The 57671-nt window shown below is 28.4% G+C and carries 49 protein-coding genes and 1 rRNA gene (1 of these 50 running past the window's edge); 26 read left to right on the top strand and 24 right to left on the bottom strand.

The window, feature by feature from the left end; genetic code table 4:
• Nucleotides 1-1107, bottom strand: the 5' portion of a protein-coding gene (locus tag VBM89_RS02745) for a trigger factor-related chaperone (protein WP_323188721.1). Its footprint begins 39 nt before the window's first position; the window shows 1107 of its 1146 coding nt (coding positions 1-1107); its start codon is at nucleotides 1105-1107; the stop codon falls past the left edge of the window.
• Nucleotides 1108-1238: 131 nt separating this feature from the next.
• Here VBM89_RS02745 and ligA point away from each other — a divergent pair, with 131 nt between their 5' ends.
• Nucleotides 1239-3383: an NAD-dependent DNA ligase LigA gene (gene ligA / locus VBM89_RS02740; RefSeq protein WP_323188720.1), complete on the top strand. Its 2145-nt coding sequence runs from the start codon at nucleotides 1239-1241 to the stop codon at nucleotides 3381-3383.
• A 76-nt stretch (nucleotides 3384-3459) separates the two neighbouring features.
• On the opposite strand, the gene rplS is transcribed toward ligA, so the two are convergent.
• From rplS to VBM89_RS02700, 8 genes are all read right to left on the bottom strand, one after another.
• Nucleotides 3460-3816 carry a 50S ribosomal protein L19 gene (gene rplS / locus VBM89_RS02735; RefSeq protein ID WP_257089090.1) on the bottom strand — a complete coding sequence of 119 codons (357 nt, stop codon included), beginning with the start codon at nucleotides 3814-3816 and terminating at the stop codon, nucleotides 3460-3462.
• Nucleotides 3806-4492, bottom strand: a complete 687-nt coding sequence (gene trmD, locus VBM89_RS02730) for a tRNA (guanosine(37)-N1)-methyltransferase TrmD (protein ID WP_323188719.1) — start codon at nucleotides 4490-4492, stop codon at nucleotides 3806-3808. The genes rplS and trmD overlap by 11 nt, the downstream gene beginning before the upstream one ends.
• Nucleotides 4492-4740, bottom strand: a complete 249-nt coding sequence (gene rpsP, locus VBM89_RS02725) for a 30S ribosomal protein S16 (RefSeq protein WP_257089094.1) — start codon at nucleotides 4738-4740, stop codon at nucleotides 4492-4494. The genes trmD and rpsP overlap by 1 nt, the downstream gene beginning before the upstream one ends.
• A gap of 121 nt (nucleotides 4741-4861) precedes the next feature.
• On the bottom strand, nucleotides 4862-5887 hold the full coding sequence (locus VBM89_RS02720; protein WP_323188718.1) for an energy-coupling factor transporter transmembrane component T: 1026 nt from the start codon (nucleotides 5885-5887) through the stop codon (nucleotides 4862-4864).
• On the bottom strand, nucleotides 5887-7134 hold the full coding sequence (locus VBM89_RS02715) for an ATP-binding cassette domain-containing protein (RefSeq protein WP_323188717.1): 1248 nt from the start codon (nucleotides 7132-7134) through the stop codon (nucleotides 5887-5889). The genes VBM89_RS02720 and VBM89_RS02715 overlap by 1 nt, the downstream gene beginning before the upstream one ends.
• Nucleotides 7125-7925, bottom strand: a complete 801-nt coding sequence (locus tag VBM89_RS02710; protein ID WP_323188716.1) for an energy-coupling factor transporter ATPase — start codon at nucleotides 7923-7925, stop codon at nucleotides 7125-7127. Before VBM89_RS02710 ends, VBM89_RS02715 begins: the two co-directional genes overlap by 10 nt.
• 83 nt (nucleotides 7926-8008) lie before the next feature.
• Nucleotides 8009-8806: a GNAT family N-acetyltransferase gene (locus VBM89_RS02705; RefSeq protein ID WP_323188715.1), complete on the bottom strand. Its 798-nt coding sequence runs from the start codon at nucleotides 8804-8806 to the stop codon at nucleotides 8009-8011.
• Nucleotides 8807-9310: 504 nt separating this feature from the next.
• The gene (locus VBM89_RS02700; RefSeq protein WP_323188714.1) at nucleotides 9311-9865 is read right to left on the bottom strand and encodes an inorganic diphosphatase; all 555 of its coding nucleotides are present in this window, start codon (nucleotides 9863-9865) and stop codon (nucleotides 9311-9313) included.
• A 91-nt stretch (nucleotides 9866-9956) separates the two neighbouring features.
• On the opposite strand from VBM89_RS02700, the gene VBM89_RS02695 reads away from it, so the two are divergent.
• Nucleotides 9957-10322 carry a hypothetical protein gene (locus tag VBM89_RS02695; protein WP_323188713.1) on the top strand — a complete coding sequence of 122 codons (366 nt, stop codon included), beginning with the start codon at nucleotides 9957-9959 and terminating at the stop codon, nucleotides 10320-10322.
• Nucleotides 10323-10378: 56 nt separating this feature from the next.
• On the opposite strand, the gene VBM89_RS02690 is transcribed toward VBM89_RS02695, so the two are convergent.
• Nucleotides 10379-10993 (bottom strand): ribonuclease HII, encoded by a 615-nt coding sequence (locus tag VBM89_RS02690; RefSeq protein ID WP_323188712.1) that lies wholly within the window; start codon nucleotides 10991-10993, stop codon nucleotides 10379-10381.
• A gap of 61 nt (nucleotides 10994-11054) precedes the next feature.
• On the opposite strand from VBM89_RS02690, the gene VBM89_RS02685 reads away from it, so the two are divergent.
• The gene (locus VBM89_RS02685; protein WP_323188711.1) at nucleotides 11055-11591 is read left to right on the top strand and encodes a hypothetical protein; all 537 of its coding nucleotides are present in this window, start codon (nucleotides 11055-11057) and stop codon (nucleotides 11589-11591) included.
• 221 nt (nucleotides 11592-11812) lie between these two features.
• Nucleotides 11813-13276 (top strand): lysine--tRNA ligase, encoded by a 1464-nt coding sequence (lysS, locus tag VBM89_RS02680; RefSeq protein ID WP_323188710.1) that lies wholly within the window; start codon nucleotides 11813-11815, stop codon nucleotides 13274-13276.
• 134 nt (nucleotides 13277-13410) lie between these two features.
• On the opposite strand, the gene VBM89_RS02675 is transcribed toward lysS, so the two are convergent.
• From VBM89_RS02675 to VBM89_RS02650, 6 genes are all read right to left on the bottom strand, one after another.
• Nucleotides 13411-14364: an ABC transporter ATP-binding protein gene (locus VBM89_RS02675; RefSeq protein ID WP_323177717.1), complete on the bottom strand. Its 954-nt coding sequence runs from the start codon at nucleotides 14362-14364 to the stop codon at nucleotides 13411-13413.
• Nucleotides 14364-22772 carry an ABC transporter permease gene (locus VBM89_RS02670; protein ID WP_323188709.1) on the bottom strand — a complete coding sequence of 2803 codons (8409 nt, stop codon included), beginning with the start codon at nucleotides 22770-22772 and terminating at the stop codon, nucleotides 14364-14366. Before VBM89_RS02670 ends, VBM89_RS02675 begins: the two co-directional genes overlap by 1 nt.
• A 94-nt stretch (nucleotides 22773-22866) precedes the next feature.
• Entirely contained in the window at nucleotides 22867-24963 is a 2097-nt protein-coding gene (gene ftsH / locus VBM89_RS02665) for an ATP-dependent zinc metalloprotease FtsH (protein WP_323188708.1), read from the bottom strand.
• A 57-nt stretch (nucleotides 24964-25020) separates the two neighbouring features.
• A complete protein-coding gene (tilS, locus tag VBM89_RS02660; protein ID WP_323188707.1) occupies nucleotides 25021-25896 on the bottom strand; it encodes a tRNA lysidine(34) synthetase TilS in 876 nt (291 codons plus the stop codon).
• Nucleotides 25877-26434, bottom strand: a complete 558-nt coding sequence (gene pth / locus VBM89_RS02655; protein ID WP_323188706.1) for an aminoacyl-tRNA hydrolase — start codon at nucleotides 26432-26434, stop codon at nucleotides 25877-25879. The genes tilS and pth overlap by 20 nt, the downstream gene beginning before the upstream one ends.
• Nucleotides 26434-28716 carry an AAA family ATPase gene (locus VBM89_RS02650; protein ID WP_323188705.1) on the bottom strand — a complete coding sequence of 761 codons (2283 nt, stop codon included), beginning with the start codon at nucleotides 28714-28716 and terminating at the stop codon, nucleotides 26434-26436. Before VBM89_RS02650 ends, pth begins: the two co-directional genes overlap by 1 nt.
• A 263-nt stretch (nucleotides 28717-28979) precedes the next feature.
• Here VBM89_RS02650 and VBM89_RS02645 point away from each other — a divergent pair, with 263 nt between their 5' ends.
• The 3 genes from VBM89_RS02645 (at nucleotide 28980) to VBM89_RS02635 (ending at nucleotide 31852) form a co-directional block, all read left to right on the top strand.
• Nucleotides 28980-30386: a DnaA ATPase domain-containing protein gene (locus tag VBM89_RS02645; protein ID WP_323188704.1), complete on the top strand. Its 1407-nt coding sequence runs from the start codon at nucleotides 28980-28982 to the stop codon at nucleotides 30384-30386.
• A 123-nt stretch (nucleotides 30387-30509) separates the two neighbouring features.
• Complete coding sequence (locus tag VBM89_RS02640) at nucleotides 30510-31637, top strand: DNA polymerase III subunit beta (protein ID WP_323188703.1); 1128 nt, start codon at nucleotides 30510-30512, stop codon at nucleotides 31635-31637.
• 2 nt (nucleotides 31638-31639) lie between these two features.
• The gene (locus VBM89_RS02635; protein ID WP_323176757.1) at nucleotides 31640-31852 is read left to right on the top strand and encodes an RNA-binding S4 domain-containing protein; all 213 of its coding nucleotides are present in this window, start codon (nucleotides 31640-31642) and stop codon (nucleotides 31850-31852) included.
• A 35-nt stretch (nucleotides 31853-31887) separates the two neighbouring features.
• Here VBM89_RS02635 and VBM89_RS02630 read toward each other — a convergent pair whose 3' ends face one another.
• Both VBM89_RS02630 and serS read right to left on the bottom strand, forming a co-directional pair.
• Nucleotides 31888-33015, bottom strand: a complete 1128-nt coding sequence (locus tag VBM89_RS02630; RefSeq protein ID WP_323188702.1) for an HAD family acid phosphatase — start codon at nucleotides 33013-33015, stop codon at nucleotides 31888-31890.
• A 127-nt stretch (nucleotides 33016-33142) separates the two neighbouring features.
• The gene (serS, locus tag VBM89_RS02625) at nucleotides 33143-34408 is read right to left on the bottom strand and encodes a serine--tRNA ligase (protein WP_323188701.1); all 1266 of its coding nucleotides are present in this window, start codon (nucleotides 34406-34408) and stop codon (nucleotides 33143-33145) included.
• Between the two features lie 206 nt (nucleotides 34409-34614).
• Here serS and rpmH point away from each other — a divergent pair, with 206 nt between their 5' ends.
• The 4 genes from rpmH (at nucleotide 34615) to rrf (ending at nucleotide 37326) form a co-directional block, all read left to right on the top strand.
• On the top strand, nucleotides 34615-34761 hold the full coding sequence (rpmH, locus tag VBM89_RS02620) for a 50S ribosomal protein L34 (RefSeq protein ID WP_257089135.1): 147 nt from the start codon (nucleotides 34615-34617) through the stop codon (nucleotides 34759-34761).
• A 9-nt stretch (nucleotides 34762-34770) separates the two neighbouring features.
• Nucleotides 34771-35094: a ribonuclease P protein component gene (gene rnpA, locus VBM89_RS02615; RefSeq protein ID WP_323177707.1), complete on the top strand. Its 324-nt coding sequence runs from the start codon at nucleotides 34771-34773 to the stop codon at nucleotides 35092-35094.
• Entirely contained in the window at nucleotides 35094-37142 is a 2049-nt protein-coding gene (yidC, locus tag VBM89_RS02610) for a membrane protein insertase YidC (protein ID WP_323188700.1), read from the top strand. The genes rnpA and yidC overlap by 1 nt, the downstream gene beginning before the upstream one ends.
• A 78-nt stretch (nucleotides 37143-37220) precedes the next feature.
• A 5S ribosomal RNA gene (rrf, locus tag VBM89_RS02605) occupies nucleotides 37221-37326 on the top strand.
• 56 nt (nucleotides 37327-37382) lie between these two features.
• On the opposite strand, the gene VBM89_RS02600 is transcribed toward rrf, so the two are convergent.
• Entirely contained in the window at nucleotides 37383-37928 is a 546-nt protein-coding gene (locus VBM89_RS02600) for a hypothetical protein (protein WP_323177705.1), read from the bottom strand.
• 89 nt (nucleotides 37929-38017) lie between these two features.
• Between VBM89_RS02600 and VBM89_RS02595 the strand changes: the two genes are divergently transcribed.
• From VBM89_RS02595 to VBM89_RS02575, 5 genes are all read left to right on the top strand, one after another.
• A complete protein-coding gene (locus VBM89_RS02595; RefSeq protein WP_323188699.1) occupies nucleotides 38018-40171 on the top strand; it encodes a HinT-interacting membrane complex protein P80 in 2154 nt (717 codons plus the stop codon).
• On the top strand, nucleotides 40171-41400 hold the full coding sequence (locus tag VBM89_RS02590) for a HinT-interacting membrane complex lipoprotein P60 (RefSeq protein WP_323188698.1): 1230 nt from the start codon (nucleotides 40171-40173) through the stop codon (nucleotides 41398-41400). Before VBM89_RS02595 ends, VBM89_RS02590 begins: the two co-directional genes overlap by 1 nt.
• Entirely contained in the window at nucleotides 41400-41732 is a 333-nt protein-coding gene (gene hinT / locus VBM89_RS02585; RefSeq protein WP_323176764.1) for a histidine triad protein HinT, read from the top strand. Before VBM89_RS02590 ends, hinT begins: the two co-directional genes overlap by 1 nt.
• 4 nt (nucleotides 41733-41736) lie before the next feature.
• A complete protein-coding gene (locus VBM89_RS02580; RefSeq protein ID WP_323188697.1) occupies nucleotides 41737-42564 on the top strand; it encodes an HAD family hydrolase in 828 nt (275 codons plus the stop codon).
• 120 nt (nucleotides 42565-42684) lie between these two features.
• Nucleotides 42685-43431, top strand: a complete 747-nt coding sequence (locus VBM89_RS02575) for a PQ-loop domain-containing transporter (protein ID WP_323188696.1) — start codon at nucleotides 42685-42687, stop codon at nucleotides 43429-43431.
• A 74-nt stretch (nucleotides 43432-43505) separates the two neighbouring features.
• On the opposite strand, the gene VBM89_RS02570 is transcribed toward VBM89_RS02575, so the two are convergent.
• Genes VBM89_RS02570 through def form a run of 4 tightly spaced genes read right to left on the bottom strand, consistent with a single transcriptional unit; the run spans nucleotide 43506 to nucleotide 46934 of the window.
• Complete coding sequence (locus tag VBM89_RS02570) at nucleotides 43506-44093, bottom strand: DJ-1/PfpI family protein (protein ID WP_323188695.1); 588 nt, start codon at nucleotides 44091-44093, stop codon at nucleotides 43506-43508.
• Nucleotides 44093-45025: an MSC_0882 family membrane protein gene (locus VBM89_RS02565; protein ID WP_323188694.1), complete on the bottom strand. Its 933-nt coding sequence runs from the start codon at nucleotides 45023-45025 to the stop codon at nucleotides 44093-44095. Before VBM89_RS02565 ends, VBM89_RS02570 begins: the two co-directional genes overlap by 1 nt.
• A gap of 2 nt (nucleotides 45026-45027) precedes the next feature.
• The gene (locus VBM89_RS02560; RefSeq protein ID WP_323188693.1) at nucleotides 45028-46344 is read right to left on the bottom strand and encodes a hypothetical protein; all 1317 of its coding nucleotides are present in this window, start codon (nucleotides 46342-46344) and stop codon (nucleotides 45028-45030) included.
• A gap of 32 nt (nucleotides 46345-46376) precedes the next feature.
• Nucleotides 46377-46934, bottom strand: a complete 558-nt coding sequence (gene def / locus VBM89_RS02555; protein ID WP_323188692.1) for a peptide deformylase — start codon at nucleotides 46932-46934, stop codon at nucleotides 46377-46379.
• A gap of 82 nt (nucleotides 46935-47016) precedes the next feature.
• Between def and plsY the strand changes: the two genes are divergently transcribed.
• A complete protein-coding gene (gene plsY / locus VBM89_RS02550; protein WP_323188691.1) occupies nucleotides 47017-47766 on the top strand; it encodes a glycerol-3-phosphate 1-O-acyltransferase PlsY in 750 nt (249 codons plus the stop codon).
• Between the two features lie 40 nt (nucleotides 47767-47806).
• Here plsY and eno read toward each other — a convergent pair whose 3' ends face one another.
• The gene (eno, locus tag VBM89_RS02545) at nucleotides 47807-49168 is read right to left on the bottom strand and encodes a phosphopyruvate hydratase (RefSeq protein WP_323188690.1); all 1362 of its coding nucleotides are present in this window, start codon (nucleotides 49166-49168) and stop codon (nucleotides 47807-47809) included.
• Between the two features lie 392 nt (nucleotides 49169-49560).
• Between eno and rpsL the strand changes: the two genes are divergently transcribed.
• From rpsL to rpmB, 9 genes are all read left to right on the top strand, one after another.
• Nucleotides 49561-49977 carry a 30S ribosomal protein S12 gene (rpsL, locus tag VBM89_RS02540; protein WP_323188689.1) on the top strand — a complete coding sequence of 139 codons (417 nt, stop codon included), beginning with the start codon at nucleotides 49561-49563 and terminating at the stop codon, nucleotides 49975-49977.
• A gap of 50 nt (nucleotides 49978-50027) precedes the next feature.
• Nucleotides 50028-50498 (top strand): 30S ribosomal protein S7, encoded by a 471-nt coding sequence (gene rpsG / locus VBM89_RS02535; protein ID WP_257089177.1) that lies wholly within the window; start codon nucleotides 50028-50030, stop codon nucleotides 50496-50498.
• A 14-nt stretch (nucleotides 50499-50512) separates the two neighbouring features.
• Complete coding sequence (fusA, locus tag VBM89_RS02530) at nucleotides 50513-52603, top strand: elongation factor G (protein WP_257089179.1); 2091 nt, start codon at nucleotides 50513-50515, stop codon at nucleotides 52601-52603.
• Nucleotides 52604-52755: 152 nt separating this feature from the next.
• Nucleotides 52756-53298 carry a tRNA (cytidine(34)-2'-O)-methyltransferase gene (locus tag VBM89_RS02525; protein WP_323188688.1) on the top strand — a complete coding sequence of 181 codons (543 nt, stop codon included), beginning with the start codon at nucleotides 52756-52758 and terminating at the stop codon, nucleotides 53296-53298.
• The gene (locus VBM89_RS02520; RefSeq protein ID WP_323188687.1) at nucleotides 53279-54004 is read left to right on the top strand and encodes an RNA methyltransferase; all 726 of its coding nucleotides are present in this window, start codon (nucleotides 53279-53281) and stop codon (nucleotides 54002-54004) included. Before VBM89_RS02525 ends, VBM89_RS02520 begins: the two co-directional genes overlap by 20 nt.
• A 2-nt stretch (nucleotides 54005-54006) precedes the next feature.
• A complete protein-coding gene (locus tag VBM89_RS02515; protein WP_323176776.1) occupies nucleotides 54007-54267 on the top strand; it encodes a hypothetical protein in 261 nt (86 codons plus the stop codon).
• 7 nt (nucleotides 54268-54274) lie between these two features.
• Nucleotides 54275-55132: a ribosome biogenesis GTPase YlqF gene (gene ylqF, locus VBM89_RS02510; protein WP_257089194.1), complete on the top strand. Its 858-nt coding sequence runs from the start codon at nucleotides 54275-54277 to the stop codon at nucleotides 55130-55132.
• Between the two features lie 40 nt (nucleotides 55133-55172).
• Entirely contained in the window at nucleotides 55173-57107 is a 1935-nt protein-coding gene (locus tag VBM89_RS02505; RefSeq protein WP_323188686.1) for a DNA topoisomerase IV subunit B, read from the top strand.
• A gap of 133 nt (nucleotides 57108-57240) precedes the next feature.
• A complete protein-coding gene (gene rpmB, locus VBM89_RS02500) occupies nucleotides 57241-57432 on the top strand; it encodes a 50S ribosomal protein L28 (protein ID WP_323188685.1) in 192 nt (63 codons plus the stop codon).
• Nucleotides 57433-57671 lie beyond the last annotated feature (239 nt).

Raw genomic sequence — 57671 nt, 5'->3', positions numbered from 1 at the left:
TTCAAAAACTGCAGGTTCATTTTTTGATAAGTAGTATGTCCCTAGTTTTTTAAGTAAAACAATATTTGAAATTGCTTGAACACCGAATTGGTTAGCTTTTTCTCCAAAAATAGTGAATAATTTTTGTCTTTCTTCTTCCATTTCGCTGTATTCAATTTTAATTCCTAACTTCTTGTTGAATAGCATAGTTCAGAAGTAGTTCATAATTGTAGATTTAACAACTTCTCTTTTATCCCCTGCGAAGTCTTCTTTAAATCTAAATTCTTTCATATCGTTTTCAATTAATTCATTCTCAATTTCAAGTAATTGATTAAATTCTTTTAATAATTGACCTAAAATGTTTTCACCATAAGCAAAAACAGAATCATTAACAATTTGTTCTAAAATAGTTTTTTCAACATATTTTCTAACATCATCCATATTTTTAATTTGGTCAATATTTAATAAATGAACATTTTCTGTAGTAATTGGCATTTCTTTAATTTCAACAATTTGAATAGGTTTGACTAAAAAGTCTCTTCCAGCATAATTTACAGTAACAACTTCTCCTAGTTTTGCACCAATTAATTGTTTTTCAAATTGATGTTCACTTTCAGGATTTGCAATAATTTGATATTTTTCAAATTTAGCTTCTTGCATATCTGCAGGTTTAGTTTCAATGATTACATTATCATTAGTTTCAACTACGTCTCTATCAACATTAAGTTTAAATTTGTAACCTGAAATAAATAAGTTATAAAACTCATCAATTTTTGCATTATAGTCATTTGATAATAACTTAAATGGTTCAGGTTTAATATCTAAATTATATTTTTCAAGGTTATCTTCATAGAAAACTTTTAATTTAAATGAAAAATCTTCAATTGTGAATTTAACATCTTGTGGAACTGGTAAAAATGCAATTTTATCTGCATCTTTAAGATTCATTTCTTCCATTAATTTTTGTTTAACTGAATCCATATAAGCATTTGATGCTGATGTTAAAATAAGTTTTTGATCAATTTTCTGACCTTCTCTTTTATTTGATTCTAAGTAACTTAAAACATTATTTTGTACAGTTAATCATTCTTTTTTATCAACTGTGAACTCTCTAATTTCGAACTTCATAATTTCTCCTCGATCTATTAATATTTTAATTATATACAAATATAAAAATAATGTGTCTGAAAATTTAGCAAATAACTGACTAATTTGCTTATTTTGTTTAAAACTTTATATAAGCTATATAATTTAAAAATATGAAAATACCTGCTACAAAAAACGAAATAAAAGACTACATTATTGAGCTTACAAATGAGTTAAATAAACTCAATCACGCTTACTACAATCTTGATAAACCACTTGTTGATGACTTTGTTTATGATAGTAAATTAAGAGAACTTGAGGAGCTTGAAATTAAGTATCCTGAGTTTATTCAAGAGGATTCTCCCACAACTAAAATTGGTGGTGTTCCAAGCTTAAACTTCTCTAAATATAATCATCAAAAACCAATGCTTTCACTAGCTAAAGCATATTCACAAGAAGAAGTTAATGATTTTATTAAAAATGCTACAGCACCTATAAATTCATCACAAATTAACTTCAATCTTGAACCTAAAATTGATGGTCTGTCAATCTCATTAATTTACAAAGATGGTAAATTAGCAAATGCAGTAACTCGTGGAGATGGTAAAGTTGGTGAGGATGTTACTAAAAATGCTCTAATCATTAAAAGCATCCCTAAAACAATTAATTATCTAAAACCAATTGAAATAAGAGGGGAAATTTATATTAACAAATCTAAATTCCTTGAAATTAATCAACAATTAAAAGAAGAATTCGAAGAGAAAAAACTTGAATTTATTAATAAAACTTGACCAGCTTATTTAGCTAAATTAGGTGATTACAATAATGGTAAAATCAAAACACTTCCAAAGGAACCAAAAGAACCTACAGAAGATTATTTTGCTAATACCAGAAATATGGCAGCAGGTACTTTAAGACAGAAAAATGGTAAATTAATCATTCAGAGAGATCTTCAAATCATTATGTATGATATTGTCGATCCATTAGAGCACGGTTTAAAAGAACAATCACAAATTGTTGATTTCTTAAAATCATTAAACTTACCTACGCATCAATATCACTATGTAGAAAAAGATTTTCAATCGATAATCAAAAGAATTAATGAGTTTGAATTAGTTAAAGATTCATTTGAATATGACTGTGATGGTTTTGTCATTAAACTGAATCAACTTGAATATTGAGATTTATTAGGTAAAACCGCTAAATTTCCTAGATATGCAATTGCATATAAATACAAAAGCGAAGAAGCATATCCAATTATTAAAAAGATAGTAGCTACAGTTGGTAGAACCGGAAAAATAACTTATGTAGCAAGTTTTGACCCTGTTGAGTTAGTTCAAACAACAGTTTCAAACGCAACACTTCACAACTATGATTTTATTTCTAATATGAACATAAACATAGGTGACCAAGTTGTTTTAATCAAATCTGGTGAAATTATTCCTAAAATTATTGAGTTAAAAACTAAATACACAAATTCAATTTTCCCTAAGGTTCTAAATTGCCCTTCTTGTAATTCAGTTTTAGTTGAATACCCAGGAATTGTCGATCAATTTTGTGAAAATCCAAACTGTTATGAAAAACTAACCAGAAACTTATCATTCTTTGTTTCTAGAGATGCGCTTAACATTGTTTCACTAAGTGAAAAGACACTTAACTTCTTCTTTGATAAAGGTTGAATTACAGACCAATATTCAATTTTCAATCTAAAGGATAAAGCTGATGAAATTCTTGAATTCTTCAAAGAAAATTCATCAAATCCTGATGTTAAAATCAAGATTGCTGATAAAAGATTAAACAACATTTTAGTTTCTATTGAAGAAGCAAAAAATGTTGAATTACATAAAGCATTATTTGCTTTAGGAATCAAAAACATAGGTCTAGTAGTTGCGAAAATGATTTCAGAAAAATTAACAAAACTTTCAGACTTGTTCGAAATTAACCTTGATGAATACCTTTTAATTAATTCAATTGGACCTGAAATAGTTCAATCACTTAAAGATTTTGTTTCAGATAATAAAAATAAAGAATTGATACAAAAATTAGACAATGTGTTAATTTACAAATCATCAAATAATGAACCTAAATCAGATAAACTTAAAAATCAAACTTTTGTAATTACAGGTACACATTCAATTTCTAGAGATGAACTTTCAAAAATCATTGAGCAAAATGGAGGAACTGTTTCATCTTCAATTTCAAGCAAAACAAATTACTTAGTTGCTGGAGAAAATGTTGGGGCAACTAAATTTGATAAAGCAAACAAATTAAATGTTCCAATTATAAGTGAGCAAGACTTATATGAAATGATTAAATAGCACTTGTTGCTATTTTTTTATACAAAAAACCAGTCATTATAACTGGTTTCATATGTAATAAGGTATTGTGATTAAATTATTTGTTCTTTTTGATTTCTTTAAGACGAGCACTTTTTCCACTAAGATTTCTCATGTAGTAAAGTCTTTTTCTTCTAACTTTGTTTGAACGAACTACTTCGATGTGTGCGATTAAAGGTGAGTTAACTGGAAATGTTCTTTCAACACCAATTCCGTAAGAAATTTTTCTAACTGTGAACATTTCTCTTGTACCTGATTCTTTTTTACTGATTACTAAACCTTCAAAAATTTGAATACGTTCTTTTTCACCCTCACGGATACGTACGTGAACTTTAACATTGTCTCCTGTTTTGAATTCAGGTAAGTCTGTACGTAATTGTGGATGTTCTACTAACTCTAATAATCTATTTCTCATTTTTAATTATCCTTTCATAAAGGTCAGGTCTATTCTTTTTAGTTTTTTCTAAACTAGCCTGCTCTTTTCATTCTTTAATTTTCTTATGGTCTCCATTAAGCAATACTTCAGGTACTAAGTAACCTTTGTATTCTCTTGGTCTTGTATATTGTGGATGTTCTAATAAACCTCTACCTTGGAAAGATTCATTTTGATGTGATTCATCTCTAATGGCTCCTGGAAGTAATCTGATAATACTGTCAGCCATTACCATTGATGGTAACTCTCCTCCTGTAAGTACATAATCACCTATTGATAATTCAATATCAACAAAATTAAGCACTCTTTCGTCAAACCCTTCATATCTTCCGGCGATGAAAGTAATTTGATCCTTTTTAGATAATTCCTCTGCTATTTCTTGAGTGAATTGTTTACCTTGTGGAGAAACTAAAATTTTATATCCACCGTTATTTTCTAAACTTTCTAAAGCTAAGTCAATTGGCTCTACTTGTAAAAGTAGCCCGTGACCACCACCATAAATCTCATCGTCAACTTTTCTATGTTTATCTTTAGAAAAGTCTCTGAAATCAACCACATTAAATTCCACTAGTCCTTTTTCTTTAACTAAGTTAACAATACTTTCATTAACAAAAGGTTCATAGTATCTAGGGAATAAAGTAAGAAAATTAATTTTCATTATTTTTTAAGTTCTGAAGTTAATTTGTGAGCTCTAAATAAGTTAGCAACAGTAATTGTAGGTTGTGCACCTTGTTTTAATCATTTAGCAGTTAATTCTTTGTTTAAAACAAATTCTTTAGAAGATGGATTGTAGTGTCCTAAAGCTTCGATAAATTTACCATCACGTGGTGATCTTGCGTCAGCTACAACAATTTTGTATACTGGTCTGAACTTGTCACCCATTCTTTTTAATCTAATTTTAACCATTTTTACCTCCTTAATTAAGTGTAAAGCGCTAGTGCTTTACAGCTGTATAAATTTAGATATATTATAATATAAAAAAATAAATCACACGCATTTTTTTACGTATGATTTATAGACCTAAAAATTAAATAATTCTTGTTGCAATGTACCCAAATGGTAAGTAATTTGGATACACAATATTTACGATTAAGAATGATAATATAGCTAATATAACTAATAAAGAAATTAAATCAATTCAAGATTGTTTAATTTTTCTATATTTAGTTCTCTTAGCATATGGATCATATCCTCTTGTTTCCATTGAGTTAGCTAAATCTTCAGCTTTTGAGAATGATGAAACGAATAAAGGAATAATCAATGTGGTAAATGCATCAATTTTTTCCTTAATATTACCGTGCTTGAAGTCAACCCCACGTGATGATTGTGCTTTAATAATTCTATTTGATTCATCAATTAATGTTGGTATGAATCTAAGTGCGATTGAAACAATCATCGCAATAACGTGTGTAGGTACAAAAATGAATTTAAGTGGATATAAAAGATCTTCAATTGCTTTTGTCAATAATATTGGTCTTGTTGTGTTTGTTAACAATGTAGTGATTAAAATCATTGTGTAAATTCTTAAAAATAAACTCAATGTTTTATTGATATTATCTAATGAAACACCATATTGAACTTTTTGCATAAGAGCATTTGAGTGTTCGCCTTTAAAAACAGATAACACACCATTTGTGTCTATTATTGTGTTATAAAAAGTTTTGCTTGCTGAAGTGTTAAAACTTCAGAATCCATTCGTCCAGTAAGCTTGAGCTAACCTATTTACATCTTGATGATCTTTTAAATATGATTTGCTCAACATATTAGCAACATCATTATGTACTGTTTCATTTGTTATAGTGTACAAGTTGACTGCAAAAATTACAACAGACACAAAGATAGGTAACTTAAGCATTTTAAGTAATGGTCTTACTCTTTTATTTGTGTAAATATAGATAATAATAAGAGGTAAAAGTAAGATAACCATATCAATGAAATATCTAACCATAAACACCATTACAATATAAACAATAACCATAAGTAACTTAAATCTAGGATCTAATTTATATAAAAATCCATCACCTGGAATGTAACGTCCAAATACACTTTTCATTACACTCCCTTCTTACTTTCCATATGTTTATTAATATAGAAAGCCAATTGTTCTTCTGATGTTACTTTTGGTATATCTACACCTCTTTTTCTTAATTTATTAGCAAACTCTAATAAATGCGGTGGTTGAAGATTGTTTTCCCTTAAAAACTCAACATCATTTAAAACATCATAAGGTTCACCATCATTAACAATTTGTCCATTTTTCATAAGCAAAATACGTTTTGAGTATTTTAAAATGTTATCTAAATCATGAGTTACATTGATGATAGTTTTTCCTGATTTATGTAAGTTATTAAGAATTTCTAAAATTTCATCAACACCTTGAGGATCAAGTCCAGCCGTAGGTTCATCAACAACTAAGAAATCAGGTTCCATTGCTAGAATTCCAGCAAGAGCAACTCTTCTTTTTTGTCCACCACTGAGTTCAAAAGGGCTTCTTTCTAAATATTCTTCACCTAATCCTACAAGTTTTAAACATTCTCTAGCTTTTTCATAAGCTTTAATTTTTGGAACACCATAAGCCATCGGACCAAATGCAATATCCTCAATTATTGTTCCTTTAAATAACTGGTATTCTGCAAATTGAAAAGCTATAGCAACTCTTTGTCTAATTTTTTTAGGCATAGATCTTAATGATTTGATTTTGTTTTTGTAGGTTTGTTGAGTCACAAAATCTTCAACATATTTAAGTTCATTAATTTTCTTTAATGTCTCAGAGTTAGCATCAAATTCATTTTTGAACAATTCAACTTCTTTACTAAATGAAAATTTAAACTTGTTTTTAAGTTTTGATTTTCTTTCAGTTTGATGCTGACTATATTCTTCACTAAATTTGTTGTAAGCTATCTTGTATTCTTTTTTATAGATTTTTTCTAACTCTTTAATTTGCTTATCATTAGCTTTAATTTCTTTTTTAATTTGAGCACTTTTTTCTTTAAGTTCTGCTTTATATTTAGGATCATTTTTATCAGAATATTTTTTGTCTAATGAAACTAATAGTTTTGATAGTTCATAGCCATACGTTCTTCTAATATTATCCTTATAAACTCATTCGATTACTCCATTTGTAGGTTCTAGTAATCTATTTAAATGTTCGATTAATGTAGTCTTTCCTGAACCGGTAGCACCAATAATACCAACATATTCACCTTGCTTAATTGTTGCAGATACATCTTTTAATGCAGTAAATTCTCAAGGTGTCTTTACACTAAATGTATGAGTTAATTTTTTTACTTTTATTTGCATATTTCTTCTATTAACTCACTTTCATTGTATGTTGGTTCAATTCCATTAATCATTGTGCTCATTCTGTAAATAAATGGAGATTCAATTTTCGCTATTTCAATAATTTCTTGGTTCTTTAATATTTCTTTTGGTGAGCCAGCTGCAATTAATTTTCCTTTAGCAAAAACTAAACATTTATCAGCTAAAATTGCTTCATCCATATCGTGTGTAATTGAGATTAAGGTTTTATCTTTTTGTTCTTTAATTTCCTTGATTATTTGAATAACACTTGATTTACCTTTTGGGTCAAGCATTGATGTAACTTCATCGAAAATAATAACATCAGGATTTAAAGCTAAAATTGCAGCAATAGCAACCCTTTGTTTTTGACCACCACTTAAGCTTTCAGGTTCTCTTTCAAGTAAGTTATCCATATCAACTTTTGCTGCATATTTTTTAACTAACTTATGCATTTCTTCATGTGGAACGTTTCTATTTTCTAATCCAAATGCAATATCATCTTCAACACTAGAACCTACAAACTGGTTATCTGGATTTTGAAAAATAATCCCAATTTTCTTTCTAATCTTAAGTAAGTTCTCTTTTGAATATTCAATTCCATCAATGCTAATTGAACCGCTTTGAGGTTTAAGTAAAGTTACAAGTACTTTTGACAAAGTACTTTTACCTGAACCATTGTGCCCTAATATAGCAACATACTCACCCTTTTCAATAGAAAAAGAAACATTTTTTAATGCTGGTTGAGTATCTGTTTCTCTATATCTGAATGTAATGTTATCTACCTTAATCATAAATATAATTTTAATAAAAAAGCAATATTTTGATAGCTTTCTTATACAAAATTATTATTTTTAAATAAATTTAATTTATTTAACTAATTTTCCACTTTTGAAGCTATAAAATATTGTGCTTTATCTTTAAATCCTAACTTTTTGTATAAGTTACCAACCTTTTCTTCTGTGTAATATAAAAGTGGTTCAAGGTTGTTATTTAATATATCCTTACATAGTAGTGAAACTAAATGCGAAGCTAAACCTAGACCTCTAAATTCTGGATTTGTTGCTACTCCTCAAATTGCTGCGTTTTTAGAATTTGTATAAACAACACAGGCGTGAGAAATCACTTTTTTATCTTTTAAAGCTATATAACCATAATTTAAGTTATTTTCTAGAACATATTTTTTATAAGAATCAACTCAATGATTTCTTGAGTTTGGATAAAAATTTTCTTCTTCGAGGAATTTTTTGATTTCGTCAAAATCAAATAAATCAACTCTTTTAATTAATATCTTTTTATCTAACGCTTCTTCTTTTGCTTCACTAAAAACAAAATCATCTTTATCTAATGCAGCAATAGTTTGATTGTAAATTTCATAATTATTAAGATTACTAATCTGATGAATCAAGTTCAAGCAAGCATCACCATAAGTTATCACAGTTGGTGAAAAAACTGAAAGCAAATTAATAATTTTCTCTACATTTTCTTTTTTGTAGTTTACATTAGATATAAATGCAGAATATGCATCATTTCTAAAAGTGTTAATTACCAATCCATTTTCGAAATAGGTAATGGAACCACTATTTTCTAATTTATTTTCTAGTAAGTCATTTTCATATAGAAAAATATAGTAATTATTTACAAATCATTCTTCCATTAATAAGTCTAAAGTCATAAAACTCCTCAGTTGACAAATTTCAGTTAATTATATCACTATGAATTTTACTTTTATAACTTGTAGAGTGTAGAAAAAGGTACAATTATGTGCTTAATTTTTTGAATTATCTTTATTCTGAATGTATTCTCTAACAATTGGCGCGACTTCTTCATCATATAATCTAATAGCTTCTAAAACTTCTTCGTGAGGGATTGAACCGATTGGTAGCACTCTTTTGCAATATTACTGTTGAATTAACTTTTGTTGTTTCACCAAATTTTGTTATCCCTAATTTGTTCTGATAATACTTAATAACATTATTTGTAACTTTACTTAAGCAAGAGTTTTCTTTAAACGAAAGATTACACTATTTAAAAACAAAACTTTTTTCATATTTTCCTTTCTATTTTGTAAAAAGTTAATTTTTTACTATTTTTCTCATTAAAATCTAACTTTTTTTCACAAAATTTTTTTGTTAAGAAATAAAAAAATCTATCCCTTAAGGGATAGAAAATTATCTAATTAAGCAACATATTTTTCAGGATGTTTTTGTTTCATTAATTCAATGAATTCTTTTTTATCCATTGAACCATATTTGTTCATTAAATCAACACATTCTTCATATTCAGAAATAGCTCATTCAACATCTTCAAATCCATCAACTGATGTAATTCCTGGACGTTTTCAGTTTTTGTATGTACTAAAGAATGTTTTAACTGTATCTAAAAATGGTCTTGGTAAGTCTGATAATGAGTTAATGTGATCTAATCTGTAATCATCAGCGTGAACTGCAATTAATTTTGTATCAGTTTCACCGTCATCGATCATTTTCATAGCACCAATAATTCTTGCATTTAACAATGAACCTGGAATGAATTGTTCTGATGAATATAATAATACATCAAGTTCGTCTCCATCTCAGTCTAATGCCTCAGGAATGAAACCATAGTTGCAAGGGTAAACAAAATCTTCACGTAAGATTCTATCTACTTCAATTTGTCCTGTTTTTCTGTTGTATTCATACTTGATTCTTGAGTTTTTTTGAATTTCAATTTTAATTTGCACTTCTTTTTTCATAGTCATATTATAAAACAAAAATATTTCACTTTCTACTTTGCTTTTTTTTTTTTTTTACAATAAGGATATAGATAAAAACGAAGGGATATATATGAAAAACAAAAAATATTATACGAACCCAATATTCTGATTATCATTAATTTGAATATTTATTATTTCTGTAGCCATTATTTACATAATATGATCAGCTGTTGTGATACAAAAACAAGGTTACTATTATTATTCAGAATGAATTGCTAGAATAAAAATAATTATCTCAATCATAGCAACGATTACATTTATTCTTCACATAATATTAATGTTTTTACAAATCATTGCTATTGTTAGACTCTTTCACAGAAAAACAGAAGATGATATTGTAATAGCAGTATTATATATTTTAGCCTGTGTATTTGGCCCAATCTTTAGTTTTGGAAGCTCAATATTAGCTAAAAAATATGAAATAGATTATTTCTAGCACTTTAGTTTTTCTAAGTGCTTTTTTATTAAAAAAACTAGGTTATCCTAGTCAATTTATCTATATTTTCTACGCTTTTCGTATGATGATACAACTGGTTTATATTTAGTTCTATGTATTTTAGTTGGACCAAACACATTTAAAGCATCTAAATGTTTTTTAGTCCCATAACCTTTGTTATTTTCAAAATCATATTCAGGGTATATTTTCGAATATTCTTTAAGCATTCTATCTCTTGTAACTTTAGCTAAAATGCTAGCAGCAGCAACTGAAATTGAAATTGAATCACCTTTAACTAAATTAATTTGTTCATAGTTTTCTAAATTTAATTTTTCATAATCTGTAATTATTAAATCAGGTTTGTTTTTAAGTTTTTTAACAATAGATTCCATACCTAAAATTGATTCTCTTTTAGGATTTGAATTATTGATTTGTTCAAGATTTCTAACTTCAATGATATATTCAACACAATCGTTGACTATTTCTTCATAAAGTTCTTCTCTTTGTTTTTCAGTTAACTGTTTAGAATCTTTAATTTTGCTGTTTGAGTATCCTTTAGGAAAAATCACACCAGCAACTACTAACTCACCAGCTAAACAACCTCTTCCTACTTCATCTAAACCAATAATAACATCGTATTTGTCTCAATAATTCTTTTCAAAATCTAACATAAGTAAATTATAAAGTTAAATATAATTAATATATTGATTTTATTCCAAACAAGGAGATATTATGGGTTCATTAGTTACAGCACATTGTGATATGTGCAATAAAGATTATAGATATGCTTTTGGAACAATTGCTGATGTAGTTCCATTTGATATTATTCTCAAATTAATGGTTAGAGAGCAAAAATATTTATTAGACTTTGAAGTGTATAAAGAAGTGTTGAGAAAAGAGTTAGCTGAAGATCCACAATTTAAAACTTTATCTTATGAACAACAAGATAAAGTTTTAGAAACTTCATTTAAACAGGTTGATGAATTCTTCCCTCAAGAAGAAAAAGATATGATTAAAAACAACATACTTTGAGGTGGTTCAGTAGAAATTTACCCAATTGTTGATTTAAGAATTCCTGAAGAACAAAGAGAAGTATTTAATGTACCTTTAGTTCATTTAGAATTTCTAAGACCTGAAGGAACTGTTAAATATGACCGTAAATATAATGAGAATGTTTTATATGTTCAATTCACACCAGATCAAAAAATGTTAACTTGTCCGAAACACGTGACAATTTCAGCTAGAAAAGTAAAAGAAGATAAAATCTAAAAGCAACCATTTTATAAAAGGATTTTACTTTGAAATAACTGCCTATTTCGATAGTTTTTTGTTTTTTAGACAATGAAATTCAAATCAAATAATTTCTATAGCACCATAAAAAGAAGTGTGTTGCTATCAATATTTTATTAGTTATGTTTCTAATATTACCCCACTAATATTTTTAATATTAGTGGTATACTTTAAACATATTTATTAATGGAGTAAAAGATATGACAAAATACACAGAACAAGAACAAGTAAGACGTAATAAATTAAACTTTTACAAAGAAAATAATATTGAAGCTTTTGCAAAAGCAGATGGATTAAAAGAAAGATCATATTCAGATGAATTAGCTTCTAAATATGAAAATGTATCTAAAGAAGAATTAGAACAAAATCCAGTTTCTGTTGCTATTGCAGGTAGAATTTTAACAATGCGTGGACCTTTCATTTTAATCAAAGACTACCACGGAAAAATTCAAGCTTACTTCAACAAAAAAGAACATGATGAATCTGTTAATGCGTTAGTATCATCTTTAGACTTAGGAGACATTATTTATGTTGAAGGTAATGTTATGAAAACTCACACAGGCGCAGTTACTGTTAAAGTTCAAAATATTAAACTTTTAACAAAAGCTCTTAAACCACTTCCTGATAAATACCATGGATTAGCTGATGTTGAAGAAAGATATAGACATAGATATGTTGATTTAATTGTCAATGATGAATCAATGCAAGTGTTCTGAAATAGAACAAAAATCATTAGTGAAATTAGAAGATACTTTGATGAAAGAGAATATATGGAAGTTGAAACCCCATTCTTACACGATTATTTATCAGGTGCTTCTGCTCGTCCATTTAAAACACATCACAATGCATTAGATCAAGAATTTGTTCTTAGAATCGCTACTGAAATTCCTCTTAAAAAACTTTTAGTTGGTGGAGTTGATAGAGTTTATGAAATTGGTCGTATTTTCAGAAACGAAGGAATCGACACAACTCATAACCCTGAATTCACTTCAATTGAATTCTATGAAGCTTACTCAAACCTTGAAGGAATGATGCAACGTACAGAAGAACTTATTAAAAGAGTTGCAGCTAAATTAGGTAAAACAACAGTTATTAACAAAGGCGTTGAAATTGATTTAGCAAAACCATTTAACAGAGTTGATATGGTTGAAGCTGTTTCTAAAGCTACAGGTAAAGATTTTAGAAACATTTCATTTGATGAAGCTGTTGAGGTTGCTAAATCATATGGTATTAAAATTCAAAAATTCCATCAATTAGGTCACATTATTAATGAACTTTTTGAAGAGCTTATTGAAAAAACATTAATACAACCAACTTTTGTATATGGACATCCATTAGAAATTTCTCCTCTTACTGCTAAAGGTCAAGACCCAAGATTCGTCGAAAGAGCTGAATTGTTTATTAACACAAAAGAATATGCAAATATGTACACTGAGTTATCAGATCCAATTGATCAATTAGAACGTTTCGAAGACCAATTAAAAGAAAAGAACAATGGAAATGATGAAGCTAGTGACATTGATTGAGATTTCGTTGAAGCATTAGAATACGGAATGCCTCCTACAGGTGGATGTGGAATTGGAATCGATAGATTAACAATGTTGTTAACTGAAAAAGATTCAATTCGTGATGTTCTTTTATTCCCTACAATGAAACGTAAATAGTATTTAAATTACAGACTTTTAAAGTCTGTTTTTTATTATACTTTTTGTAGTCCAATTGTACTTATTCCATAGTCTCCAAGGTATAAAAAAATACTCACCACTATTTTGTGGTAAGTATTATTCAACATAATTAATTATTCTTTTCAGTCAATATCTTTTGGATGTTTTGTAGTTTTGTTAACTGTGATGTTAGCAACTTTTCCGTTTTTGATTGTGAAAACTTTATCAGCAATTGGTGCTATAAGAGGGTTGTGAGTAACCATAACTATAGTAACACCATATTTTTTATTAATGTCATATAAGTAATTTAAAACAATCTTTGAAGTAGCATCATCAAGTGCTCCTGTAGGTTCATCAGCGAAAATGATTTCAGCATTTTTAGCCAATGCACGTAGGATTGAAATACGTTGTTGTTGTCCCCCAGACATTTGTGATGGATATTTGTTTTTAACATCTTCTAGTTCAAATTCTTCAAATAACTTATCAATGTTTAATCTTTTGCTTTTATCTTTTTGTAAGTAAGCACCTGTTTCAACATTGTCATAACCATTTAGATTTTGTAATAAGTTGTAATTTTGAAAGATAAAGCTAACGTGTTTTCTTCTAAATAAAGTAAGTTTGAAATCTGAGTAGTAAGGTAAGTTTTGATTACATACAATAACTTGTCCTCTACTTGGTCTATCAAGTCCACTTATAAGGTTAAGTAATGTACTTTTTCCACCTCCAGACTTACCAAAGATCATAACAAATTCACCTTTGTTAATTGTTAATGAAACATTCTTTAAAACTCTAGTAGCGGTAGTTCCTGATAAGTAAAACTTACTTACGTTTTTAACTTCTATGACTGCGTTACCTGTGTTTTTAAGTTTTTCATTACCATCTTTAGATCTCTTTTTGTTTGAAGCTTTTCTAATAACTCTAGCAATTGATCTGTCTAATACAACTTTGTTACTTCCACCATCAGCATCAAGAATGTCAAATACATTTTTCTTTGTAATTTTTACATCTGATGTCTTTTTAGTTAAAACAACAACTTCTTGAGTGTCTTTATTTGTGTCATTGTTTACATTTACGTTTTTATTTTCCATTATTTACCTTTCAATAAATCAATTGGTTTAACTTTGTTAATTCCGATTCAAGATAATATTGACGTTACTAAGAATACTCCTAGAATAACTAATACTGTCACTAATATGTTTAGAGGTGAAATAACAATAGGAATTGCAATAGATGCAGCTGATGTTAAGAAACCACTAAAGATTGATATAAATCCAAATGCTAATGAGATAGCTATTAAGATAGATATAAGAATAAATGGTAAGTAAATTCCATAGAAAATCTTAATTTTTTCTTTTTCATTATATCCAAGGATTGATCAGATAGCTATATTCTTCTCATTTTCTCCAATAAGAATTGTTGAAATGATTACCAATATAACTATAGAAATTATGAATGCTAAGATTGTTACAATAGTTACAATTTTTTGAACTGTTTGCGCAATAGACATTGTGTAACCTACTTCAATAACTTTAGAATCTAAAGTATTAGCCATAGGGATATATAAGTCGTTATTGAATATATTAGCAAACTTCTTAATGTATTGTTCTGCATTAGCTCTTGCTAATAAGTAGTTATCTTTAATACTTTCAGTTTCTTTATATTCAGGATTTATAAATTTAGCAATTTGTAAGTCTGAATATCCTAAAGTACTCATTACTCCATCGATTGTTGAGTTATCTACTGTTTGTTTTGATCCAAATAATGCATCAAACATATCTTCAAGATATTTAGTTGTTAAAGTAGATGTGTCGAACGATTGGATAGCCGGTCAGTAACCACTGTTTGAATATAATCCAGCTGATGATAATAATTGCATTGGTAATGGGTGTTTAGACATAATACCGTTAAACACTTCATATTTAGGGTTATGTTTAACTTTATCTAATCCTGTAAGTATATCAGCAGCTTTTTTAGGAATAATAAACTCATTATTAATATATGTTGGGTTTATACCTCTAACAATGAATTTGTAAGTTTGTCTCTCTGGTTCTTTATATTCAGGGTCAACTAATTTCTCATAATATTCATTTATCTTATCTTTGAATCTATTTACATTATTGTTTACAACAACTTCAAATTTTGATCCAACTAATAAGTTAAATGCTTTTGATGAAACTTCGTTAATAATAAGTGGGATAGGTTTATTGTCAACGTCAAATCCGTTTTGACTAAACTCGTCATTAATTAATTTAAGTAAATCCTCTCCACTAGTAGATTTAATCTTAATTTGTTTTGAATCTTCTTGGTAACCATATAACTTAATAGTTTCGTTCTTGATTTTACCTCTCTTAATTTGATTTGCATCTACGTATGTATAAAGCTCATCAAATTCAGGGTCAAAATATAAGCCACCAAATGAAACTAAGAAGTCACTTACAACTGATGCATTAGGATTACGTTTTAATAACTTACCATTTTCTTTATAGATTTGTTTGTATCCATTGATTAAGAATTCTCTATATTCATCTCTATAAGCTGATGTCGAAATTATTATTTCATCAAAATCAGTTTTATTTTTGTTAGCTTGAAGATAAACAAATTTACCTAATTCAGGGCTAGTTTCATTTTCTACATAACGGAAGAATCCTGAAACTGTTCCTGTTTGAACTAACTCAATCATTTTAGTCATATCAAGAATTTTTCTATCACCATCTTGTTTGTAATGTAAGTTTGGTTGTGTTCTTTCAAGTCTTCTACCAATTTCATTTCTTACTGATGTAATTCTTGATTTTTGTGAGTCAGGTAATGAATTGTAAACTTGATCTCAAGGATCAATTGAAACTGATGAATCAATCTTAATGTTAACTGAGAATTGTGAAATTACGTGTCCATCAAAATCTGTAGGATTTCCGTTTGGATATCTATATGATGTAGTTCCATCAGGGTTTTTGATTGCAAGTTTATTTACAGCTGTTGATATACCTGGTTTGAAGTAATCGCTTTGATATTGGTTAATTTCAGCAATATCTCCAACAGGTACATAAAGTGTGTTTTCTAAATCTTGTGCTGTGAACAGATTAATTCCACCACCTTCTATTGTAGGTGTTCTTAAGTCAAATTTGTAATTGTAACTTCTGTTTTTATATGTTTTTCTAATTGATGATTCAAATTCACCAAAGGTTGCTATTCCGAACAATGTAGTTATAGCAACTAAAATGATTGAAATACCAAATGATGCCAGTTTTCAGAAGCTGTGGAAGATTAACGAAGCACTAAATTTAGTTTTAATATTTCTCTTCTTGAATAAGTTTGCATATTTAGCATGGAAGTCACCTGTACTTACTTCTGTTATTCCACTCATTAAGTCAATTGATTTATATCTTAATGAACGAATTGAAACAACAATAATAAGTATAGACATAGCTGCAAGTGGTAATATGATGTTTATTCCAAATGAAACTATTGAGAAGTTTAGCGTCTGAATCGGTATAGCTCAATAATCACTTAATAACTTAACAGCTTCAGCATGTATTAAGAAACCGGTTAAGTATCCTGCGATACCTCCAATAATGATTGTAAAGAACGCGAACACAGTCATTGATAACGAGATTTCTAATGGTGTATAACCTTGAGAAACTAAAATACCAATAGCCTTGTTTTTGTTTGTAATGTATCTCTTAATAATGAAAATAATTGAGATAGCAACTAATGTAATTAAGATAGATAATAAGATTTTTGAAACGAAACCGATTACTTTAATGAAGTTTTTAACTGCAGTAATTCTAATTGCACGTTCAGGGTTAATTCCATCAATTTCATCATCTAGATAAACTCTAGGTAAATCATTTGAGTTATTTGTCGCTTTATTAACAACCTGAATTAATTCTTGTTTAAGGTCTTCATTTGTTAAGTTTGTTGAATTCTTAACAAGTAAGTATTCTTTAACAACATTTCCTCTGTAAGCTTGTGCAATTTTGTCAAACCCTTGTGAGTTAACATAAACAATAGCTTGGTTATTTGTATTAACTTGTAAGTTTGCTTCATCCACAACTGGATAAATATTGTCATATGTATAATCGTCACCGATAATGATAAATTCTGAACCATTTACATTAATTTTGTAATCCTCAGGAAGATTTTTGATTAATTCAACCATTCCGATTGGATTATTTGGCAATTCACCATCGTAAATTTTCTTGTTGTTTTTAGCTAATCATACATAGTTAACTTTTGCAATGTATGAACTTGTTTGGTCAAATTTAAGTGTGTTATCTAATTTGTTAACACCTGTAATTGTGTTTAAAACATCTTCAATAAGTTTAATAATGTTTACACCAAATGGTGAATAATTTTCAATGTTGTTCCCAACTTTTGAATATCAGTATTGAATAATTTCGTTGTCAAAAGCAACATTTAAAAGTCATTCTTTACCAATAGTTGCAAACACAGGTTTTCCTTTTTCGAATGAACTAATAAATTCACTTAATTCAACATCATTTCTAGCTAATTCCTCGAAGTTAATAATCTTATCCATTATCAAGTAAGCAATATTTGCTTTATTCTTACCACTGTCTCCTAGGTTGTTTGTGTTTGTTAAGAATCAAACTGCAACTTCAGGATGTTTAACAATTGTTAATGGGTGTAATAATGCATCCGAAATTCCTAATCTAACAACTGGAATTTCATTAATTGAGTTACTTAAGTAAATGTTAAATGTATCAAAGTGTTTTACAAATAATTCGTTTGAAAATACACCTTTAATTAAGTTTTCTAACACAACTGAATCGATGTTTGTAAATTCTGATAAGTAAACATCTTTGAAGTGTTCCGGGTTGAATTTACCGTATAACTCAGCTGTCGCAATGTATGCAAATGATTGAATAATTTCTAACTCATTATCTTGCACATATTGTTTATATTCAGGGAATTTTTTAATTAATTCAGCTAATAATGAATTTGTATAGTTACCTTGTTCATCTTTTGCAAAGAAGATTTCTTTAAGTTTTAAAGTATTTGCAAGTGATTTAGTAATACCAAATCCCGTTTTTTCAAATGAAACAATGTTTTGTGATGATGGTTGAATTAAATCAAATGAACTAAAATCAGATAATATTTCCGAATTGTTAGCTAATTTTAATAATTCAAGAGCAAACTCTTTAGTTTTTACACTGTCAGCGTTTACTGATTTATCAAACATTTTCATTCAAACTTTGAATAATGGGTATGCTTCTTTCACATAGAAGAATGGGTCATTATTTTTGTTGGAAATATCTAAGAATTTCTTAATAGCTTCTTGAACTAATGAATGAACTGAATTGTTTTCAATTGGCTTGTATTCTGCAAAGTATTTGTAAATATCTCCAATTGATAAGTTGGGTTGTAATTTAACATTTGAAGTTGTTTGCACAACTAAGTTAAGAACTTGAATTCATTCATTAATTAATTGCTTAGCTTCACTTAAAGGTATTTCTCTTTTGTCTTTAGTAAATCCAAATACACCCATAGCATCATTTGTTTCTGATGATGGGAATGATGTTAGTGAAACTGTGTTTCCATTTCAATTTTCAAATCTAACTTTGTATGAGTGAACAAAGTTGTAAAGTTTGTCAAATAAACTTAACGAATTTTGAGTTGATGTAGATGTACTAGTATTTGCTCCTGCTTCAGTTGTTGAAGAAGGTTGAGGAGATATAAAGATGTTAAGAAGGTCAAAGTAGTCTAATTTTTCATCATCTGCAACTGGAATTGTTAAATATAATCCGTTGTCATCAATTTCAATATTTGTCCCTTTATCTGAAAGGTTAAACATTGAAATTATTGATTCTTTAAATGATTTATTTGAACCCGGTAATGCAAATAATGATTTAATAAGTGCATAAATAAAGTCTTTTGATCCAACTCCTGATGTCGCATATTTGTTTACTCTATCTACACTTTGATGTTCAGTGTAGAACATTTGTTTTTTACTTAAAACAGCATCAATAAAGATGTCAAAATCAAATAAGTTAATTACATACTTAGTTCAATCTATAACGTTTTTAAATGATTTATCAGCTGAACCTGGATACAAGTTAATAATTTGTCAAATAGGTTTAAGTTGAGGCATAAATGAATTAAATACGTCATATAATGGGTTAGTTTGATCATTAACATCAGCTAATAAGGCAATGTTAATATTGTCTAATAAGTCAAATAAATGCGTTTTGAATGCTTTTTGATCAACTGATCTAATAAATCATTCAATTAATTCAAGCGTTGATAATTTTCTTACGTACTTAACAATTTCTTTAGTTCCATCAGCTTTTGTAATTTCTCTATCAACTAAATGATCATGTTCATTTAAGAAAAAGTTGTTTGATTGCTCTGTGAACTTAACAAAGTTAACTGATTCAATAATTCCAATAATTGAATCAAGCATAACAACAGGATCTTTAATAAATTTTGATAAAGTCCCCACTTTAACCGGAATTTCTACACCAAGTACATTTAAAACATTAAATAATTTTTGGATTTGCTCAGTCAAATATTGTTTTCTTTCTTCAAGAGTATCTTTTTGTGCAATAAATCTTCTTAAGTTTGTAAATAAGTTAACAATAAGTTTGTTTGCATAATCACCATTTACATTGTGTGATAACTTGTAAAGGAAATCAAGGAACAATTTAGGAATAATCCCTAAATCAATACGTCCTGATGAGAAAATTGTTGCAAATTTATTTATATTAGCTGAATATTCTGTGGCTTCAATAAATGCATAAATAATGTCTTTAGTTAAAAATCCTTGTTTTGTTAAATCGCTATCTAACAATACTTTTTGGATATTTTCAAAAGCTTTATTTAAAGTTTGTTGTGTAGCCGCTTCATTTAAAACATCACTTAATGGAGCTCTATAACCAAAAGGTAAGTAAACAACGTTATCAAATTCATTACTATGTTCAACTCATCCTTCTGGGTTGATTTTTGCCATTAATGTCAATTTATTGTTTTCTAAGTATGAATCTGTTTCTTCTCAAGTTAATCTACCAGTTGATAAACGTTCTTTATCAAATTCAGAAACACCTTTTCTTGATAATGAAACATTTTGTCAGTAAAGTAACTTTTTATTAGCATCATAAACAGGTTTAATTATGTAGTATGTATCTTGTTCTCTTGATGGAGCGAAAGTAATTCCTAATTCAGCAAATTGATTAAAGTCGCTATCAGGTAATAAATTACCTTGTGCATCTCTTTCTGATCCAACAAATTTTGCTAATTTGTAAATTTTCGATCTATCTCAAACTTCAAATAATTTAGTTTCTGGGTAGTTTTGATAAATTTTCACTTGTCCATATGTCATATCTAATGAAACGTATTTTTCATATGGAATGACGTTGTTAATAATTTCACCTAAAATCTTGTGAATTGCATAATATGGTAATTCTCTAGTTTTGAAATAACCATCAACATTTGAATAAAGATTAAATAAACCTGTTGGATTATCAATTTCATTGAAAAGTTTATTTACATTGTTTTTGATTCCATCAATCTTTTGTTCATTATCACCCGTATTAACAAAGTGATATACGAATTTTTCATTTTTAGATGTGTCGAATGCATCAATTGTGATTGATTCCTTGATACCTATGTTATCTGCACCAACTTTTTCTGAAACTTGGTTGTAGATATCTTTTTTAACAATATCTAAAGCACCATTTTTAATTTTTGTGAATGTGATATCTCAGATTCTTTTATTAGATAACTTTTCAAATTCTTCTTCTGTTAATCTATCTCTTGATGTTTCGATTTGAGCAATTGTTTTATATCCATCAAATGCATATTCTGCATAATTAGGAATCTTCGTTCTCTTTTCATAATTTAACACTGGTAAAAGTAAAACATTGTTTGGAACAATAGCACTTACATCATTAAGTAACTTGTTGTAAATATCAGTTAATTCTGGAACTGATTGTGATTTGTTAATTGATGCAGTTTGCAATCTTGTGTTTACATCGTTAGCTATCGCATCAATTTCTGGAACTCTACTCTTGTACTCTGGGTGGTTGTCAACTTCTTTTCTTGTGAAGTTATAAATTTTTAAAATAAGAGTTTTTAAGTCATTAATAATAATTTCTTTAATAGCAAAGTCTCTATCTAAATAACCTGGTTGGTCTGATAAATCAGCTAATCTAAGTTGCTCATTGTATGTTAAATCATATGTAAGAACTGAATTGTTCTCATAAATTAACTCTTTGTTTTCTTTTAAAACACCTTGTTCATCAAAGTGGATAAAGTATTTAAGTGAGTTTTTGTTTCAATATGAGAATTTTTTAAATTCTGATGGTAATTCACCATTGTTTCCTTTAATTAAATTCTCCATAAATGTAACATATGCTCCATCTCAGTTTTTCTTGAATGGATCTACATATGTTGATTCATAAACTTTTCTTTGGTAATATGTGTATTCCTCTTGTTTTGCAGCTCATTTTAAAGGAATGTTGTAAGTATGATTTGTTTCAAAAACAAATGGAATCGGTTTGTCTAAAGTTCTTGATTCGTCATATAAAGATGAATAATCAAATTCTGTATTTAATTCAACATTAACAACATCAGTTGGTTTAGCATCATCTTGAATGTTAATTAAAGTTGAGTTTTTATCTTTATTAAGGATGAAAATGTAATTGTTACCTTGATATTTATCAAAACCAAGTTTGACAGCAAGTGTTGCTGGTTCAACACTTAAACAAACTCTTTCATACATTCATTCTTTACCTTTAACAACGTCAAAAGTAGCTTCTTTTGTGACAATATTTAAGAATAAAGTTTTAACTTGAGAAAGAATAACATTACTTTCAGTATCTGTTGTAATGTATCCAATATCTTCTAATTTATAAGTTTTATCAAGCACAAAGTGGTCATTTAAATTTAAAACAACTTGTGTTGTAACAGGTGAATATGAGTCATTTTCTTTTTTGTATAAGTTAACAATGAAATCAGTTTTCATTCTCATTGTTTTGATAGCTTTATCAAAATCCAATGTTAATGAACTTGCGTTTTCATTCTTGAAGTCATAAGTGTTGTAGATTTTTATAAAGTCAACTCTATCAATATATTTGTCTTTATATTTTTCCTCATCAACAAATAAACTTAATGGAATAAATGAATCTGTAATTCTTGTTAAGTCAATTACATAACCTTCTTTTTTGTAATTATCCGTTATATAGTTAATTCCCTTATCATAAACACTTTTATTTTCGTAAACAAGTGAATCTGATTTAGAAAGTCCGTTAACAAAATATCCATCATTGTATGCTTTCGCATTTGTTGATAGATTTAAATCGATTGTAATATTGTGTGAAACTGATTTTTTCTTAGCAGCTTCATATTGTTGCTTCATTGATTTAGCAGCATCATTTAAAACAGTGAAAACTCCTGCTGTTAAAAATACAAGGATAGTTAACCCTATAACAGTAGCTTTATTTTTAAATAATGACTTAAAGACTTCTTTAAACAAATTCTTCATAAAATCCACCTTTAAAAATTTACTTATAATTAATTTATTAATTATAAAGCATTTTTGTATAAAAAAAACAACCGGAAAACCAGTTGTTTAATCACTATAATTTTTCAATTTCAGTTCCATCTTCTGTGACCGGATTATCACTATCAATAACTACATCTGAAACTAAGTCAGCAGAAATACTTTCTTCTTTTTTATCGTAAAAATCAGTTTGTGTACTTTGTCCAATATTAGGGTCAGAAGTCATTTGAATTAATTCATCTAAACCTACAGCACTAGCTTTTTCTTCTGATTTTTCTTTTTCAGGAGGTAATTGTAAGTTTTTAGCAATGTATTCAATTTCTTCTGCAACAATTGTTTCTTTTTCAAGTAATGAAGTTTTAATCAACTCTAAAAGTTCTCTATTTTTCTTAATAACTTTTGTAGCTATATTTTTAGCTTCTAACATTATTTTTCTAACTTCAAGATCAATTTCGTGGCTAATTTGGTTAGAAATTGATGAACTTGTAGCTAAAGTTTTTCCTAAGAATGGAGAACCTTCTTCTTCTTGATATTTAATCGGACCTAAATCAGACATACCAAATTCAGTAACCATTCTTCTAGCAATTGCTGTTGCTTTCGAAATATCATCTGCAGCACCTGTTGAAATTTTATCTTCTCCATAAATAATTTCTTCTGCTGCTCTACCACCCATAAAACTTGCTATAGAAGCTAATAATTCTTCTTTAGTATAGTTGTATTTTTCATTTTCAGGCATCATTAAGTTATATCCACCAGCTTGACCACGTGGAATAATAGTAATCTTTTGAACTTTATTACCACCAGGAACTTTTATACCAACAACAGCGTGTCCTGCTTCGTGGTAAGCAACTAATGTTAATTCTTCCTTAGTAATAGTTCTAGATTTTTTAGCCGGACCAGCCATAACTCTATCGATTGCCTCATCGATTTGATCTCTTGTAATAATACCTGTATTTTCTCTAACTGATAAAAGAACGGATTCGTTAATTACGTTTTCTAATTGAGCTCCTGAGAAACCAGGTGTTCTTCTTGCAACATTTTCAAACGAAATATCATTTGAAATACGTTTACCCTTAGCGTGTAGTTTTAAAATTGCTTCACGTTCTTTTACATCTGGTAATCCAACTGTAATAACCCTATCAAAACGTCCAGGTCTTGTTAAAGCAGGGTCTAAAACGTCTGTACGGTTTGTAGCTGCAATAAATAATAACCCTGAGTTTTCTTTAATACCATCCATTTCAACAAGAAGTTGGTTAAGTGTTTGTTCACGTTCATCGTGACCTCCACCAATACCACTTCCTCTTGTTCTACCTATAGCATCAAGCTCATCAATAAAAATAATTGCTGGCGCATTTTTACGTGCTTCTGCTATAACTTGTCTTACTCTTTTAGCTCCCATACCAACAAATAACTCAACAAAGTTAGATGCTGATACAAAGAAGAATGGAACATCAGCTTCTCCTGCTGTCGCCTTAGCTAATAAAGTTTTTCCTGTACCAGGAGGACCTCCTAAAAGAATACCTCTAGGCATTCTGGCTCCTGACACTTCATATTTTTTAGGATTTTTTAAGTAATCTACTATTTCTGAAATTTCTTCAATTGGTTCTTTATTTCCTGCAATATCAGAGAATTTTTTATCTGATTTAATAATTTGAGCAGGACTATTGTCACCAAACATAGCCCCACCTTGCCCTGACATCATTTTAGCTTGTGATCTAAAAATAAAGAACATTATTCCAAGGAATAATAATGTAGGAATAAATGGAAGAATGTATGTTGAGAAGAATCCCGGTTGTGGTGCTGCTGCATTTTGAATTTCTCCTGAACTTACCACACCATTATTTACAAATTTTGTTGCTTCTTTAAGAGGATCTTTAATTTCATACACTTCATTTATGAAGTTGAATGAACCAGGTGCAACAATCTCAAGTTGATTATTATTTTTTATAAGGGTACCGTGCATTTGATTAGTGAAAGGATCAAACTTAATTAATTTAAAGTATGTTCCATCATCTTGACTATTTGCTGCATCCTTGATGTATTCAACAAATTTGCTTGTTGAAATATTTTGAGGACCTGTTAACTTACTGATAATTAAGTAAAGTCCAACTGATATTATTAAAACAACAACAAAAGCTATCAATATACCAGGTCAACGTCTTTTTCTTGGCATTTTATCTCCTTTCTTTGAGATGTTTTATTATTTAATATTTTTTTATATTATACCTTATTAATTTAGCAATTCACCCTTTAATTTGACAAAATATAAACCGTTCTTTAGAAGGTATTTTGAAGTTCTATTTTTAGACAGGATAAAATCAATAATTGATTTGATTTTCGATGAGCTTAATTCAATGTTTTCATCAGAAAAATATGTGTGAATGTATTGATAAACTAAATGTTTTTTGTGCTTGAGTTTTTCAAAAACATCTTGCTTAAATCTTGATTCTTTTCAAATTTGAAATTCTTTTTGAATTTTTTTTCTTTTGAAACTTAAAAAGAAGTTTTTTACTAGTGTACAAGTTATAAATGTATTTTTATAGATTGTTTTTTTAGCGAAATTTAACCTTATTTTATTTCTTGAATATTTAGGTAAATTGTTCGTGTAATCAAAACAAAAAGGTGTGTGATTTTTTTGATTTTTCTTTGTTATTGTATTTTTAAAATACTTAAATAAATAAGGTCTATAAATATTAATTCCATCAATAAGATTTGATTGTTTTATTCCATAGAACAAAACATTTCTTTTAGACTGCTTTTGCATATATGCAGTCTCAAAAAAATCATCTTTATTATGAGAAATTAACAATTTGTCACAATTTTCTTTTACATAAACTTCTTTGAAAAATTTGTATCTCTGGTCTCTAGCCCAAGATTGAAAGTTACCTTTAACATAATCGTTTTTAGATAACTCTAAAACATAAACCTTGATATTATGTCTCTTACAAAAATCTTCAACTACTTTTTGATCCAAACCACTATCAGCACGTTGATTGTAATTAACGTGAGCGACAATTATGTTTTTGTTTTTATATTCATTCAGCATAAACATACTGTCTGGTCCACCACTAACAGCTAGTAAATATTTAGTTTTTTGATTTGACATTGTATTTGTTCATAACAGTTAGGATGTCATTGTAGACAAATGAAATTGAAGCTTCAGCAGCTTTATTTAACACAGGTTCTAAAACCAACATTTGTTCAGGTGTAAAATTACCTAAAACAAAATCTCTTAATGGTTCTGCGTGTTCCGTATTAATTCCAATTTTTAATCTTTTAAATTCTTGAGTACTAAGCATTTGAACAATGTTTAAAACACCGTTATGACTTCCTCCTGAACCACCAATTTTAATTGCAGTTTTTCCTAGTGGAAAGTCTTTTTCATCGTGAATAACCAAAATATCATCAGGATTAATTTTGAAAAATTGAGCTATTGCTTGAACGAATTCACCTGATTTATTCATATAAGTCATTGGTTTTGCAATTATTAAATCATCTAACTTAATATATTCTCCATTAAATTTTGATTTATTTAACTCGACACCCATTTGCTTACAGATTTTATCAATAACCATAAAACCAACATTGTGTCTAGTGTATTTGTATTTATCTCCTGGATTTCCTAAACCAACTATTAATTTCATTACACCCTTCTTTCTGTTTGGATAAAGAATCTTAAGTTTGTATGCACTTGATTAGCACTTGTTGCGTGTATTCTTTCAATTAAACTTTTGTAATCAACACTTTGGTCAATAAATATTTGCAAGTGTTTAATCGCTCTTGATGCACCTGTATAAAGCATTTTTTTGCTTTGCATAAACGCATGTTCATTATGAATCACCATAATAACAGAGTCAATTTCACTACCTTGGAATTTATGAATTGTAGTGCTATATGCAAGTTGAATTTGTTCTTGAAATTCTCTTAATGAATACTCAATTTCTTTTTTTCATTCATCTCCTCTATAGAAAGTAACTTTAATTTTCTTAACTTTTTTGTTACCTGATTTAGAGGTCGCATCCTCATAAACAACATCAGTTATATAACCGATATCACCATTAGAAATATTTTCGTTGTTTCTATTTTCTAACTGCATAACTTTATCGTTTATTCTATATTCAATTTGACTATAGTTTTTTCAATTTGTTGCAAAAACATCATTTTTATTTATTGCATTTTGAATTTTCTTATTAACTTCATTAATTCCATATTGATGTCTGTAAGTTGGAATAAGGATAATAACGTTATTAATTCCGAATTTTTCAACTTCCTTTGTATATAACGTTAATAAATCATTATGAAAGTTTTTGTTATCTACTTTAACTAAATCAACTTCAGAAGGTTTAAACATTGAATCATCAACTTCACCTCTGTTAATATTTGAAAAATGTTTTCAAATTGTTTCTGAATCACTTCTATAAAACTTAGTTAAGTATGTTGTAGGTATATTTTGTGAAAAAATTAAATCATCTAATAAGTTACCTGGTCCAATTGCTGGTAACTGGAAAGCATCCCCAATTAAAACAATCTTTTCTAATTTAGGACTTGCTTTTAACAATTTATCTAATAAGTTAACATCAATCATCGAAAACTCATCAATAATTAAAATTCTTAAATCAACAATTTCCTCTAAATTAGTTAAAGAAATTTTTTCATCAGTATTAGCTATTTGTAGGTAGCTGTGAATTGTTCTAATTTGATATTTAATCTTTATAGAAACATTAGTTGCAGCCCTACCTGTTGGTGCTAAGATAGCGAATTCATTTGCTTTAACTTTGTTTTTCTTTAATGTTTCATAAATATGCTTAATAACAAATGTTTTTCCCGTTCCTGGTCCACCACTTATTATTGAAATATTTTTGTTTATGAAATTATCATAAGCAGCTTTTTGTTGCTTTGATAAGAATTTCAAATCAATCATAGCTTCAGGTTTTAATTTGCAAATTAATTCTGAATTAGCTAATTTCATTAATCTGTTGTAAATATATGCTTCTTTATCAAATGTAGCTTTCAAAGTAAAGAAACCAGGTAAAACTTGAATTAAATGTTCATCTCTAATAAATCTTTCAAAAATGATATCTACATCAATTTCATCTTTTATGAATGCAAAATCGCTTTCTTCTTCATTTATTAATGAATTTCATTTTATATTCGCATCTTCGATAGCTTTTTTGAATTTCACTTGCAATGTGTCTAAATCAAAAATTGTACTGTTTTGAGTTTCTAAATCTCAAACAACTTTATATAAGTAAGCTACGTATCTTTGATAATTTTCTTTAGTTCAGTTCAATAAGAATGCAAAAGTATCAACTTTAAAAATATCATCAATTACTTTATCAATAAACAAGTAATAGGGAGAGTTGTTTTTGTAATATTCAATGAAGTTAAATTCTCTAGAACCGTGAATAGTTGCTAATTTTTCAACTAAATCACTAACTCTTGGGTTATTAAATAAATTTATATTTTTCTTATCTTCTTCAGTTAAGTTTAGTAGTGATTTTAATCTTGCACTATTTTCTTCATAATATTTAACTAACGATTCTAGTTGTTTATCTGTAATTACACTTAATAATTCATCTCTATAATTTTCAATATCTGCTAGTTTAGTAAATATATCTTGACCAAATTCATCAATTATTTTTTTAGCGGTTAATTTTCCGATGTTAGGTACATTTTTTGAAAGATAATCAACTCAATCTGTTTGCACATCTTCGATTATCAACTCTAAATTCTTAATAATTTTTGAGTTTTTGTAACTAGCTTTAGGATTATCTCCGAACTCAACTTCGTATTTTTTATATAAATTTGGAAAGACATTTGTAACAAAAACTAAGAATGTTTGACTTTTACCTTCAGGTAAAAATAACATAAGTGCTCAACCTAATTCTTTACCACCTTTAATTTGCTTAATAAATTTACCCTTCATTTTCTCTCCTTACTTTCTATCTATTTATTTAAATTATAAAGATTTAATTTTTATATATCACCCTTTATTTTAGGTGTCAAATTGGATTGTTTTCGATAAGTTATCCACATACTTAAAACAATAAAATATTAATATGTTAATAAATACTTTTTTACTTATATTTTAGATACTTTAGTTGTGGATAACTTTTGGATAAATATGTTGTTAAAGTTGTTTATAACTTATTTTTAAATATGTTTTTTATATAGTAATAAAATTTAGCTATGAATATTAATAATTTCGATGAAGAAAAAAACAAAGAAGAAGCGAAATTAAACTCTTACAATGAACTTTATATTGAGTATATAAAGAATGAAATTCAAGATAATCTCGCTTTTAAAACGTTTTTTAAAAATTTAACAATTCTTAGTTTCAAAAACAATGAAGTTGTTATTTATTTCCCTAAAGTCCATCCTAATTTAAGTTCATTTAAAAATTATTACAAAAATGTTTTTGATAAGTCAGTCAAAGAAATTTTTGGAGCGAATATTGCTTACAGAATAATTGATAAAGAGACCTTAGATGCACTTAAAGAAACTGAAAAAGAGAGTAAAAACTTAAATATTCAGATACCTACAACAAATAAAAAGAAAACAGATGGTATTGAATATACATTTCATAACTATATTCATGGTTCATTCAATGATGAAGCTTTAAATATTTGTAAGTCAATTATTGACGATGAATACAAACTAGAAGTTTTGTTTATTACAGGTAACTCCGGTTTAGGTAAAACTCACCTTTTAAAAGCTATTTCTAATGCTTTAAACAAAGAAGGTAAATCATCATTTCTTGTTAATGCAACTGAGTTTATTCGATGAATTCAACCTTTATTAAAAGAAAATTCGGTTGATGTTCTTAATAAATTTCAGAAGAAATTGATTGATAATTACGACGTTTTAATGTTTGACGATTTCCAATTGTATGGTTCAGGGAATAAAAAAGCTACAAAGGATTATATTTTCCAAGTTCTAGATAGTAGAATGGAAAAAGGTAAATTAACCATTTTTTGTTCAGATACAGATATAAATGGAATTTCTAAAATATTTGATGAAAGACTTGTTTCGAGAATTCAATCTGGGTTTATTACAAAAATCAAACAACCTGAACAAGAAGATTTACATAAGATTTTGGATTTCTTACTTACAGAAAACAACTTCGACACAAACACATTAGATGATGAATCAAAAGATTTCATCATAAGAAATAATTCAAATTCAATCAGAACACTTACAGGCGCTGTAAAAAGATTAAGTTTCTACGAAAAAGAAATTAAATCATTACCAAAAACTTTAGTTATAAAAACAATTAAAAATATTTTTGGTGATTTTATTAAAGATAAAGCAGAAATTACTGATGAAATAATTTTAAAAGCTGTTTCAGAATATTACAAAATACCAGTTAAAGACATTTTAAGCCCATCAAGAAAATCTAATATCTTTTTAGCTAGACAAATTGCAATTTATATGATTAAAAAGCATTTAGATTATTCATCTAATGAATTAGGTAAATTATTTAAAAGAGATCATTCAACTATATTAAGTGCTTTAAAGAAAATAAATACTAAAGATGATATTAAAGTTAAAAAAGTTATAAATGAAGTAGAAGATAAGATGCGCAAGAATTATTAATAATTTATAAACATTTATTTTTAACTAAAAACTTAAAAAATAATAGAAAAACACACTAAAATTTAACTTTTTGAAAGTTATAAACATATTAACAACTGTTAATATTTATATTAAGGAGAAGATATGAAATTTACAATTTCAAAACATTTAATAAATCAATTGATTGAATTTATGTCTAATTATATTGATAATAATGATATGCATTATTTATCAAGAACAATTAAGATTGAATTAGATAGCCAAAACTTAGTTTTAACAGCAGCTAACGCATCTATAGCAGCTAGAAAAGTTATTAAAATTGATGAAGATAAAATCAAAGTTGAAAAAGCAGGAAAACTTTGTATTTTAGCTTCTTTATTAAAAAACATTATTAAGAAATTTAATAAAGAAATTACTTTTAAACAAAGAGGTAATTTAATTGATATTTATGAAGGTTCAACTTCATTTACTTTAACAACAAATGATATTACACAATATATTGATACAAATTTTGAAGATCAAAAAAACACTCTTAAAATCAACGCCCAGAGATTAGATAAAATTATCAACAATGTTTCAATTTCAACAACAATAAGTAATGATAAATTAAACTCAATAGTTTTTAAATGTATTAATATAACATCTAAAAATTCAGAAAATGTAAGATTTGTAGCAACCGATTCATATAGACTTTCAACTGAAATTTTAAAAGTTGATAAGAAAGTTGATATCGATTTAACAGTTGATGCAAAAAGTCTTAAAAAACTTATTACAAAAGACGCACCAGAAAAAGTTCAATTATTCTTTGATGAGCATAAAATAGGTATTTCTTACGAAAATACGGTAATTTATATTTCTGTAAGTAAAATTCAATATATCGATATTTCATCATTGTTCCAGACAAAATATACAAGAAGATTTTCTATTGAAAAAGAAGAATTATTAAAAGTTATTAATACAGCTTTATTCCAAATTACAGAAAAAGATAGAAAAATGGAATTCTCATTCAATGAAAATGAAATTAAAGTTTTATTTGAAGTTCCTGAAATCGGAACAGGAAAGGCTGTTTCGAATAAATTTCAAATTTTAGAAGGAAAACCTATTGATATGGACTTTAACTACATTTATATCAAGGATGCAGTTTCACAGTTAGAACCAGGTAATATTAATATTTTCATTTCTGAAAAAGAAGATAGAGTACTTTTATTAACAGAAAATGATAATTCACATATTCAGTTAATTACACCATTAAGAAAGTTTTATAACAATTAATTATGACAATTAAAATAACAGGTGATTCAATCAAATTAAGTCAATTTTTAAAGAAAATTAATGAGACTGATACAGGTGGTCAAGCTAAATTCTTTATCGAGACAAATGATATTAAAATTAATAATAAAAAACCTGAAGGTAGATCTTCAAAAATACACCCAGGTGATGTTGTTTGAATAAATGACCAAATTTATGTAATTGAAAAAGAAAAATAAACCATTTTATTGGTTTATTTTTTATATTAAATTAACTAACTTTTTGATGGAACGTAAATAAATCCTTTTAATTTTTCAGCAATCTTAGCGTAGTTGTATCCCTTTTGACCGATTAAATGTGATAATCAACTTCCATATGATGAGTTTCCAGGAATTAAAACATATGATTCAGAGTGAGTTTCATCTTCTCAAGCACCTGTTTGTTTGTTATAGTATGTTCCCATTACAGAAATATCCATATTTCCGAATAAGTCACCATATCTATTTGAATCAGATTTAAGTTCACCTACAACTTGTTCTGAAGTTACACCTGATTTTTTAGTGAAGTTGTCATTGAAATCAGAAATATCATCCCCAACTCTCATAACAACCTTGAATTGAACTGGTGTTTCACCAATTGTAATTTTATTATTATTTACAAGATGCATTCTTTCTTCTTTTTCTGATTTTGTAGTGGTTGATGATGAATAAGGTTTTTCTTTATTAGCTAAATCCACACCTTGCATTCATCAAACAAAATCAGGCATATATTTAGCTTCAAGTCCTAAATTAATTAAGTTTGTTTTACTTGGTTCTTTATGTCATTTTTGAGAACGGTTAGAGTTAAAGAATACTACTCCACCTTTTGAGTAAACATGCTTAATAAAATCAATTGCCCCAGGAACTTCTGTAGAAATAGCTTGACTAACAAAATCATCTCATGCACGTCCATCGTATGATTTATTGTTAAGGAATAAATAGTTTTGGTATTTAAAGTTATTTAAAACAGTTTCATCTAAATCCATGAATACCACTGGAATGAATTTACCTTCTTCTGGTGCTGAAACAACAATTTCATCACCAGAAATATTAACTTTAGTTAAATCAACATTTGGTTGTGTAATCATTTTGTCAAAAGCAGCTTTAGCATTTTTGTAAACTTGCATCCCCATAGCATGTTTTTCTCCAGAGAATGAGTTTCATGCATTTGAACTACCAATTCCTCCACCATTTGCGATTAAAGTTTGAGCTGCTTTAATTTTTTCAGCAACTTCTTCTTCTGTGTATGTTTTTACTTTAGGCACTTCAGGTGTTTTTTCTGAATGACATGAGTTAGTAACAACAGGTGCAGCAGTTAAAATAATTGAACCTGCTCCAAACAATAAGTATTTTAATTTTTTCATAAATCTCCTTAGTAAATTGAGTAAATAAAATAATAAATATAAATTCATTTTATTACATACTTAACTATAAGTTAAGTAAATAGTTATTTTTTTCACAAAATGTGTAAAAAATAACGCATAAGCGTTACTATAATGTTTTTAATCCACCCATATATGGTACAAGAACTTCAGGAATAGAGACGCTTCCATCAGGGTTTTGGTAGTTTTCTAAGATAGCTGCAATTACTCTATCAACAGCTAAACCTGAACCATTCATTGTGTGAGCATATTCAGTTTTACCTTCATCATTTTTATATCTAATCATAGCTCTACGAGCTTGAAAATCACCCATATAACTTACACTAGATGTTTCTCTATATCTTTGTTCTGAAGGTAATCATAATTCTAAGTCAATTGTTTTTCTTGAAGAAAATCCTAAGTCACCAGTACATAAAAGTAATTCTCTATAAGGAATTTGTAATTTTTCAAGCACATCTTTAGCATCTTCAACCATTTTTTCATACTCAACCATAGCATCTTTTGCAGATGTAACTTTTACAAGTTCAATTTTCTTAAATTCATGTTGTCTTAAGATACCTTTTGTATCTTTACCTGAGCTTCCTGCTTCAGATCTAAAACATTCTGTATATGCTGTAGCTCTAAAAGGAGTTGATAAGTCAATGATTTCATCATTGTAAATGTTTGTTAATGTAACTTCAGCAGTAGGGATTAAATATTCATCTAATCCTTCTAATTTATATAAATCTTCTTTGAATTTAGGTAATTGACCTGTTCCGTATAACATTTTATCTTTAACAATTACAGGTGTTGTGAATTCTTCATAACCTTTTGAAGTGTGTGAATCCAACATAAATGAAATTAATGCACGAACTAATTTTGAACCATTGTTTTTATAAATTACATATCTTGAACCTGATAATTTAACAGCTCTTTCAATATCTAAGATACCTAAATTTTTAGCGACTTCATAGTGAGGCAACACATCTTTAACAAGGCCTCTACCTAATTTATCATGCATTTTAATGATTACATTTTGATTTTCATCTTCTCCAACAGGAACTTCTTCTAAAGTTTCGTTAGGGATTTGTAAAATTAATTCATTAATTCTTCTATTTAACTCCTGCTCTTGGTTAGATAAAGTTAAATCTTCATTTTTAACTACTTCAATTTGTGCTTTTAATTCAACTAATTTATCTTTATCGTTTTTAAATAAACCAAATTGTTTTGAAAGATTGTTTAATTCACTTTTTTTATCTTGTGATTGTTTCATCACGCTACCTCTTTGTTTAGCTAATGAAACAAATTCATCAAAAATTTCAATTTTGAAACCTCTGTTTTGTAGGTTTTTTCTTACTTTTTCTTCATTATTTAAAACATATTTTATATCTAGCATTTTGACCTCGTAATTTAAATTGTTTAAATTATACATTAATAAAGAGTTAATGAATTATTATGTTGAAAATAGATTTTTTAACCCTTAAATTAAGCAAAATAATTCAAAAAATGATACTAAAAAAATAGATGCTAAAAAATTAGTCATTTGCTATAATTTAAACACGCTTATATAAAATATAAAATTATTCACATAAGGAGGAAATTATGAGTAAAAGAACTTATCAACCAAACAAGCGTAAACATGCTAAGGTTCATGGTTTTAGAGCTAGAATGAAAACAGCAAATGGTAGAAAAGTATTAGCAAGAAGAAGAGCTAAAGGTAGAAAAAGATTAACAGTTTCTGATAAATAATTCTAAACAATGAAAAAACAATATCGACTAAAGAAGAATTGAGAATTTGAAGATGTAATTAATGCAAGACAAGGTAACTTTGTTTCAAATAGATATTTAATCATCTATTTCAAGAAAAGTAAAAACTTCGCTGCAGGAATTACGGTTCCAAAAAAATTCGCAAAAGCTGTAGGTCGTAATTTTTTTAAAAGACAATTAAGAGCAATTATGCATGAGCTGAATTTATATCACCTCAAATATCATTTTGTTTTAATTGTTCGTAAAGAATTTATGAAGGAAGATTTTGCTATCAAAAAACAACATATAGCAAAACTCTTTGAGAAATTTAAATAATGAAGAAAAACGCAAAAAATTTTTCATACTTTACTAATGGTAACGATCCGAAAACCAACCGTAAAGAGTTAACTAAAAAAATCCTTAAATGATTAAAAATAGTTTTCTATGTGTTAATTTTTGGACTTACTGTAACAGGGTGTGTTCAATCCTTTGTTATTAAAAACTCTTACAACGTAGGTAACGGACTTGAGTTTTATAGAGATAAAGGTGACATAGCACCTAGAGTTAATACTTTAAAGAGCACAAATCAAAAAAGAGATTTAGTAACACTTCAAGATCCAAATGGAGAAAACAAAACATCTAAAGTATTTGAATACGACAGATTAGCACTTGATACTGAATCAAACATTTTTGTTACTGATAAAGAGATATTAAACAAACTTAGAGAACAAACAAAATCACATCAGGGTGAATATGGTATCCCTGGTGGATACATGTCTGTTTTAAGAATTCCATTTAATTCTGAAATTCTTAAAAACGCAGGTTACAAATTTGATGAAAAATTCAAATTAATTTACACAGGTTCAGATGATGCTAAAAATTATTTATTTGCAACAGCATCTGATAAAACTTACAACTTTGTAAAAGAACCTACAGATATCTTTATTTTCCCATTCACTTTCCCACAAGATGAAAAAAATAACTACGATAAAGGTAAACTTCAAAGTTACATGACTTTCAAAACAGAAAAAAAATACAAGGAAGTCAATGGTAAACAAGAAGTAGATAAAATAATCCCTGTTCTTACTGATGCAAAAGAATACGAAATTACATACATTTCAGGTATTCAAAAAATTTATAACTACACATCAGAAAAAGAATCTGTTTCTAATAAGTTTGCTCGAGATATTCTCCAAATGTTATATACATATTCATTTGGTGAAGGATCTAAATTTGCTACAAAATTAGGAAAAGAACCTTCTTTATTTATTAAAGAATTAGTTGATAACATTCCAGCAAATGTTAAAGAAGAAAATATCTCAGAACACAATAACACATTATTTACCTTAACTCAAGAACAATACCAATTGCTTATTGAATATCAAAATACAATGCAGTCATACATGAATGAATTAGGGTTCTTTAATGGAGAAGTTCCTAACTCATCTTCTGAAGAATATAAAGAAAGAAGAGAACAAGTTCAAAATCAATACAAATTAAATAGAACTGATAAATATGACTGCAATACAAATATTCTTTATTCTGAAAACATTAACACACTTCCTTTAAGAGGTGATTTACCATTACAAGCTATTACAACTTGAGGGGAAGCTTGAAAATATGGACCATTTTACGGTTTATTAGTATATCCACTTTCAGTGTTGGTGCAATCAATGCGTCAATCAATGCCTGATATGCTTGGATGAGCTTCTGTTATCTCAATTATAGTTGCAATCATTATTTCACGTCTTATTACACTTGCATTTACATTTAGAACAACCGTAATGCAATCGGTAATGGAAGAACTTAAATACAAAAAAGCTGCTATTGAAGCTAAATATAAAGGTTTAGAAGATAATAAAGCTATGAAACTTAAGAAAAATCAAGAGATTCAAGCTTTATATACAAAATACAACATAAATCCATTAGACCAATTTGGAAATATGTTACTTACTATGCCAATTTTCCTTGCTATGTGAAGAGTTATTCAAAGTATTCCTGAAATCAAACAAACAACATGGCTTGGTATTAACTTCGCCTCAACATCATATAAGAGATTGTTTGAGGGAGAATGAGTTTACTTATGAATTTTAGTGCTTGTTGTTGGGTTCCAATTACTTTCAAGCTTCTTACCAAGACTTCTTAATAGAAAGAAAATGAAACGTAAAACAACAATTGCAGAAGCTGAAGCACTTAAGAAATCTGAAAGAACACAAAAGATTATGATGCTTGTGTTCACAGCAATTACCTTAATTTTTACAGCTGGTGTTCAAGTTTATTGATTATTCGGTTCAATATGAACAATTATGCAAACATTAATTATTCACAAACTCATACATTCTAAGAAATTTAAAGAGAAATTCATAAATAAGAAAACTCGATAAATAACTTTTTCATTTAAATAATAAGCATTAAAAAAATAAAAAATTTACTTGACTTTATTTTAATAGTGTTATAATATATGCAGTGGTTATAGCAAAGGGGATCACCTGAATCCATTCCGAACTCAGTAGTTAAGCCCTTTAGTGCCGAAGATAGCTTTACAGTGAAAATAGGGAGCCGCTGCTTTTTTTATACCTTTTTATAAAAATAATAATTTAAAACCACCTTTTCAGGTGGTGTTTTTAATCTAAATCAACATTTTCTATATGAAAATAAGGAAGTTTTAAATCATCAAATTCAATTACATCATAGTAGTTCGGGTTAAGATTTTTAACTCTAGAAATAACTAATTTAGCTTCCTTATCTCTAGAAATTAAAAACCTTGTATTTGGGTTTTGTGAAAACAAAACTTCAATTAATTCATGACAATATTGATTTTGTTTGTTATTTTCTTTTTCGACAATTTTCTTAGCTAAATTAATCTTTTTAGCATTATTATCAGTTGATTGAATCAGCAAATTAAGGATAATATCAGTGTTATTTAAAGAAAAAATAGGCAGAAATTTCTCGTTTTTATTCATTTTATTAGAGATATTAATTAACTCAGGAAACTTGTTTTTTAATTTCAAAAATGCATAAACATCAATCACGATTTGAATTGGCTTAGTTAACTCTTTTTTCTCTTTAATTTGACTTAAAGTGCTAGAGAATAGGGAAAAAATGAATTTTTCTTCCTTGCTAATTTTGAGCAATTCCTCAAAAACATTTTTAATTTCTGCTTGTTTCATAGTGAAATTATAATAAATTAAATTTGATATAATTAAAACAATATTTATTATTACATAATAAATAAATTTTATAAAACTAAGAGGTATTAATGGCTAAAAGACAAAAATCATTCTTTGAACGTTTAGTTGAGTTAAATGATAGACACGACGAGAAGAAACATAAAACTTCAACTAACAAATCAAAAAGATCTAAAACCTTAATCGGTATTTTTTCTGCTTTAACAGTTGGAGTTATTGCATCTATCACAATTCCTTTAACAATTACAACTACAAAGGTCAACTACATTCAACCAGTTGATGGGGAAAAATCTGCTTTTGTTGTTAATGATGCAAAAGGTAATGAACTTAACTCATTAACAGTTGGTAAATTAACAGATTTAGTAAAATCACAAAGTCAAGAAGTTTCAGAAGAAATCAAAAATGCATACAGAGAAGCAATTTTCTATATGTATGAACAAGAAGTTGAAGCATCAATTCAATATCAAAACATTTACAATAGTTCATTTCAAAATGATGAAGAAGTTAACAATTCAATCGAACTTAAATCATTAGATGAAATCAAAAGACAAATTAAAGCTAAATTTGAAGATTTAAAAGTTAACTTCAAAAAAGTTTATGGTTTCCAAAATTGAGAAAAACAATTTTTTGCAGAACTTAAAAAAGATGAATACGGAAATTCAGCTAATGAAACAGATGCAACAAATTTCTTATTATTCAAACAAGTTGAAGAAATTGCTACACGTAGATATCAATTAGAATACAAAGTTGTTGATAGAACATTTGTAAATAGAACTGCTACAAAAGATATTTATAAACTTGATAAAAACGGAAACAAAGTTAAAGGTGAAAACAGTGAACCAATTAAATTATTCAGTAAAGGTGACAAAGTTTTCCCATATCTAGAAGAAAATGTTAATTACTTTGCTCCATCAGCAGATTCGACAAAAGTTACTTTATTAACAACAAAATCATTCATTACAGAACTCAAATCACCAGCAAACTTCATTTCTGAATACTTCAACAAAAACAATATCATCATTCCTACGGTTTACAAATTAGCAGGAACCATTTCTAAAAATGATGTAGTTTATCCGTGAAAAATTTCATCTGACGATGACAAAGTGAAATTATTTAACTTATTAAAATGAAATGTAACTCCAACAGCTGATTCATTTATTGCAGAATCAAACGTTGCATCATTAACAAAATTTAATAAAGCAGAAGAATATGCGTTCCAAAAAGAAAATGAAACTAAAGAAGAATTTGTAAGTAGAGTTCAAAAATATAAAAACTTCTTATCATCAATCACAAATTCTGATGTTGAAAAATTAGCAACACCAGGTTTAACATCAAACATCAACTTATTTACTAAAGATTTAGATCTTGCATTAGGTGTAAATGCAACTTCAATTTTCGCTAACGAACAAAATAACTTACCTGAATTCTCATTAAAAGAATTAATTGATGCAATCAAAGGTGCTTTAAACATTCTTGAGCAACCTGATTTAACATCAGCTACAAACTTTGATGAAGCAGCAAAAATTGTTAAAGATTACGATGTTCAAATCGATAAGAAGTTAGAAGACTTAAAATTTGAACCATCAAGATTTAACACAATTAACAAAGTTATTGCTGACTATATATTTTCAAAAGTGCAAGATGCACAAACAACAAATAATCCATTAATTCCTTATGTGTTTAAATTATCAGATATGAAAGATGCATTTATGATAATTACAGATAGTAATGTGCAAATTGTAAGATATTCACAAATTACAGAATTAGATAAATTCAAGCAATTTATTGCTGAGGATGCTAAAAACTTAGCTTTAGGAAATGTTTCATACTTCAACACACCTGCACAAATTTCAAATAACTTATCAAGTTCACAAATTCTTTCATTAGCTTTAAGCGATGAAAAATTTATTGCAGAACTTAAAACAAAAACAAATACAACTACAGGAGCAAACTATACAGATGCTGATGTAGCAAGCTTGCAAGCAAAAGCTACTAGTGTAAAAAGTGGAGAAGACACAAGCAAATTAATTTCAGTATTAACATCAGTAAGTGAGTTCATTCAAAAACAATTAAACTATGGAAACAGTTACAACTTTATAGTTGATAAAGGTCTTACAAAAATAGTTTACAACCATAACGATAATGTATATAGCGATAAAAAAGCTATTGAAGTTATTAATGACTTAGTTTATTCAATCTTCAAAAAAAATGAAGGGGGCAAATAATGAAAAATATATTTAAAAAATCTTTATATTTAGCACCAGTTGCTTTCACACCATTAGTTGCACTTTCATGTGGGGTTGATAAAAACACAGAAGAAAAAAATAAACAAAACATTTTATTTGATAAACCAGCAGTTTCAACTATTGCAGAAAACTTATGATTAAAATCAGTTTTACAAGACCAATACAAAGTTGAAAAAGATACAAACTTACTTTCAAATGAAAAATTCTTTAATGAAGCTCTAATTGCTTACAAGGGATTTTTAGCTACAGAATCACAAAAGAATAACTTATATTTAGCTACTCAATTAAACAAGTGAAAATCAAACGGAATTTTCAATGAAACTGAATTAGCTGCATTGAACGCTTTATATAGAGATGTTTACAACATTAACTTAACAAATGAACAATTCCAAATCTTATACAACAACGAAAATACAAATGTGGCTTTCACTGTTAATAAACTTCTTTTAGTTAAAAACTACTTCTTTATTTCAGATGTTGTTACATTAGAAAAAATTGATCCAAGTTCATTTAATTTATATGGTAAAAAATACGATAACAAGCAATTTAACTTAATTAAATATGTTATCTCAAATAAAACAGTTCAATTATGAAGTTACACAAATGACAATGTAAATGAAATGTATACAGATGCTAATAAAGTTATTAAACACGTTTTAGATTACAATAACTTATTAAAGAATTCTAAAGAAGCTCAAAACATTGCAACAGCAGATTTAATTTTCAATAATGTTCCTGCTAAAGCTGAATTTGAAGCTACAATGGGTGGATACCAAGGTATTAAATCTAACCCTTACAAATCAGACTATACTGTTGATGAATTATTAAAAGTAACATCACCTGAAAATTTAGTTGGTTTCTATAACTTAACAAATGGTAAATTAGTTTCAGTTGATGAAAATGGACAATTAGCTGAAGCAATTCCTGTTTCAAAAGATGGTAAAAAAGTTGAAGTAGCTTACTTTGCTAAAATTGTTCCGGTTGCTAAAAAAATTAAAGTTGATGCAGCTGAAAACGGAACAAAAGAAGAAAAAACAGTTTTATCATTCGACCAAACAATTTACAAAGATTCATTAGATAAATTAGCTATCTTCATTTCAATCAGTGATGAAAACTTATACAAAAATGCAAAAGCAGCTTACATTACAATGGGTTACAAAATTTTATCTATTGATGAACTTAAAGATAAAACAGCAGGTCTTGAATAATGAATGATTCAATCTTTACAAAAATAATTAAAAGAGAAATTCCTTCAAACATCATCTATGAAGATAATGTTGTTATTGCGATTTTAGATGCATTTCCACAACAAGAAGGGCATTTCTTAGTTATTCCTAAAGAGCAGAAATCTAATATTTTAGAACACGATGAAGCAACTTTCTTACACGCTATGAAGGTTGCTAGAATGTTAGCTAAACAGAGAGTTATAGATAACAACATCCCAGGTTTTAAAATATTAATCAACACAGGTAAAGAAGCAGGACAAGTTGTGTTCCATACACACATTCACGTCATTCCATACAAAGAACAAGGAGAATAGAATTATGCAGCAGACAAAAATATTTGCATTCGATTTAGATGGTACATTATTTACAAAAAGCGAAACAATTCACCCTTCAACAAAAGAAGTTTTACTTCAAGAGCAAGCTAAAGGAAATAAAATTGTTATTGCAACAGGTCGTGGTTTAGTTAAGATGCTTGCATTAAATCACGATACATTCAAATTTGTTGATTATTTAGTGTGTTCAAATGGTGCATTAGTTCACAATATGAAAACTAATACAACATACACATTAGGTGAATTATCAAAAGAAATGTTAGATACAGTTCACGCACATGCACTTAAATATGATTTAGTTCTTTCGGTTGATGGAAATAACTATAATGGTTCAATTTTACCTAATGGAACTTATCCAAAATGAATGTCACCACAGCAAGTTAAAAATATGAACATTTTTAATGAAGCTACAATTGAAGAAGTAAAAGAAGCAATCAGTAATCCTGAAACAAAAATAACTCAAATGGCCATGAGAAACCAAGCATACAATGCTAAAGATGCTACAGAAAACATTATGAATAGTTTAAGAGATTTTGATTGTGAAGTTTACTTAACAAACTCAGTTTACACAGATATTAACCCTAAAAATATTTCTAAGTGAGCTGGAATTATGAAAATTGTTGAATTAGAACAATTAAAAGATTATCAAGTTGTAGCATTTGGTGATAGTGGAAATGATGTTCATATGCTTTCTGAAGCACACGTGGGTGTAGCTATGGGAAACGCAACAATTGAAGCAAAATCAGCTGCTAACTTTGTTATTGGCGACAATGACACAAACACAATTGGACAATTCATTTCAGAAAACTTTTAACACCTATACATAGGCACAAAAGTACATTTTGTGCTTTTTTATTTTAATTTACTTAAAATAAAAAATAATATAAAATATACATCATATTAAAGGAAACAATTTATATTTGAAAGGAATACTATGTCAACTGCATTTGAAATTATTAAATGAATTTGTGCGATTACTGTTATCTCATTAAGTATTCCTCAATTATTGAAAATTCTTAAAGATAAAAAGACAGGACCTGTTAACTTTGTGTCATTCTGAATTTTCCATATTGGGATTTTACTTTGAGTAATTTGAGGTGCAACAGATGCGAATAATGAAAAATTCATAACTGTTATGGTCGCAGATGGAGTAGGTATACTTGTAAACGGAATTATGACAGGTTTACTTTACTACTACAAAAAAGAATTTACTAAGAAACAAAAATTACAAGGTTATCTTGCTGTTTTAGCTACATGAATTATCGCTGGAATATTTACTGTATTTTACATTATTGATTACGGTAGAAATGGTAGCGCAGATGCTCCATATATAATTGGAAAATTAGCTTCTTCAATTTCAACTGTTATGGGATTCATTTTCCCAGCATTTACTACATTTGCTTTCTTACCTCAGTTAATAACATCGTTTAAAACAAAACAATGACAAGGTGTTTCATACTGAATGTATGTTTTATATGTTGTAAACAACATTATTTGAATAGTTTATTGAATCTTATTAATCCTTATTAATGAATCTCGTGGAGAGTCAATCACATCAGCTATCGGTGGATTAGTATGACAATCAATTTCGTTAACACTATTCTCAATCCAATTAGGATTTACATTACACGATAAATTTACAACACAAAAAACAACAGTAAGACATTCACACCGTGCTTAATAATTGAATGAACAACCAATTTTGGTTGTTTTTTTAACAAAAAACCTACACAAATATTGTGTAGGTAATTTTGATTATATTTGTGTAAGCTTCCCAAAAGTCATGTTTGAACGTACAGTATCAGAGGAGTCTTCACCATAAAAGTATTCTAATATAGCAAACCCAAAATCTAATGAAGCAGTTGCATTTGACGCTGTAATAAGGTTCCTATCTATATTAGTGAATGGAGATTGTTTTCAATTGTTAGAGTTAATTATTTTTCCATCTTTTCAGAATGGCTTACTTCATTCAGAAAAGAATGAAACGTATTTTTGTTCTTTGATTATATTAAATTCAGCTAAAACGTTTGGTGCATCACAGATAGCTGCAAGAGGTTTATTAAGGTCATTAAAGAATTTGTTAATTAATTCTAATGACTGCTGATTTTGTCTAAGTGTTTGACAGCCTCTACCACCAGGTACGAACATTAAATCAAATTCATTTAAATTAACTGAATTAACAATGTTTGTTATTTTCACAATATTAAATTGTCCTGAAGCTTCTTTTAAGTTTGGAGAATAATAAGTAATTGATTCTAGTTTGCCTGAAGCGGCTAAAACAGATAAAGTTGTGTTTAATTCTATGTCATTAAATTTATCTTCAATTATTACAAGAAGTTTCATTATTTTTTACCTCTTTTAATCACACCTTTTCAAATTAAGTATAAGAATACTGTTAAAGGTAATAATACAACTAAGATGAAAACAATAATGTAAGCTTTAATTCAAGCTTTATTCTCTAATCTTCTATCTGTATTTGTTTTAGCAACAACTTCTTCAGGGTTGTTTAAGATTGCTAATTTAATTTCAGCTTGTCTTTTTCTATCGTAAATTCTAAGAACGGTAAATACAATCGCAGAAGCTGCTATTGTAGTTCCTAAAATAATGAGCATATTTTTAGTGCTTCCAAAAGCATTGTCTAAAATGTCGGTTCATTCAACTTTTGAGTTAATGTAAATTCATGAACCTTCTTGACCCATATTTACTTCTCAAGGAGATGTAAAGTAAAGTAAGCAAACTACAGCAATGAACAACCCAGTATATGTTAAGAAGAAAGCATAAATTCAACTTAAACGAAGCATTTTGAGTGTAATTGCTCTGTATGCTTCAGCAATAAGAACACCATTCATTTGTGTTCCGTTAATGTAACTGTTTTTGGTTATTTCTTCAGTTTTAACTCATGACTTACGTCTTGTTAAAGCTTTAATTCATAAACTTAATGAAATTAAGAACACAATGCTTATTCCAATGTATCAAGCAATACCTTGTGTATGAGGTGGTTGTGAATTAAATGTATTGACAAAATAATTAATAATTGCAGCAACTATACAAAGACAGAAAATGGTAAATCATATCGAGAAAGAAAGTAATGCTAGTTTTCTCTCTCTTTTAAATAATTTAAGAATATTTTCAGGAACTATGCTTTTTGGATTTACATTAGTAACTTCGTTTGTGGCAACATTTTGAACTTGTGTTTGATTTGCATAAACACCAGTTGAACCAGATGAGTTTTGAACTGAAACTGGATTTTGATTTTGTTGTTCTTGATTATTCATAATTACTCACTTGCTCCTGTTGACATATTTGCATCTGGTTGATGATTCTCTGTATTTGGTTGATTATTTGTGTTGCCTAAGGTTTCAGTTGTTTCTTGTTTATTAAGATCTCTTAAAACAGAGTTTTTAAGGTTTCCTAAAATTCCCGAAGCTAAAATTGCTGTGTTTGTTTTTTCAGAGATTGTTGAGTTAATTTTTAAAATCGCATCAACAATTTTTGATAAGTTTTGCTCTTGTGAACTATCTGATTTAGCTGCTGCTAACCCTAGCATTCCGAAGACATTTTTGACTTCTTCTGGAATTAATGTAATTGAATTTTGTTGTAATTCTTCATTGATTTTATCAACAACAAATTTTGTAAAGTCTGCTTTATTTTGTTCGCTTGAGTTCACTGTTGAGCCAGGATTTGCTGCAATAAATTGAGCTTCATATTTTGTAATGTAAGCGTCAAGCTCTCTATTGTTTTCGATTTCATTTTTAGATTTTTCATCTAATAATGTAGGAATGTTTTTAGCAACTATATCAACAAATTTTTCATTTTCTAACATAGCCGCAATAGTGTTTGAGTTTTTAAGTAATTTTTCGATATCATCTTTAGATAATGAACTTGGATCCTTGATAAATTTAATTGCTAAATCATGTAATTCTGAGTCAACAAATAATTGAACCATTGAGTAAATTCCTGAAGCCAAGTTTGTTACAGATGAACCTTGACCACCAGTCATAATTTTAACACCAAGTTCTGTAGCTTTATTTGCTTTATTCGAGTTGGGTGCCATTGTTGAAATTACGTTAGCAAGTAATAATGAACCGGGTAAGGTAAGAATTACGTTTGTAATTCCTCATAAACCACCGAAACCTGCTCTAGAGAATTTAGATCTTTTCTTATTTTTCTCTTTTCTTTTCTTTATTGTTGCTAAATGAATGATTCCGATTATTAATCATAAAAATCCTCTGGTGCCTCAGTAAACTCCTAAAGAAATGAATGTTATTGCAAATGTAAGAATTTCATATGCAGATTCAAATTTTTGATCTTCTTGTGCCTTTTTCTCAAATGCAGCTTTAAGAGCTACTGATAAAATAACAGAAACAATAATTGTGATTACTATTGAAACTGTTTTGAAAATAGTTCATTTTCATCTTAAGAATCAACCTGTTACAAATGAAAATAAAACAAGTGTAACAATTAAAATAGGCATTCAAATAGTTGGGTCTGAAATTTTAGACGACATCAAATTCGCGAAGAAGTCATATAACTTATCCATTGCGTTCGATGACTCACTACTTGATGATGCTTGAGTTTCAAAAAATGTAAGCATATTTTCCTTTCTATATTTTTTAGTTAGTTAAATTACAAGAATTTAGCTTTAGGTAGTTTCTTTCAAGGGTTTTTCTTAGCAATTCTATCGATAAATAACATTCCGTTTAAGTGGTCTAATTCGTGTTGAAATACTATTGCTAAATATCCGTCAACTGTTAAGTTTTGGAATTCTCTAGCAAAATAGCTGTAAGCTCTGACTGTTATTTTTTCAGATCTATAAACATATCCTTCTTGATCTGGTCAATCTTCAGAAACACTTAAACAACCCTCACCTTCAGAAAGTGCAATTTTCTTATCGCTTTTAGCAATAATAACAGGGTTAAATAAAATATCTTTATAAATTGTGTTACCTAATTCATCTTGTATAAAAACATAAAAGACATTTTTAAGAACACCATATTGAACTGCTGCTACTCCAACTCCGGCTCTAAATTCAGAACCCTCTTTTTGCGAATCATCAATGTGATAAATCATTTTCTCAGCTAATTCAATATCCTCATCTGTTAACGGAAGAGGTACATCTTGTGATTTTTTTCTAAGTACTTTTTCTGGTAATTGTACGATTTCTACTTTAAATTTTTTATTCATAATATTAATTATAATATATTAAATTAATTATAATTTAATATAAATTAGCTAACGAAGTATATTCAATTAATTAGGAGGGACAATGACAGCGATTCAACTTAGCAATTCAATTTTGTTCAATATTTTATTATTCATTTTTGGATACATTATAGGTTCCTTGAACACTTCAATTATATGAGGAAAAATTGTTAAAAAAGATGTTAGACAGCTTCATTCAAAAAACGCAGGAGCAACTAATTCCTCTAGAGTGCTAGGGAAAAAAGCAGGACTGTACATTTTGTTAATAGATATTTTTAAAACAATTTTAATGGTTTCAATTGCGTATGGATTGTGCAAGGCTATCAATAAAAATAGTTTAAATATGAGCTTATATGTATTTCCAATTTTATGTGGTTTAGGAGTTGTTGTTGGGCATTGTTTTCCTATTTTCTTCCAATTCAAGGGAGGAAAAGGAGTTGCTACATCAATTGGTTTATTAATTTCAATCAACATTGCACTTTTACCAATTGCTGCAGTTATATTCTTTGCAGTATTATTCTGAAAAAAATATGTTTCATTAGCAAGTATTGTGTCAGCTATTTTAATAACACCTGTAATTATGTTTGGTCACTGATTTTTAAGTTCAGATCTTTCTTGAGCAACTAATATGAAATGACTTGCTGAGTATAGTCAACATACAACCGCATCACTTTATAATTATCAATTAACTAGTGGAATTTTCTTTATAGCAGCAGTGCTACTGATAGTTATAATGCACAGAGATAATTTAGTTAGAATTTTTAAGAATCAGGAAAGAAAGTTATCTTTTTTAGATAGAAGTAACAAAAAATAGAGAGATTTTAAAGTCTCTCTATTTTTTTTAAATTAAATCATTATTTTTCAATGTTGTAGAATGCTTCTCTACCTTTGAATGAAGATACTGAACCTAATTCTTCTTCAATTGCTAATAATCTGTTGTATTTTGCAATTCTATCTGTTCTTGATAATGAACCTGTCTTAATTTGTCCTGTGTTCATAGCAACAGCAATATCGGCGATTGTTGTATCTTCTGTTTCACCTGAACGGTGTGATATAACTGCTGTCATATTTGCTTTTTGAGCCATTTGGATAGCTTCAAAAGTTTCTGTTAATGAACCAATTTGGTTAATTTTAATTAAGATTGAGTTCATTGATTTTTCTTCAATAGCACGTTTTAAAATTGCTGTGTTTGTAACTGTTAAGTCATCTCCAACAATTTGTAATTTGTTTCCTAATTCTGCTGTGAATTTTTTGAATCCTTCTCAGTCACCTTCAGCAAACCCATCTTCGATTGAAATGATTGGGTACTTGTCAACTAAGTGTTTTAAGTAATCTAACATTTCATCTGATGTATATGTGAATTTAGTATCTGTTAAGTGTTCAAATCCAGGTAATTGTTTTTCAACAGCTGCTTTTAATTTTTTGAATGTGTATACACCATCTTCATATAATTCACTTGATGCACAGTCCATTGCAATAGCAACAGCATTTTCACCTGATTTAGCAGGAACATATCCAGCTGCTTTAATAGCTTCAACTAAGAAGTCTAAAGCTTCTTCGTGTGATTTGAAGTTTGGAGCAAATCCACCTTCATCACCAACTTGAACACCGTGTCCGTGTTTTTTAAGTAATTTAGCTAAGTTATGGAAAACAAAGTTAGCCATTTGTAAAGCTTCACGGAATGTTTTAGCTCCAACTGGCATAATCATAAATTCTTGGAAGTCAATTGTGTTTGAAGCGTGTTCTCCACCATTGATAACGTTTAACATAGGAACTGGTAATTCGTGAGCGTTAAATCCACCTAAGTATTTGTAAAGTGGAATTTGTAATTCATTAGCAGCAGCTCTAGCAACAGCTAATGAAACTCCTAAGATAGCATTAGCACCGAATTTAGATTTGTTTTCTGTACCATCTAATTCAATCATTTTTCTATCAATTTCACGTTGTAATGTAACTTCCATACCTTCGATGTAAGGAGCAATATCGTTGTTAACGTGATCAACTGCTAACATAACCCCTTTTCCACCAAATCAGTTACTTTCATATTCAGAACCTTTGTCCCTTAATTCAAGAGCTTCACGTGATCCTGTAGATGCACCTGAAGGAACTTTAGCAATACCGTATCCACCGAATTCTGTGAATACTTCAACTTCAACAGTTGGGTTACCACGTGAGTCTAGAATTTCACGTGCGTGAATTTTTTTAATTGCTGACATTTAGTCTCCTTTATTTAATTTTTAATGTACATTTAAATTAATTAACTTTTCTTTTAGAAAAGTAATGTAATTATAACATTTTTAAATTTATATACTTTTAGCAAGTTTATCTGCGATTAATTTCACATTTTTGTTTAATTTTGTTCGATTTTTAAACTCTGTTAAGCTTGGATATTCTTAAAAATAACTTTCAATATAACTACCAAAACATTTATGTTTAAGTGTTAAAAGTATTTTTTCAGGGATTAATAAAACTAAATAAAAAAATTAAAAAATATTGATACACACGGGTAAGTTGTTATATAATTGCTTTGCTAAATTATTATCAAAATAAATAGCTTAACAATATTAATCTTAAAATTTATCAAATCACAAACGAAAGGAAGCATAAAATGCCAACAACTAATCAATTAGTTACACATGGTCGTAGCTCAAAAATTAAAAAACAAAACGCTCCTGCTTTAAGCGTTAGCTACAACTCATTAATTAAAAAAGCTAAAAAAATGGCTTCACCATTTAAACGTGGTGTATGTACTCGTGTTGCTACAATGACACCTAAAAAACCTAACTCTGCATTACGTAAATATGCTCGTGTTAAATTATCAAACGGAATGGAAGTTACAGCTTACATTCCAGGAGAAGGACACAACCTTCAAGAACACTCAGTTGTTTTAATCCGTGGAGGACGTGTTAAAGACTTACCTGGGGTTAGATACCACATCGTTCGTGGAACACAAGATGCTGCTGGGGTGGCAAAACGTAACCAAGGACGTAGTTTATACGGTGCTAAAAAACCTAAATCAGAATAATAATTTAAATTAATTTATACACACAATAATTATTAATATAAGGAGGACATATGTCAAGAAAAAAAAGTGCCCCAATACGTGAAGTACTTGCAGATCCAGTTTTTAACTCTGTTATTGTTACAAAGTTAATTAACCAAATTATGTTAGATGGTAAAAAATCTATTGCTCAAGATATTTTATATTCAGCATTTAACATTATTAAAGAAAAAACTCAAAGAGAACCAATGGAAGTTTTCTTAGAAGCAGTTGAAAACATTACACCTCAATTAGAAATCAGAACAAGAAGAATCGGTGGAACAAACTACCAAGTTCCTACAGAAGTTTCTCCTCGTAGAAAACAAACATTAGCATTAAGATGACTTGTTCAATACTCAAGATTAAGAAATGAAAAAACAATGGATGTTCGTTTAGCTAATGAAATCATTGATGCATCAAACAAAACAGGTGGAGCTATCAAAAAACGTGAAGATACACACAAAATGGCTGAAGCTAACCGTGCATTTGCACACTTCAGATGATAGTCTAAGGTTTATTTATGGCTAGAGAATATGAATTAAAAGATTACCGTAATATCGGTATTATGGCCCACATTGATGCTGGAAAAACAACAACTACAGAAAGAATTTTATTCCACACAGGTAAAATTCACAAAATTGGTGAAACACACGATGGTGCTTCACAAATGGACTGAATGGCACAAGAACAAGAACGTGGAATTACAATTACATCAGCTGCTACAACAGCTTTCTGAAAAGGAAAAAGAATTAACATTATCGATACACCAGGACACGTTGACTTCACAGTTGAGGTTGAACGTTCATTACGTGTATTAGATGGTGCTGTAGCAGTTCTTGATGCTCAATCAGGAGTTGAACCTCAAACAGAAACAGTTTGAAGACAAGCTACAAACTACAAAGTTCCTCGTATTGTTTACGTTAACAAAATGGATAAAGCTGGTGCTGACTTCGCAGCTTCAGTTGCTTCAGTTAAACAACGTTTAGGTGGAAATGCAGTTGCTATCCAATGACCTATCGGAGCTGAATCAGATTTTGAAGGTATTATCGACCTTGTTACATTAGAAGCGATTAAATACAACGGAGAACCACAAGAAGAAGAATTTCCAACAGAAATTCCTGCTCATTTAAAAGACATCGTTGCTGAAAAACGTCAAGAATTATTAGAAGCGGTTGCTAACTTTGACGAAGAATTAATGATGTTAGTTCTTGAAGGTGGAGATTTAAGTGTTGAAGAATTTAAAGCTGCAATTAGAAAAGCTACTTTAACATCAGAATTCTTCCCAGTAGTATGTGGAACATCATTCAAAAACAAAGGTGTTAAGAGAATGATTGACGCTGTTGTTGATTATTTACCATCACCACTTGATGTACCACCAATCCCTGCTTTCGATGGGGATAAAGAAATATTTGTTAATGCAACAGACGATGGAGACTTTTCTTCATTAGCTTTCAAAGTTATGACAGACCCATACGTAGGTTCATTAACATTCTTCCGTGTATACCGTGGAGTTCTTGAAAAAGGTAGCTACGTATACAACACAACTAAAGAACAAAAAGAACGTATTGGACGTATTTTACAAATGCACGCTAACTCACGTGTAGAAATTGACGAATGTAGAGCTGGAGATATTGCTGCTGCTGTTGGTCTTAAATACACAACAACAGGAGATACATTAGTCGGAGAAAAATCACCAAAAATCGTTCTTGAAAAAATGGTATTCCCAGAACCAGTTATCTCACAAGCTTTAGAACCAGAATCAAAAGCTGCTACAGAAAAATTATCATTAGGATTACAAAAATTAGCTGCTGAGGACCCTACATTTAGAACATATACTGATGAAGAAACAGGTCAAACAATTATTGCCGGAATGGGTGAATTACACTTAGACATTATTGTTGATCGTTTAAAACGTGAATTCGGTGTTAAAGCTAAAGTTGGAGCACCTCAAGTTTCATACCGTGAAACAATTACAATTCCTGCTGAAGTTGAAGGAAAACACATCAAACAATCAGGAGGAAAAGGACAATATGGACACGTATGAATCAAATTCGAACCAAACCCAGATGGTGGATTTGAATTCGTGGACAAAATTGTTGGTGGAAAAATTCCTAAAGAATACATTAAATCAATTCAAAAAGGTCTTGAAGAAAAAATGGCAGCTGGTATTTTAGCTGGTTACCCAATGATCGACGTTAAAGCTACATTATTTGATGGATCATACCACGACGTTGACTCATCAGAAATGGCTTACAAAATCGCTGCTTCTAAAGCACTTACAAAAGCAAAAGATAAAATTGGTACAGTATTATTAGAACCAATTATGGATGTTTCAGTAGTTGTTCCATCAGATCACATCGGAGATGTTATCGGTGACTTATCAAGACGTAGAGGACTTGTTAACGACCAAGAGCAAAGAAATGATGGAGCTGTTATTGTTAGAGCAATGGTTCCTCTTTCAGAAATGTTCGGTTACTCAACAGAACTTAGATCTATGACAAGTGGACGTGGAACATACCAAATGCAATTTGATCACTACGAAAAAACTCCAAAATCAATTGCTGATGAAATTATTAAACGTAGAAACATTCAAGATAAAGATGAAGATTAATATTTAAATTTTCACTTTAAATAATTTAAAAAAGTAGGTATATCCTACTTTTATTTTTTACTTATTTAACTTATACACTATTGCAAAAGTAAAATTAACTTAATAATCAACGAGTTATTAATCAGCATCATAATACTATGTATAATAGTATTATGTTAAATATAGTTTTATATCAACCGGAAATCGCCCCAAATACAGGGAATATAATCAGAACTTGTTATGCACTAGGTGCAAAATTACATATTATCAAACCAACAAGTTTTGATCTTCATCCTAAATATCTTAAAAGAGCAGGTGCAGGAAGAATGCTCAGCGACATTCAACATGAAATTCATGACTCATATGAAGATTTTTACAATAAGTATAAAGATAAAAAAATCTTTTATGTAACTAGATATGGTTTAGAGACATATACAAATGTTAAATATAATGAAGTTCACCAACAAACTGGTGAAGTGTGATTAATGTTTGGTAGAGAATCTACAGGTATTGATAAAAGAATCTTAAAAGATAATTTAGAAGATTGCATCAGAATACCGATGGTTTCAGCTATGCGTTCAATTAATCTTGCTAACTGTGTTGCTATTTTAGGTTTTGAAGTTATGAGACAACTTGATTTTAAAGATTTATCAAAATTTGAAGTTGAAAAAGGAAAACATTACTTAGAACAATATGATGAAAATAATAACCAGTAAGCAAAATCAGTTTATCAAGGATGTTTATAAACTTTTAGATAAAAAATATAGAAGTAAAGAATCTAAGTTTTTAGTTGAAGGTTATCACTTAGTCAATGAAGCGAAAGAAAAGGGTATTTTGCTAGAAACAATTGAAGTAGTTAATAAAAATAAATTTGCTGATTCGATTTTAGTCACAGATGAAATCTTAAATTATTTATCAGACACATCTACACCACAAGGGATTATAGGTATTTGTAAATTTCCTGATGTCTCAAAATCAATTAGTAACAGAGTTTTATTTTTAAATAATTTGCAAGAACCTGGAAATGTAGGGACAATTTTTAGATTGGCAAGAGCCTTTGATTTTGATACTGTTATCATCCAAAACTTTGATTACTTTAATCCAAAAGTTATTCGTTCTTCACAAGGGGCGCTTTTTGATTTAAATTTAATCAAGACAAATAATATTGGTATTTTAGAGGAACTTAAAAAACAAAACTATATTTTATATGCAACTATGTTAGACACAAATGCTAAGAAGTTAAATGAAATTGATTTTTCAAGAGAAGAAAAAATTGTCATTATTTTAGGAAACGAAGGTAAAGGAATTGATAAACAAGCTGCTTCATTATCTGATGAAAAAGTTTACATTCCAATTTCATTTGAAAGTTTAAATGTAGCAACTGCTGCAGCAATTGTGTTGAACAAAGTTAGAAATGGGTAATTATGAATAAATTCGATAATTTAATTGAACAAATTAAAAACTATAACTTTCATTTATCTTTAGAAGGGTACAATAAAACAGAAGTTGAAAGTCATTTAAATGAATTGATTAGACAAATTAATGAAATTGTTAATGAAATAAATGAATCAACCGAAAGAACAGAATTATATAAAGCTCAATATAAAGAACTTTACAAAGAAAATAAAATTCTTGCTGAAGAAGTTAATAAACTTAGATTAGAACTGGAAAAATTAAATAAATAGGATAAATATGGAATTAGAACACAAAGAACAAAAATATGAGAATTTAATTCAATGATTCCCTGGTCATATGGCTAAGGCTTTCAAGGAATTAAAAGAAAAAGCTTCATTAGCTGATATTTTTATAGTAGTTTTAGATGCAAGATGTCCAATTAGTTCATATAACGAAGACTTTGACAAAATTGCACCACAAAAAAAGAGATTGTTCATTATTACTAAATCAGATTTAATGGATCAATCCAAAAAAGCAAAAATTGAAAAAAGATTTGCAAACGAAACGTTATTATGATTAGATCTTAGAAAATCATCTTCAAAACAAGTTATTTTAAAAACAATTAAAAAACTTTCACAAGAAAGAATTAATAAAAACAGAGAAAAAGGGATGTTGATAACCAGAATGAAATCATTTGTTGTTGGTGTTCCAAACTGTGGAAAAAGTACACTTATCAATTTAGTTTCAGACAAAAAAACTTTAAAAGTCGCTAACTATCCAGGTGTAACCAGAGAAAATAAGTGAGTTGTCAATGGTGAATATTTATTTTTAGATACACCAGGTATTTTGCTTCCTAAATTTGAAGATCAAGAAGTTGCTGTTAAATTATTAATCACAGGTGCTATTAAATTAGATAATTTCTCACCAGAGGTTGTTTCAATGAAGTTTTATGGATTAATTTCAAAATATTATCCAGAAAAATTAGAACAATTAGGTCTAAAACCATCTCAAGATGATATTGAAATTTACTCACAATTATTTAGCTATGGTGAAAGATTTAAAATTTATAAAGAAAACCAAAGAATTGACACTGTAAAAACTTACCAACATTTTATAAATTGAGCTAAAAATTTAGAAGGAGTTACATACGATTAATTCGTATGTTTTTTATTTAATCTTTTATAATATTTAAACTATGAGTCAAAACAATACATATAATGCAAGTAATATTCAACAATTAAAAGGGCTTGAAGCTGTTAGAAAAAGACCTGGTATGTACATTGGTGGAACAGATGTACATGGTTTACATCACTTAGTTTGAGAAATTGTAGATAACTCAATCGACGAGGCACTAGCTGGTTATGCAACTGAAATAATTGTTACATTAAGAAATGATGGTGGTGTTTCAGTTCAAGACAATGGACGTGGTATTCCGGTTGATAAAATTAAAGGTTCAACAAAAACAGCTGTAGAAGCTGCTTTCACTGAATTGCATACAGGTGGAAAATTTGATGATAGTGCGTATAAAACATCAGGAGGTCTTCACGGTGTTGGAGCTAGTGTTGTTAATGCTTTATCAACAAAAGTTGTTGTCGAAGTTTCGAGAGATAAAAAGATCTATTTAACTGAATTTCAACAAGAAAAAATCCTTCAAAGAACTCACGAGGTAGGTGTATCTAAAAATACTGGAACAATAGTGACTTTCTGACCTGATTATCCACTTTTTAAAAGAGCTAAGTTAAGTTTTGACAAAATTTCAGAAAGACTTAAAGAAAGAGCTTTCTTAATTTCTAATTTAAAAATAATCTTAAGAGATCAAAACAGTGATAAAACAGAAATTTATGAATACACTAAAGGTCTTGAATCATTCTTAAACTTTTTAAATGATTCAAAAGATTTAGTTTCAAAACCTATTTCATTTCAAGATGAAAAAAGAGGTATCTCTGTTGATTTTGCTTTTCAATGAACAACTCAATATGAAGATACAATTCTTAGTTTTGTTAACAATGTTAAAACAAGTGATGGTGGTTCACATCTGGTTGGACTAAAAACTGCATTTGTTAAATCAGTTAATAACTTTGTGTCAAAAGAAAATGTAGTTAAAGGTCAAAGAATTTATGAATGAGCAGACATTAAAGAAGGACTTAGTTGCGTCCTCTCTTTAAAAATTCCTGAAAGTATTCTTGAATTCGTAGGTCAAACTAAAGATAAATTAGGAACTCCAGACGCAAAACCTGTTGTTGAAGAAATTGTCTTTAAATATTTAGATTCTTGATTAAGCGAACACAAAGAGCAAGCTAAATTAATCATAGATAAAATTGAATCTTCATATGATTTAAGACAAAAACAAAAATCATTAAAAGATGAAAGTAGAAAAACAAAGCAAACAGGTAAAGAAAAATTAATTTTAAGCGACAAATTAAAACCTGCGACTGGTAAAAATAATGAACAAAATGAGTTATTTCTAGTCGAAGGGGACTCAGCTGGTGGTTCAGCAAAAAGTGGAAGAGATAGAAGATTTCAAGCTATCTTACCATTACGTGGAAAAGTGATTAACTCTGAAAAGAAAAAAATGTCTGAAGTTCTTGAAAATGAAGAAATCAACACAATTATTAATGCAATTGGAGCAGGATACGGTAGAGATTTTGATATTGAAAAATCCCAATATGGAAAAATAATCATTATGACCGATGCTGACACTGATGGTGCTCACATTCAACTTCTATTGTTAACATTCTTTTATAGATTTATGAAACAAATGATTGAACAAGGAAAAATTTTCCTTGCACTTCCTCCATTATATAAAGTGACTCTTAAGAGCAGTAAAAAAATTCTTTATGCATGAGATGAAGATGATTTAAGTGATATGCTGGAAAATATAAAAGAATCATATGAACTCCAAAGATATAAAGGTCTTGGAGAAATGAATGCTGACCAATTGTGAGAAACAACTATGGATCCTAAAACAAGAACATTAGTTCAAGTAACAATTGAAGATGCTCTCATTGCTGAAAGAAGAGTTTCAGTTCTTATGGGAGAAAATGCTGAAAACAGAAGATATTGAATTGATCAAAATGTAAACTTTACACTTGAAGATAATTTCATTGAAAAATTAAACATATCTAATTAAGCAAAATGATTTTTATAAAAAAACAATAAAATAAAGTTTTTTGCTATAATATCAAAGAATTTTATTTTTACTCTTTTTATAAAGACTAAATAAAAGTTTATAAACATTTATTACTTATAGAAAGGAAGAAATTATGTCAAGAAGAGACGTTTTAACAGGTAGAGGACCTCAATCAGGTAACAAACGTTCACACGCATTAAATGCTACAAAAAGAAAATTTAATGTTAACTTACAAAAAGTTAGAGTTACAATAGACGGTCAAAAAATGACATTAAGAGTAAGTGCAAAAACATTAAAAACTCTTAAAAACAAAGGGTTAATTTAATCATTTCTCTAATACTTTTAAATTAAACATATAATCAAAATAAATTACCTTGATCAAGTAATTTATTTTTTTTAATTTTTTTAAAAAAAGCTTTGAATAAAAAAAATAGTGTTATAATATTCATGCTTTTGATAGCAAAGAAGTTCTTTGAAAACTAGATATATACAAGACATGACAAGTCAATTTTTTTCGAGAGTTTGATCCTGGCTCAGGATGAACGCTGGCTGTGTGCCTAATAC

It is taken from the genome of Mycoplasma sp. 1199, assembly GCF_034863365.1.
GTDB lineage: Bacteria > Bacillota_I > Bacilli_A > Mycoplasmatales > Metamycoplasmataceae > Mycoplasmopsis.
This window is presented reverse-complemented; position numbering and strand designations above follow the sequence as displayed.